The organism is Paraburkholderia graminis C4D1M (assembly GCF_000172415.1).
In the GTDB taxonomy this organism is placed as follows: Bacteria; Pseudomonadota; Gammaproteobacteria; order Burkholderiales; family Burkholderiaceae; genus Paraburkholderia; species Paraburkholderia graminis.
The window spans coordinates 453,567-511,237 of the sequence record NZ_ABLD01000002.1 but is presented as its reverse complement, the minus strand read 5'-3'; the positions used below and the strand labels follow the sequence as shown (position 1 = coordinate 511,237).

Annotated in this window: 47 protein-coding genes (2 of these 47 cut by a window edge); 18 read left to right on the top strand and 29 right to left on the bottom strand. The window is 64.4% G+C overall.

Going from position 1 to position 57,671, the window contains the following annotated elements:
* Positions 1-1,406 carry the 3' portion of a cryptochrome/photolyase family protein gene (locus tag BGRAMDRAFT_RS05280; RefSeq protein ID WP_006047637.1) on the top strand. 76 nt of this gene lie to the left of the window's left edge, so the window shows 1,406 of its 1,482 coding nt (coding positions 77-1,482); its start codon lies beyond the left edge, outside the window; its stop codon occupies positions 1,404-1,406.
* 164 nt (positions 1,407-1,570) lie between these two features.
* On the opposite strand, the gene BGRAMDRAFT_RS33545 is transcribed toward BGRAMDRAFT_RS05280, so the two are convergent.
* Both BGRAMDRAFT_RS33545 and BGRAMDRAFT_RS05275 read right to left on the bottom strand, forming a co-directional pair.
* Entirely contained in the window at positions 1,571-1,747 is a 177-nt protein-coding gene (locus BGRAMDRAFT_RS33545; protein WP_006047636.1) for a DUF3563 family protein, read from the bottom strand.
* 119 nt (positions 1,748-1,866) lie between these two features.
* On the bottom strand, positions 1,867-3,057 hold the full coding sequence (locus BGRAMDRAFT_RS05275) for an extracellular catalytic domain type 1 short-chain-length polyhydroxyalkanoate depolymerase (RefSeq protein ID WP_006047635.1): 1,191 nt from the start codon (positions 3,055-3,057) through the stop codon (positions 1,867-1,869).
* Positions 3,058-3,393: 336 nt separating this feature from the next.
* On the opposite strand from BGRAMDRAFT_RS05275, the gene BGRAMDRAFT_RS05270 reads away from it, so the two are divergent.
* From BGRAMDRAFT_RS05270 to BGRAMDRAFT_RS05255, 4 genes are all read left to right on the top strand, one after another.
* A complete protein-coding gene (locus BGRAMDRAFT_RS05270) occupies positions 3,394-4,095 on the top strand; it encodes a phosphatase PAP2 family protein (protein WP_006047634.1) in 702 nt (233 codons plus the stop codon).
* A gap of 131 nt (positions 4,096-4,226) precedes the next feature.
* Positions 4,227-5,000 (top strand): molybdate ABC transporter substrate-binding protein, encoded by a 774-nt coding sequence (gene modA / locus BGRAMDRAFT_RS05265; protein ID WP_006047633.1) that lies wholly within the window; start codon positions 4,227-4,229, stop codon positions 4,998-5,000.
* Positions 5,001-5,046: 46 nt separating this feature from the next.
* Positions 5,047-5,721, top strand: a complete 675-nt coding sequence (gene modB / locus BGRAMDRAFT_RS05260; RefSeq protein ID WP_006047632.1) for a molybdate ABC transporter permease subunit — start codon at positions 5,047-5,049, stop codon at positions 5,719-5,721.
* A 1-nt stretch (position 5,722) separates the two neighbouring features.
* Positions 5,723-6,424, top strand: coding sequence for a sulfate/molybdate ABC transporter ATP-binding protein (locus tag BGRAMDRAFT_RS05255; RefSeq protein WP_006047631.1), 702 nt, complete (start codon positions 5,723-5,725; stop codon positions 6,422-6,424).
* A 68-nt stretch (positions 6,425-6,492) separates the two neighbouring features.
* On the opposite strand, the gene BGRAMDRAFT_RS05250 is transcribed toward BGRAMDRAFT_RS05255, so the two are convergent.
* Together BGRAMDRAFT_RS05250 and BGRAMDRAFT_RS05245 are read right to left on the bottom strand one after the other, a co-directional pair.
* Positions 6,493-7,329, bottom strand: a complete 837-nt coding sequence (locus BGRAMDRAFT_RS05250) for a TOBE domain-containing protein (protein WP_044020338.1) — start codon at positions 7,327-7,329, stop codon at positions 6,493-6,495.
* Positions 7,330-7,410: 81 nt separating this feature from the next.
* Entirely contained in the window at positions 7,411-7,794 is a 384-nt protein-coding gene (locus tag BGRAMDRAFT_RS05245) for a tautomerase family protein (protein ID WP_006047629.1), read from the bottom strand.
* A 99-nt stretch (positions 7,795-7,893) separates the two neighbouring features.
* On the opposite strand from BGRAMDRAFT_RS05245, the gene BGRAMDRAFT_RS05240 reads away from it, so the two are divergent.
* A complete protein-coding gene (locus BGRAMDRAFT_RS05240; RefSeq protein WP_006047628.1) occupies positions 7,894-8,745 on the top strand; it encodes a LysR family transcriptional regulator in 852 nt (283 codons plus the stop codon).
* A 20-nt stretch (positions 8,746-8,765) separates the two neighbouring features.
* Here the strand turns inward: BGRAMDRAFT_RS05240 and BGRAMDRAFT_RS05235 are convergent, their stop codons facing one another.
* Positions 8,766-9,317, bottom strand: coding sequence for a hypothetical protein (locus BGRAMDRAFT_RS05235; RefSeq protein WP_006047627.1), 552 nt, complete (start codon positions 9,315-9,317; stop codon positions 8,766-8,768).
* 112 nt (positions 9,318-9,429) lie between these two features.
* Between BGRAMDRAFT_RS05235 and BGRAMDRAFT_RS05230 the strand changes: the two genes are divergently transcribed.
* Together BGRAMDRAFT_RS05230 and BGRAMDRAFT_RS05225 are read left to right on the top strand one after the other, a co-directional pair.
* Positions 9,430-9,867 carry an MbcA/ParS/Xre antitoxin family protein gene (locus BGRAMDRAFT_RS05230; RefSeq protein WP_006047626.1) on the top strand — a complete coding sequence of 146 codons (438 nt, stop codon included), beginning with the start codon at positions 9,430-9,432 and terminating at the stop codon, positions 9,865-9,867.
* Positions 9,864-10,565: an RES family NAD+ phosphorylase gene (locus tag BGRAMDRAFT_RS05225; RefSeq protein WP_006047625.1), complete on the top strand. Its 702-nt coding sequence runs from the start codon at positions 9,864-9,866 to the stop codon at positions 10,563-10,565. The genes BGRAMDRAFT_RS05230 and BGRAMDRAFT_RS05225 overlap by 4 nt, the downstream gene beginning before the upstream one ends.
* Positions 10,566-10,586: 21 nt before the next feature.
* On the opposite strand, the gene BGRAMDRAFT_RS05220 is transcribed toward BGRAMDRAFT_RS05225, so the two are convergent.
* Complete coding sequence (locus BGRAMDRAFT_RS05220) at positions 10,587-11,324, bottom strand: metallophosphoesterase (protein WP_006047624.1); 738 nt, start codon at positions 11,322-11,324, stop codon at positions 10,587-10,589.
* 369 nt (positions 11,325-11,693) lie between these two features.
* Between BGRAMDRAFT_RS05220 and BGRAMDRAFT_RS05215 the strand changes: the two genes are divergently transcribed.
* The 8 genes from BGRAMDRAFT_RS05215 (at position 11,694) to treY (ending at position 31,303) form a co-directional block, all read left to right on the top strand.
* Positions 11,694-12,356 (top strand): DUF1345 domain-containing protein, encoded by a 663-nt coding sequence (locus BGRAMDRAFT_RS05215; RefSeq protein WP_006047623.1) that lies wholly within the window; start codon positions 11,694-11,696, stop codon positions 12,354-12,356.
* A 441-nt stretch (positions 12,357-12,797) separates the two neighbouring features.
* Positions 12,798-16,262, top strand: coding sequence for a maltotransferase domain-containing protein (locus BGRAMDRAFT_RS33540; RefSeq protein ID WP_006047622.1), 3,465 nt, complete (start codon positions 12,798-12,800; stop codon positions 16,260-16,262).
* On the top strand, positions 16,259-19,720 hold the full coding sequence (gene treS / locus BGRAMDRAFT_RS05205; RefSeq protein WP_006047621.1) for a maltose alpha-D-glucosyltransferase: 3,462 nt from the start codon (positions 16,259-16,261) through the stop codon (positions 19,718-19,720). Before BGRAMDRAFT_RS33540 ends, treS begins: the two co-directional genes overlap by 4 nt.
* Positions 19,713-21,923, top strand: a complete 2,211-nt coding sequence (gene glgB / locus BGRAMDRAFT_RS05200) for a 1,4-alpha-glucan branching protein GlgB (protein WP_006047620.1) — start codon at positions 19,713-19,715, stop codon at positions 21,921-21,923. The genes treS and glgB overlap by 8 nt, the downstream gene beginning before the upstream one ends.
* A 150-nt stretch (positions 21,924-22,073) precedes the next feature.
* Positions 22,074-24,281 carry a glycogen debranching protein GlgX gene (gene glgX, locus BGRAMDRAFT_RS05195; protein ID WP_006047618.1) on the top strand — a complete coding sequence of 736 codons (2,208 nt, stop codon included), beginning with the start codon at positions 22,074-22,076 and terminating at the stop codon, positions 24,279-24,281.
* 34 nt (positions 24,282-24,315) lie between these two features.
* Positions 24,316-26,244 carry a malto-oligosyltrehalose trehalohydrolase gene (treZ, locus tag BGRAMDRAFT_RS05190; RefSeq protein ID WP_006047617.1) on the top strand — a complete coding sequence of 643 codons (1,929 nt, stop codon included), beginning with the start codon at positions 24,316-24,318 and terminating at the stop codon, positions 26,242-26,244.
* Complete coding sequence (gene malQ, locus BGRAMDRAFT_RS05185) at positions 26,241-28,451, top strand: 4-alpha-glucanotransferase (protein WP_006047616.1); 2,211 nt, start codon at positions 26,241-26,243, stop codon at positions 28,449-28,451. The genes treZ and malQ overlap by 4 nt, the downstream gene beginning before the upstream one ends.
* Positions 28,448-31,303 (top strand): malto-oligosyltrehalose synthase, encoded by a 2,856-nt coding sequence (treY, locus tag BGRAMDRAFT_RS05180; RefSeq protein ID WP_006047615.1) that lies wholly within the window; start codon positions 28,448-28,450, stop codon positions 31,301-31,303. Before malQ ends, treY begins: the two co-directional genes overlap by 4 nt.
* Positions 31,304-31,323: 20 nt before the next feature.
* Here treY and BGRAMDRAFT_RS05175 read toward each other — a convergent pair whose 3' ends face one another.
* Together BGRAMDRAFT_RS05175 and BGRAMDRAFT_RS05170 are read right to left on the bottom strand one after the other, a co-directional pair.
* On the bottom strand, positions 31,324-32,664 hold the full coding sequence (locus BGRAMDRAFT_RS05175) for a hemolysin family protein (protein WP_006047614.1): 1,341 nt from the start codon (positions 32,662-32,664) through the stop codon (positions 31,324-31,326).
* A 119-nt stretch (positions 32,665-32,783) separates the two neighbouring features.
* Complete coding sequence (locus BGRAMDRAFT_RS05170; protein ID WP_006047613.1) at positions 32,784-33,596, bottom strand: sensor histidine kinase; 813 nt, start codon at positions 33,594-33,596, stop codon at positions 32,784-32,786.
* Between the two features lie 185 nt (positions 33,597-33,781).
* On the opposite strand from BGRAMDRAFT_RS05170, the gene BGRAMDRAFT_RS05165 reads away from it, so the two are divergent.
* Both BGRAMDRAFT_RS05165 and BGRAMDRAFT_RS05160 read left to right on the top strand, forming a co-directional pair.
* Positions 33,782-34,123 (top strand): FKBP-type peptidyl-prolyl cis-trans isomerase, encoded by a 342-nt coding sequence (locus tag BGRAMDRAFT_RS05165; RefSeq protein WP_006047612.1) that lies wholly within the window; start codon positions 33,782-33,784, stop codon positions 34,121-34,123.
* Positions 34,124-34,168: 45 nt separating this feature from the next.
* Entirely contained in the window at positions 34,169-34,963 is a 795-nt protein-coding gene (locus BGRAMDRAFT_RS05160) for an AraC family transcriptional regulator (RefSeq protein WP_006047611.1), read from the top strand.
* Positions 34,964-35,104: 141 nt separating this feature from the next.
* Here the strand turns inward: BGRAMDRAFT_RS05160 and BGRAMDRAFT_RS05155 are convergent, their stop codons facing one another.
* The 21 genes from BGRAMDRAFT_RS05155 to BGRAMDRAFT_RS05055 form a co-directional block, all read right to left on the bottom strand.
* A complete protein-coding gene (locus BGRAMDRAFT_RS05155) occupies positions 35,105-36,295 on the bottom strand; it encodes an O-succinylhomoserine sulfhydrylase (protein WP_006047610.1) in 1,191 nt (396 codons plus the stop codon).
* Between the two features lie 317 nt (positions 36,296-36,612).
* Positions 36,613-38,163 (bottom strand): amidophosphoribosyltransferase, encoded by a 1,551-nt coding sequence (purF, locus tag BGRAMDRAFT_RS05150; RefSeq protein ID WP_006047609.1) that lies wholly within the window; start codon positions 38,161-38,163, stop codon positions 36,613-36,615.
* Between the two features lie 147 nt (positions 38,164-38,310).
* On the bottom strand, positions 38,311-38,805 hold the full coding sequence (locus BGRAMDRAFT_RS05145; protein ID WP_006047608.1) for a CvpA family protein: 495 nt from the start codon (positions 38,803-38,805) through the stop codon (positions 38,311-38,313).
* Positions 38,806-38,813: 8 nt separating this feature from the next.
* Positions 38,814-39,731 carry an SPOR domain-containing protein gene (locus BGRAMDRAFT_RS05140; protein WP_006047607.1) on the bottom strand — a complete coding sequence of 306 codons (918 nt, stop codon included), beginning with the start codon at positions 39,729-39,731 and terminating at the stop codon, positions 38,814-38,816.
* 29 nt (positions 39,732-39,760) lie between these two features.
* A complete protein-coding gene (gene folC / locus BGRAMDRAFT_RS05135; protein WP_029971420.1) occupies positions 39,761-41,071 on the bottom strand; it encodes a bifunctional tetrahydrofolate synthase/dihydrofolate synthase in 1,311 nt (436 codons plus the stop codon).
* Positions 41,072-41,251: 180 nt separating this feature from the next.
* Entirely contained in the window at positions 41,252-42,124 is an 873-nt protein-coding gene (gene accD, locus BGRAMDRAFT_RS05130; RefSeq protein WP_006047605.1) for an acetyl-CoA carboxylase, carboxyltransferase subunit beta, read from the bottom strand.
* A gap of 79 nt (positions 42,125-42,203) precedes the next feature.
* Positions 42,204-43,016, bottom strand: a complete 813-nt coding sequence (gene trpA, locus BGRAMDRAFT_RS05125) for a tryptophan synthase subunit alpha (RefSeq protein ID WP_006047604.1) — start codon at positions 43,014-43,016, stop codon at positions 42,204-42,206.
* Between the two features lie 41 nt (positions 43,017-43,057).
* Positions 43,058-43,969 carry a DNA-methyltransferase gene (locus BGRAMDRAFT_RS05120; protein WP_006047603.1) on the bottom strand — a complete coding sequence of 304 codons (912 nt, stop codon included), beginning with the start codon at positions 43,967-43,969 and terminating at the stop codon, positions 43,058-43,060.
* A gap of 11 nt (positions 43,970-43,980) precedes the next feature.
* Positions 43,981-45,174, bottom strand: a complete 1,194-nt coding sequence (gene trpB / locus BGRAMDRAFT_RS05115; RefSeq protein ID WP_029971417.1) for a tryptophan synthase subunit beta — start codon at positions 45,172-45,174, stop codon at positions 43,981-43,983.
* Between the two features lie 56 nt (positions 45,175-45,230).
* Entirely contained in the window at positions 45,231-45,950 is a 720-nt protein-coding gene (locus tag BGRAMDRAFT_RS05110) for a phosphoribosylanthranilate isomerase (protein ID WP_044020329.1), read from the bottom strand.
* Positions 45,947-46,759, bottom strand: coding sequence for a tRNA pseudouridine(38-40) synthase TruA (gene truA, locus BGRAMDRAFT_RS05105; RefSeq protein WP_006047600.1), 813 nt, complete (start codon positions 46,757-46,759; stop codon positions 45,947-45,949). The genes BGRAMDRAFT_RS05110 and truA overlap by 4 nt, the downstream gene beginning before the upstream one ends.
* Positions 46,756-49,269 (bottom strand): FimV/HubP family polar landmark protein, encoded by a 2,514-nt coding sequence (locus BGRAMDRAFT_RS05100; RefSeq protein WP_006047599.1) that lies wholly within the window; start codon positions 49,267-49,269, stop codon positions 46,756-46,758. The genes truA and BGRAMDRAFT_RS05100 overlap by 4 nt, the downstream gene beginning before the upstream one ends.
* Positions 49,270-49,409: 140 nt before the next feature.
* Positions 49,410-50,531: an aspartate-semialdehyde dehydrogenase gene (gene asd / locus BGRAMDRAFT_RS05095; protein WP_006047598.1), complete on the bottom strand. Its 1,122-nt coding sequence runs from the start codon at positions 50,529-50,531 to the stop codon at positions 49,410-49,412.
* A 396-nt stretch (positions 50,532-50,927) separates the two neighbouring features.
* The gene (gene leuB, locus BGRAMDRAFT_RS05090; protein WP_006047597.1) at positions 50,928-51,995 is read right to left on the bottom strand and encodes a 3-isopropylmalate dehydrogenase; all 1,068 of its coding nucleotides are present in this window, start codon (positions 51,993-51,995) and stop codon (positions 50,928-50,930) included.
* A gap of 37 nt (positions 51,996-52,032) precedes the next feature.
* Positions 52,033-52,686 carry a 3-isopropylmalate dehydratase small subunit gene (gene leuD / locus BGRAMDRAFT_RS05085; RefSeq protein ID WP_006047596.1) on the bottom strand — a complete coding sequence of 218 codons (654 nt, stop codon included), beginning with the start codon at positions 52,684-52,686 and terminating at the stop codon, positions 52,033-52,035.
* Between the two features lie 86 nt (positions 52,687-52,772).
* Positions 52,773-52,931 carry an entericidin A/B family lipoprotein gene (locus BGRAMDRAFT_RS05080; protein WP_006047595.1) on the bottom strand — a complete coding sequence of 53 codons (159 nt, stop codon included), beginning with the start codon at positions 52,929-52,931 and terminating at the stop codon, positions 52,773-52,775.
* A gap of 5 nt (positions 52,932-52,936) precedes the next feature.
* On the bottom strand, positions 52,937-54,346 hold the full coding sequence (gene leuC, locus BGRAMDRAFT_RS05075) for a 3-isopropylmalate dehydratase large subunit (protein ID WP_006047594.1): 1,410 nt from the start codon (positions 54,344-54,346) through the stop codon (positions 52,937-52,939).
* Positions 54,347-54,556: 210 nt separating this feature from the next.
* The gene (locus BGRAMDRAFT_RS05070) at positions 54,557-54,973 is read right to left on the bottom strand and encodes a DUF3331 domain-containing protein (RefSeq protein WP_006047593.1); all 417 of its coding nucleotides are present in this window, start codon (positions 54,971-54,973) and stop codon (positions 54,557-54,559) included.
* A 93-nt stretch (positions 54,974-55,066) separates the two neighbouring features.
* Positions 55,067-55,582, bottom strand: a complete 516-nt coding sequence (locus BGRAMDRAFT_RS05065) for an Ohr family peroxiredoxin (protein ID WP_044020415.1) — start codon at positions 55,580-55,582, stop codon at positions 55,067-55,069.
* Positions 55,583-55,776: 194 nt separating this feature from the next.
* Positions 55,777-56,769, bottom strand: coding sequence for a LysR family transcriptional regulator (locus BGRAMDRAFT_RS05060; RefSeq protein WP_029971854.1), 993 nt, complete (start codon positions 56,767-56,769; stop codon positions 55,777-55,779).
* A 228-nt stretch (positions 56,770-56,997) separates the two neighbouring features.
* A protein-coding gene (locus BGRAMDRAFT_RS05055; RefSeq protein ID WP_006047589.1) for an RNA polymerase sigma-70 factor crosses the window boundary here: on the bottom strand, positions 56,998-57,671 show its 3' portion. The gene runs 205 nt beyond the window's last position; the window shows 674 of its 879 coding nt (coding positions 206-879); the start codon falls outside the window, past its right edge; its stop codon occupies positions 56,998-57,000.

Sequence of the window (57,671 nt, the reverse complement as noted above, 5' to 3'; positions counted from 1 at the left end):
ACGCGCTCAAACATTGCGAGCGCGTCTGGTGTGTGTTCGTGTTCGATACGACGATCCTGCAACCGCTCATCGATACATGGCAGGCCCGCCATCCGGGTGCGCCGGCGCAAGACCGGCGCGTCGAGTTCATTCTTGCGTCGCTGCGCGAACTGGACGACGCGCTGCGCGCGCAAGGCGGCGGCCTCATCGTGTTATACGGCGATCCGGCGGATCTCGTGCCGAAACTGGCCGACGAGCTTCGCGTCGACGCGGTGTTTGCGAACCACGACTACGAACCCGCCGCGATCGAGCGAGACGAGACCGTTCGCGAGCGGCTCGCGGAAGCGGGCCGTGCATGCCTGACGTTCAAGGACCAGGTGATCTTCGAGCGCGCGGAATTGCTGACCGGCCAGAACAAGCCGTTCACGGTGTTCACGCCATACAAAAATGCCTGGCTCAAGCAGTTGACGAGCTTCTATCTGAAGCCCTACCCGGTCGAAACTTACGCGAATCGTCTCGCCGCGCTGCCGCCGGGGCTGAACCGACAGTTACCGACGCTCGAACAACTCGGCTTCGCGCCGGGCAACCTCGCGGAACTGGACTTGCCTACGGGCATGAGCGGCGCACAGCGTCTGCTTGACGACTTCGTGACGCGAATCGCCAGCTACGCCGAGCGGCGCGATTTTCCGGCGGCCAGGGGGCCGAGCTACTTGTCGGTGCATCTGCGCTTCGGCACGGTGTCGATCCGCACGCTCGCGCGACTCGCTCACGAGATATCGCTGCAGCCGGATGGCCGGGGAGCGGCGACGTGGTTGTCGGAACTCATCTGGCGGGATTTTTACTTCATGATCCTGTCGCATCACCCGAGGCTCGCGAGCGGCGCATCGTTCAAGCAGGAATATGACGCGCTGCGCTGGGAGCAAGGCCCGGCAGCGGATGCCGCGTTCGCCGCATGGTGCGAAGGCCGCACGGGCTACCCGCTGATCGACGCGGCGATGCTGCAACTGAACCGCACCGGCTACATGCACAATCGCCTGCGCATGGTGACGGCGAGTTTTCTGGTCAAGGATCTGGGTATCGACTGGCGGCGCGGCGAACGCTATTTCGCCGACCAATTGAACGACTACGACTTGGCAGCGAATAACGGCGGCTGGCAATGGGCGGCGTCGACGGGATGCGATGCTCAGCCCTATTTCCGCATCTTCAATCCGATCACGCAGTCGGAGAAATTCGATGCCGACGGGCGGTTCATCAAGCGCTATTTGCCGCAACTCGCGAAGTTGCCGGCCAAATGGGTTCATGCGCCGTGGTTGGCTGGCGCGCAAAAACTGGCGGCGTTCGGCGTGGTGCTGGGCGAAGACTACCCGCAGCCGATCGTGGATCACGCGCAAGCAAGGGCGCGGACGTTGGCCCGATTCGGCAAGTGAGCACACGCTCACGTGAAACTAACGATGCAGCCGGAGGATGGCTCGCTTCGGCTTAATTGAGTGCGAAAGCTCAAAAGCTTGAAAACTCGGGGGCAAAAAGCAAAGTCGCTCAAGCCCCGCACCGGCGTCCTTCACTACCGCCGATGCTTCAACTGACGCGCAGCTTAGTGCTGGCTCATCCACGACGGCTGACGGAAGTTCGCTTCGCGATCCAGCTTGCGCATGCGGAATTCCAGGTCGTACAGGTCAGTGGCTTCGGCGAGGAACGCGTCAGCGCGTTCTTTGGCGAGTTGTTCGGGCGACTTCGTCAGAAACAGGAACAGGCGGCTAAGCAGGTACATGGTGAACCTCGGCAATGAGTGTTGGCGTTCGCTTGGTGTTAACGCCTAGGGGATAACCCGTATTATAGGGAAAACCCTAGACGCGCGCCAGCATTCATTTTCGAAGTGTTGCTCAGATGTCACCGGGCTTGAGCAGAGGCCTCGTCGGCGGTGCTTTCAACAACGCCCGCGCCCACTCGCCGTTGATGCTTGAAGAACTCCCACACCATTGCGCTGGCGTCCGGACCCTTGGACGAATGGAACGGCACGGCGTCGTCGCCGCCGGCCCACGCGTGCGCGAGTCCCTGCACGCGGCACACGCGCACCACGCGCCGGCCGCTGCGGAAATAGTCGCGAATCGTCACGCCGCCTTTGCGCTCTTCGCGCAACTCGCCGGCTTTGCGCGCGCCCTTCGGATCGACCATCCGGTTCAGCCGCAGAAACTGCGTCGCGAGCTGGTCGGCGTTGACCGCCGCAACGACATGGTCGGCGTCGCCGTGAAGGATGATCGCCGGCATGCCCGGATAATTGGTGACGTCGGCCACTTCGTCGGCGAGTTCGACGGGATCGCGCCGTGCGCCGCGCCGCATCACGTCCATCGCCGTGATGCCGGAGCGGGCTTCGCCGAAAGCGGGGCCCGAATGCAGCGCGACCGCGGCGAAGCGCTCGGGATAACGCAGCGCGAGCAACGCCGTCAGCCCGGCGCCGGCGGAAATGCCGGCGACATACACGCGCTCGCTGTCAAAGCCGTGCTGCACGATCAACGAATCGACGAGCGACGCCACTGCGCGCGCCTCCGCGCCGCCCGCGTTCTCGCCCGCGTCGTACCAGTGCCAGCAACGGTGCGAGTGCGCGTGCTTCGATTGCTCGGGATAAACGACGGCAAAGCCGTAGCGATCCGCCAGCACGTTCATCCGTGTGCCTTGCGCGAATTCGTCGATGGACTGGGTGCAGCCGTGCAGCATCACGACGAGCGGCATGCTCTCGAGTGCGTGGCCCGACGGCACGTACAGCCCATATTGGAGATGATTGACGAGCCGTCCCGGCGCCGCGGGCGCCGAGTGAAAGGAGCGCGTCCACGCACCGCTCGCCCACGCGGCCGCGCGCGGACGCACCCGCGATTCGCGCGCGGCAGCGTGCGGCGTCTCGCGTTTGGCGGGAGTACGGAGCGCGGCGGACTTGAGCGGACGAACTTTCGTCGACGGCTTGCTGGACGCCGGCCGGGCCGGGCGCGTCGTGGTGCGCTTAGTGGTCTTGTGGGCGTGCTCGCTCTGAATCGCCAGCAGGCGCTTAAGACCGCCGAGCCAGATCTTCGATAGACTTTTTGCCATCGGCGCAAAAACCTCGCAAAAAGGGGCAGGACTGCCGGGTGAAACCGGCTTCTTGTGCAATGCACAATAACATCAATCGAGCAGCGATGCAGAACGCGTCACGCGAATTCGCCGCCCCGTTTTTTTGCGATGAACCCGTGCGGTGACGACGCGCGCGCAGCGCTGCCGGCCCCTGTTGGCCACCTAACGTCCCGAAACAAAAAGGCTTTTCGTACGGCGCGAGCCGTCGATGGCCGCCGTCTATACTGGCGGTTGTCCCGCGCGTCGTCGGTTTGCCCGGTTCGCGCGTTGCAGTCTGATATGAACGATTCTATGCGGCCCTGATCGCCTTTTCCGATGCCTGAATTGCCTGACTATCTGTGGTACTCCATCACCAGCCTGGGCGGTGCCGGCATGACGCTGCCGCTCGCGTTCGCCATCGCGCTGTGGCTCGCGGTCGGCTATACGTGGCGCATGGCGGCGGGCTGGCTGGTGCTGCTCGGCGCGGCGATCGGCGTCGTGACCGTCACGAAGCTGGCGTTCCTCGGTTGGGGCGTCGGCGTGCGCGAGCTGGATTTCACGGGCGTCAGCGGCCACGCGATGCTGTCCACGGCGGTCTATCCCGTCGCGCTGTTCCTGATGCTGCTGTGGACGCGTCCGCCGGCTCGCGTGCTCGGCGTTCTGCTCGGACTCGCCGCAGGCATGGCCGTGGGCGTGTCGCGCGTCGTCCTGAGCGCGCACTCGCCTTCGGAAGCGATTACCGGCTGTCTCGTCGGCGCCGTTGCCGCGCTGCTTTTCGTGCGGATGGCATGGAAAGCCCAGCCCGAGCGCCTTTCCGCGGTTCCGGTCGCGGTCAGCCTGGTGGTGCTGGCGGTGCTGATGCACGGCGTGCACGTGCCGACGCAGCGCTGGGTGACTCACATCGCGCTGAAAGTGTCGGGGCATGACCGGCCTTTCATCCGCGCAAAATGGAAGGCCGTGCGCGATGTCCAGCCGGGCGCCGCGCCGGTCTCGCAGACGCGCGACACGCTCGCGCTCATCAGTTCTTCCCACGTTTAAACGCGTTTTCGCTCTGGCTCGCTGCTGTATTTGACCGGCCGAATGTCCGTCATGCCAGCGCTATAACCTCGTCTATATTACGATAAGCGTTTTAACCACCGCTCCGGCACACGCCCGAGCCTCACACGTTCATGACGCCTTCCCGCCGCCTGCTGAAACAAGCGCTGTTTGTCGCCAGCGCGTTTTCCGTTGCCTTGAGCGCCAACGCACGCGCCGATGAGTTGATCGTCTCGGCCGCCGCGAGTCTGACCAACGCATTCAAGGCCGTCAGCGACGCCTTCGAAAAGCAGCACGCCGGCACCAAAGTGCTGCTCAACTTCGGCGCGTCCGACGTGTTGATGCAGCAAATCGCCAAAGGCGCGCCCGCCGACGTGTTCGCCTCGGCCGATCAGAAGGCGATGGACAAGGCCGCCGCCGAAAAGGTCATCGTGCCGGCCACGCGCAAGGATTTCGCGGCCAACTCGCTGGTGCTGATCGTGCCGGCGGACAGCCGTTTTGCGCCGTCGAGCCTGAATGAACTGGCATCGTCGAACGTGAAACGGATAGCGTATGGCGATCCGGCGTCCGTGCCGGTGGGCCGCTACACGCAAGGCGCGCTGCAAGCTGCGGGCGTGTGGGACGCGGTCAGCGCCAAAGCCGTGCTGGCGGCGAACGTGCGTCAAAGTCTCGACTACGTGTCGCGCGGCGAAGTGGACGCCGGTTTCGTGTTCGGCACCGACGCCGCGATCGTGCCGGGCAAGGTGAAAGTCGCGCTGAGCGTGCCGACGCAAACGCCGATTACCTATCCGATCGCGCAAGTGGAAGGCAGCCGTCACGCCGCGGATGCGCAGGCTTTCGTCGACTTCGTGTTGTCGCCGGCGGGCCAGGCGGTGCTGGCGAAGTACGGCTTCAAGCCCGCTCACTGATCGGCCATCACCGCCCATCCACTTACGCCCAGAGGAACCGCAAGTCATGCAACAAGCCTGGATTCCGCTGATGCTGTCACTCAAAGTGGCGGGCTGGGCGACCGCGCTGAATCTCGTGTTCGGCGTCGCGGCGGGTTTCGGCTTGTCGCGCTGGCGCTCGGGCGCGCGCGACATCGTGGATTCGTTGCTGACACTGCCGCTCGTGATGCCGCCGACCGTGCTCGGCTACTACCTGCTGGTTCTGCTCGGGCGACGCGGCGTGATCGGCGCGTGGCTCGACCGCTTCGACATTCAACTGGTCTTCACCTGGCAAGGCGCGGTGATCGCGTCGACGGTGGTCGCCTTCCCGCTGGTGCTCAAGTCCGCGCGCGCCGCATTCGAAGCCGTCGATCCGCAACTCGAGCGCGCAGCGCGCACGCTCGGCGTCAGCGAAACAGCGGTGTTCTTTCGCGTGAGCCTGCCGCTTGCCGCGCGCGGCATTCTCGCGGGCGGCTTGCTGGCGTTCGCGCGGGCGCTCGGCGAATTCGGCGCCACGCTGATGATCGCGGGCAATTTGCCGGGGCGCACGCAGACGCTTTCGGTCGCGGTCTACTCAGCCGTGCAAGCCGGCGACGACAGCACCGCGAATTTCCTCGTGGTCGTGACTTCGGTGACGTGCGTCGTCATCCTGCTGCTCGCCGGCCGCCTCGTGCCGCAACGCACGCTTCTGGTTTCCCGCTGATATGCCGCTAGCCGTCGACATCCGCAAGACTTTCGAGAGCGCCGAGCGCCGCTTCACGCTCGACGTCGCCTTTACCGCGACCACGCAGCGGGTGGTGCTGTTCGGCCCGTCGGGCGCGGGCAAGAGCCTGACGCTGCAGGCAATCGCCGGCCTGCTGCGTCCCGACGAAGGCACGATCACGCTGCATGGCAAAGCGCTGTTCGACAGCGCGCGCGAAATCGATCTGAAGCCGCAAGCGCGCCAGGTCGCGTATCTCTTTCAGGACTACGCGCTGTTTCCGCATCTGAACGTGCGCCAGAACATCGGCTTCGGCTTGCAGCGCGGCTGGTTCAATCCGCGCGCGCGCAACAGTTCCGCGCAAGTCGATTACTGGCTCGATGCATTGGAGTTGCGCAGCGTCGGCGGCCACTATCCGGCGCAGCTTTCCGGCGGACAAAAGCAGCGTGTCGCACTGGCGCGGGCGCTGGTGGCCAACCCGCAACTGCTGTTGCTGGACGAGCCGTTTTCCGCGCTGGACAGCCATTTGCGCCAGCGCATGCGCCAGGAATTATCGGAGTTGCAAACGCGGCTCGACATTCCGATGGTGTTGATCACGCACGATCCCGACGACGTCGCCGCGTTCGGCGATCAGGTCGTGCAGATCAGCGACGGACGCGTCCGCGAACACCAGGCATTCAGCGGCTACGTGCGCAGCGAGACGTGAACGTGATCTGAGCGCACTTTCGTCGCGCGTTTCACCGCTTCAGTCCGCTTCAGTCCGCTCAGTCCGCTTCATTCCTTTACGCCGAGTATCACGCTCGATGCCTTGAAGGCCGCGACCGCGCTCGCGCCCTCCACGAGACCGAGCGCCTCGGCACTCTGGTTCGTGACGACGGCGGTAATGACCGCGCCGCCTTCGAGCACGAGCGACACTTCCGCATTGACCGCGCCGCACTTCACGCTTTGCACGCTGCCGCGCAACTGATTGCGCGCGGACAGCTTCAGCGGCGCGCCGCTTTCATCGTCGACGAGCAGCACGACCCACGACGCCTTGATCAGCGCGAACGCAGCCGCGCCGACCGTGAGGCCAAGCGCCTCGGTGCTTTCGTGCGTGAGAACCGCGACGATCGTGTGGCCGCCGGGCAGCGTCAGCGAGATTTCGTCGTTGATGGAGCCGCGCGTGATCTGCGACACCGTGCCGTATAGCTGATTGCGCGCGCTCGTCTTGACGCCGATGCGGCCGATCAGATCCCAGTCCGTCGCAAAGCCTTCGATGGCCGCGCCCGCGCGCTCCAGAAAGCGCCGATGCTCGCGCTCCACTGCGCGAAACGTCTCGATGAGCTTGACCGCGCGCGGCGTCAGCGTCGTGCCGCCGCCGCCCTTGCCGCCGGTGAGCCGCATGACGAGCGGCTCGCCGGCGAGGTTGTTCATGGCGTCGACGGCATCCCACGCGCCCTTGTAGCTCATGCCAACGGCTTTCGCGGCGCTGGTGATGGAGCCCGTTTCGCCGATCGCCGCGAGCAGCGCGATTCGCGACGCGCCGCCGAGCGTGTTCGCGCCCGCCTGGAACCAGACGGAGCCGCCGAGTTCCAGCGGCTCGTGGGACGAATCGTTGCGGTCGGATGCCATGGCGCGGGCGGTCGGGAATGAGCGGGTCGGAATTGAGGAAAGGCAGCGGATCATTATAGCGACCGGCCTTCCGGCCACCGCTCACAGCGCGTAGTGCGCAATCCCGTTGCCGAACGACCAGTTCTCCTTGACCACTTCCACGAGACTGATCAGCACGTCTTCGCGCCGCAGTCCCGGCGACTCGTGCAGTTCGTCGACCAGGCGTTGATAGAGCGCCTTCTTCTGCTCGAGCGTGCGGGTGTTGCTCACGGTCAGTTGAATCATCACGAGATCGTCCGTTCGCTGGACGTTCAGATACTGATTGTCATAGACAAAGTTCGCGGCGTCGTGCTCGCTAATGAGCATGAAGATGTCGTCTTTCGGCACGTTGAAGGTGGCGACAAGCGCGCGCTGGATGCTGTCCGTGAGCGCCTTCCGGTATTGGACGGGCTTGCCGGCGCGCAAAGCGATGCGGGTGAAAGGCATGACGTTCTCCTTCGAGGTGGTGAATACATGCACACAGCGTAGGCTCGCTCAGCCATAATAAACAGACATCTTTCGCTATTTCATCTATGTTGGATTGAAATGAAAGTCCTCGATCTGGACGCCGTGCGCGCGTTCGTGCTCGTCGCCGACCTGTGCAGTTTCACCCGCGCCGCCGACGCGCTCGGCACCACGCAATCCGCCGTCAGCCTCAAGCTGAAGCGGCTGGAAGCGCATCTGGGCAAGCAGTTGCTGGAGCGCACGCCGCGCGTCGTACGGCTTTCCGTCGACGGCAAGGCGTTTCTCGGCGCCGCGCGCGAACTGCTGGGCGCGCATGAGCGGGCGCTGGGGTCGCTGTCGGTGGAGCGTCGGCGGCTGGCGCTCGGGTTGAGCGAACACGTCGCGGGGCCCGATCTGCCGCAATTGCTCGCGCGGCTGAACGCACACGATCCGGCGCTGGTGGTGGAACTGCACCTCGGCACGTCCGCCGCGCTGCTGGCCCAGTTCGACGAGCGCCGGCTGGACGCGGTCATCGTCCGTTATGGCGCTGACGAGCCGCCGCGCGACGACGCACAGGTGCTGTTCAGCGAACCGGTCTGCTGGCTCGCGACGCCGGCATGGCTGCCGCGCGTCGGCGAGCCGTTGCCGCTGGCGCTGTTGAGCGCGCCGTGCAATGTGCGCGACGTGGCGCTGCGGACGCTGACGGAGGCGTCGGTGGCATGGCAAGAGGTGTTTGTCGGCGGTGGCGTCGCGGCTGTCGGCGCGGCCGTTGCAGCAGGGCTCGCGGTGTCGCCGCTGGCGAGAAGAGTTGCGCCGCGCGGTTTAGTCGATGTCGGCGCGCGGCTCGGCTTGCCGTCGTTGCCGGAATCGCGCGTGACGCTGCACTCGCGCGTGAAGGACGGGCGTTTGAGGGAAACGCTGCGGCTGGTGACGAGCGGGCTGGCGGGCGGTTGAGCGCGCGCCGGCTCGGGCGTTCAGTGCAAGATCGGCGGAAGGGAGCCGCTGCGGGCTGTCGCCGGGTTTGCGGCTGCGTCTAACTGATCGGCGGAAGTGTTAGCGGCGAGCGCCGGCGTCTTGTGGTCCGCTGGCGCCGGGCGGGCAGCCGCGCCTTTCGCTGTGCCGGCAACCTTCACTACACCGCCATGCGCGCTCTGACCTTGCGCGATGTTTGCGTGAATGGCCTTCGCGTGAATGGCCTTCGCGTGATCGGACTTCGTCTGAACGACTTGGGCCGGGCGTTTGGCGGCATCCGCGACGCCCGCGCTCTTCGGCTTTGCCTTGCCGCTCGCGAGGCCCGAAGCCTTATTAGCGCCCGCGCTTGCCACATGCTTTACGTCTGTCTTCGACTTAGCGGCCCCCGCAGACGCCACATGCTTCGCAGCACTCTTCGCCCGCCCCTTCGCCGCCCCATGCTTCCCGTGCGCCGCGGCCTCAGGCGGATTCCACACTTCGCTATAACCGCTCGCCATTGCCGCGCCGGACGCGCACCACACCGCAACCGCCGTTGCTACTGCACGAAACCTCATCTCTCGAACTCCTGAATTCTTTCCTTTACGACGAGCCGGGATTATATTCCCTTGCAAAAATCCCAAAATGGACTAGCATAGGCAATAAGTACATATAAGGACTTACCCACTCATGGCACATGCCGCCCGCGCCGCCCAAGCTGAAGCGCCGATTCGTCGGCCGCTTCAGGAACCCTCGTTTGCAGAAATGTCCGCAGCGGGATTGCGCGCGTTCTTCAACATCGCACGAGACTGGGACTTGAGCGCGGACGAACAGATCGTGCTGCTCGGCTCGCCAGGCCGCTCGACTTTCTTCAAATGGAAGCAGGCGCCGGAAACGGCGCGGCTAGGCCGCGACACGCTGGAACGTCTGTCGCTGCTGCTAGGCATCTACAAGGCGCTGCAAATTCTCTTGCCGCAACCCAGCGCCGCGGACAACTGGGTCAAGCGTCCCAACAGCGCGCCGCCGTTCGGCGGCCGCCGCGCGCTGGATCGCATGCTGGCCGGCAACATTAGCGACCTCGTCGCCGTGCGCCAGTATCTCGACGCAATGCGAGGCGGCTGGGCGTGACAGAACCGCATTGGCAGGACCGCTGGCGCAGCGCGCCACTGGATTGGTCGCCCGCGTATCGCGTGATTCCCACGCGCTTTCCGGCCGTCAATCTGTTCGACCGGGTTGCATCGGCGGAAGATTTCGACGCGCTCTACGCGCTCGAAGCCATGACCAACGACCGCCTGCGCACCGAAATCGGCGAACTCGATCTAGTGCCGCGCGAAGAACGCCGCTTCGGGCCGGGTTATGGACCGATCATGGCCGCGCTCACGCATCTCAATCCGCTCGGCAGCCGTTTTTCCGACGGCACGTACGGCGTGTTCTATTGCGCCCGCTCGCGCGCGACCGCCATCGCCGAAACGCGTTATCACACGGGAAAATTCCTGGAAGCCACCGCCGAGCCGCCCATGCGTCAGCAGATGCGTCTCTACACGGTGGCGGCGCAAGGCGAAGTGGTCGATCTGCGCGGCGACCCGAAGCTGGACCTCGCGGTGCTGTCGCCGGACGACTATCTCGCCGGCCAGTCGCTCGGACGTGCGGTGCGCGAAGCGGGAGCGCCGGGCATTGCGTATCCGTCGGTGCGCGACCCCGAAGGCGAATGCCTCGCCGCGTTCAGAACGACGCTGCTGCGCGATTGCCATCACGCGGCGTACCTGGAATACAACTGGAACGGCAGCAGCGTGGATATGGTGTTCGAACTCAGCCAGGTCGGCTGACACGCGTCGAGCAACGCGCGATCAGGGCAGCGCCAACGCCGCCGCGCCTTCAGCGCGCGCTTCTTCGACGGAAATGGACCAGCGCCGCAGCGCCCTCGGCTCGACCAAAGTCAGCCTGCCGCCAGGCCCGAACGCGCCGGTATCGACGAACACCTGCGAGCCGATCTGCTTGATGTCGCGCATCGGCGTATGGCCGCAGTAAGTGAGCGACAAACCGCGTTGCCGTTGCGGATCGCCGTTGCCCATCGCGAGTTCGCGTCCCCACAGCATTTGCTGGCGCGTGTCGGAAGAGAAATTGCCGGCGTCGAGTTCGGCGTCGGTGCCGAAAAATTCGGCGTGCAGAACATTGAAGCGCTCCGGCCCGCTGCCCACCACGCGCGCGAGCGGCAGCGTGCGCAGCCGCTCCGCGTAGCGGCGCAAACTTTCGTCGGGCAGGTTGGCGGCCCACGCGCCGCCTATGCCGTACCACCACTGACGCCGCAAGCGGCCATCGGCGACGGCGCACAGCGCGTCTTCGTGATTGCCGAGCACGGCGAAGAACCACGGCTTGTCGAGCAGCGCGAGCGCCTGCTCCGAATGCTCGCCGCGATCCACGAGATCGCCGACTGAAAAGAGCCGGTCGCACGCCGGGTCGAACGAAACCAGGCGCAGCAGATAGCGCAATGCATCGACACAACCGTGCAAGTCGCCGACGACGAAGTCGCGGCCGCTCCGGTTGGCCGGGTGGTGCTGAACCGAGATGTCGAGTACGGAAGCCATAAGCCCATGATAATGCGCAATGTCCGACGCGTATGCGCGCTGCCTCTCGTAGCGCGGCAATCGAAAGCGCAAAGTTGACACAGAATCACGCGAAAACGACAGGTTCCGGGCAGATTTTGCCGGAAAATGGCCGACTTGAAGGCGCGTCCTTGCTGGCTTCGCAAACTGCCAACTGGCTATGCGCATTGGCCGATAAACGCCGATTCGACGCCCATGCGCGGCTAAAGTTGCGGGAAGCGCCACGCGTAGGCTCGGCCTGCAATGCGCTTTCGATTGAAAGCGGCCCGCAAGGCCGTTACGGAACACTACGGGCGCATCAACAGACTCCGCGCCACTTCAGCGCCACTTCAGCGCCTCGCTCGCCATTCCATGTTCACAAAATATTATCCGCAAACGCTTCGCAACCGCCCACGCATGCTGATCGCTCTCGCGTTCGGCGTCGCGGCTGCCGTGCTGATCCCCGCGCACATACGCCCGATGGCGCGCGTACTCGTCGGCTGGGACATTACCGTGTGGAGTTACCTCGTGCTGATCTGGGCGCACATGGTCCGCGCCGACGAAGGCAACGTGCGCGATTCCGCGCGCCGCGACGATGAGAACGCAGGCGTCGTGCTGTTCGTGATCTGCGCCGCCACCGTCGCCAGCATTGCCGCGATCGTGCTCGAGCTTGCGTCGGCGAAAGGCACGGCGGGCGCGTCGACGGTATGGCACTACACGCTGACCGGACTCACGATGATCGGCGCGTGGTTCATGATTCCCACCATCTTCACGCTGCACTATGCGCGGCTCTATTACGACACCGACGTGCCCGAGACGCCGCTGCTGTTTCCCGACCGCTCGCTCACGCCCGACTATTGGGACTTCCTGTACTTCTCGTTCACGATCGCGGTCGCTTCGCAGACGTCGGACGTGGTGCTGCGCTCACGCACCATTCGCCGCGCGGCGCTCGCGCAATCCATCCTGTCGTTCTATTTCAACGTTGCCGTGCTCGGCTTGTGCGTGAACATCGCAGCGGGCTTGCTCGGCTCGTGACCTGCTCCGCTGGGCGCGCGCATCGCCGCCCGGCAACCTCTCCTTTTCCGCTCCGCTGAATTCCGCGCAGACGAGTCCCGTGTAAAACGCGGACGATTGCAGCGCCTTTTACACGCGCCCGCCCTCTGCGGCAGCGTCGGGCCGCAAGCCCCGGAGCAAGCCTCCCCATAAGGGCACCCGCACCCCTTCATAGCGCGCCGGCCGAGTTCACTGGCACAGGCCTTGCTGACTTCCGCAGACGTTCTGGCCGGCTCGCGTCGCGACGCCTGGCGGCGAGGCACCCGTAACTGGCCAGCGGCGTGACGATCTTTGCACTACATTGACCAAGTACGCGCCGACAGTTCACGAATCGCGCGGCCGCCGGCTCTGGAAGCCCAATGAGCGCTGTGATCGCATGCCAACTGCATCCACACCGCAGCAGGACAAATCTGGAAACGACCGATGGAACCTCCAAAAGGGTACGCGCCGCGGATCTATTTTTTTCATTCACTTCTTGTTGGGCCGCTTGACGCGTGGCCGGCGCAGTTCGCCCACGCGGCCGCGCTCGGCTTCGATCATGCGCTGATCGGCAGTCTGTTCGAGCCGGGCCGGGCGAGTCATGGCCAGGTGGTCGGCAATCATGCGCGCCTGCATCCGGTGTTCGAAGCCGGGCAGTCCGCTACGGACGCTATCCGCACGCTCGCGGACGCCGCGCACCAGCATGGCCTGACATTGCTGGTGGATCTCGTGATCGATCGCGTGGCCGCTGATGGCGCGCTTTACGCCGAGCATCACGACTGGTTCCATCCACTCGAGACCGAAGAGGCGCGCCTCGATCCGCGCCACGTGCATCGCGAGGACAACGTCGCGTACGCCAACTTCAACGATGCCGGCACGCGCGCCGCGCTCGTCTCATGGTGGACGCAGCAGTTGCTCGCGCTCGCCGATGCGGGTATCGGCGGCTTTCGCTTCGACTCGCCGCATCGCGTGCCCGCCGACGTGTGGCGGCAGTTGCGCGATGCGGTGCGCGCCGCGCATCCCGACGTGCGCTTTCTCGCCGCGACGCCCGGCCTCTCCCGCAGCGACCTTCCCGCGCTCGAAGGCGCCGGCTTCGACAGCGTGTTCTCGTCGCTGCGCTGGTGGGACTATCGCGAAAGCTGGATGGCCGACGAGTACGCGGCGCTCGCGCGCATCGGCGGGCCCATTGCTTTTCCGGAAGCGCCTTACGGTACACGGCTCGCCGCCGAACTGAGCGATCCGCACGATTCGGGCATCGTCGAGCGGGCTTATCGGCGCGCGCTCTTCACGTCCGCGTCAATCGGCGCTGGCTGGATGATGCCGATGGGCTTCGAATACGGCGTAAGCGAACCGATGTCGCAAACGCGCGGCGACGCGTCGCAATTCGCGCTCGCTTGCCAATCCAAACGATTCGACCTCTCGCAACAGATCTCGCGCGCGAACGAACTCGCACGCACGGCCGGCGCGCTGCACGCGAACGGCGAGTTGCGTCCGTTGAGCGGACCGGGCGCGCCCGCCGCCGTGCTGCTGCGCGCGGATCGGCCCGACGTGCGCGATGCCGGGGAAGCGGTCCTGATCGCGATCAATCCCGAACTCGGTGCGCCGGTTCGCGTGGACCCGGCGCGCTTTCTCGCGGGCGTACCCGGCAATTTCACGCGCTTCATTCCGCTCGATGCACCGGGCCACGCGTCGCCCACGACATTAACGCCGTTCACGCTCGCGCCCGGCGCCGTGCGGCTCTTTCAGGCCGTGACGGAAAAACCGATCTGCCTCGCGCCGCCCATCGACAAGGCGAACAGCAAGCGCAGCGGCCGCAAGACCGTGCTCGAAGCACTCAACGCGCCGCGCGTGGCAATCGAAAGCGTGATGCCTTCCGTCGACAACGGCCGCTTTCCCGCGAAGCGCAGCGTCGGCGAGCGGGCCGAGATCAGCGCCGCGATTTTCGCCGAAGGCCACGACAAGATCGCCGCCGCGGTGCTGTGGCGCGCCGCCGACGAAAACACATGGCACGAAGTGCTGATGACTCCGGCGCAACCCGCCGGCCTCGACATCTGGAAGGCGCGCATTCCGCTCGAACGCATGGGCCGTCATGAATTCACGGTGATTGCGTGGCGCGACGACTTCGCTTCGCTCGTCGAACATGTCGAGAAGAAATTGAAGGCGGGGCAAACGGTCGAAACCGAACTCGACGAAGCCGCGCATCTGTTCGCGCTCGTGCTCGCCGAAGTCGAAACGGCCGAAGGCGCGGACAGGCAACCGCTCGAACACATCGTCAAGGACTTCACGAAGGCCGACGACGAGACGAAGCTCAAGCTGCTGCTCGATCCGGCCACCGCGAAGGCGATGACCGCCGCGCGGCATCGCCCGTTCCTGAGCCGCGATCCGGTGACCTACAAGATCGACGCCGAACGCACGGCCGCGCGCTTTGCAAGCTGGTACGAGATCTTCCCTCGTTCGATGAGCGACGACGAAGCGCGCCACGGCACCTTCTCCGATGTCACGAGGAAACTGCCGCGCATTCGCGACATGGGCTTCGACGTGCTGTACTTTCCGCCGATTCATCCAATCGGCGTGACCAATCGCAAGGGCCGCAACAACACGCTGAACGCGCAGCCGGGCGACGTGGGCAGTCCGTATGCAATCGGCGCCGCGGAAGGCGGCCATACCGCCGTGCATCCGCAGCTCGGCACGCTCGACGACTTCAAGGCGATGCTCGCGGCCGCGCACGCGCACGGACTCGAAATCGCGCTGGATTTCGCGATTCAGTGCTCGCCGGATCATCCGTGGCTGAAGGAGCATCCGACATGGTTCGCGTGGCGTCCCGACGGCACGCTGCGTTACGCGGAAAATCCGCCGAAGAAGTATCAGGACATCGTCAATCCCGACTTCTATGCACACGACGCTAAGCCCGACTTGTGGCTCGCATTGCGCGACGTGATCCTGTTCTGGATCGAAGCGGGCGTGCATATTTTCCGCGTGGACAATCCGCACACGAAGCCGTTGCCGTTCTGGGAGTGGATGATCAACGACGTGCGTTCGCGCTATCCCGACACGATCTTCCTCGCCGAGGCATTCACGCGGCCGCGCATGATGAACCGGCTCGGCAAGATCGGCTTCTCGCAGTCGTACACGTACTTCACGTGGCGCGAGTCGAAGCGCGATTTCATCGAGTATCTGACGGAGCTCACGCAAACCGGCGCGCGCGATTTCTATCGGCCGAACTTCTTTGTGAATACGCCGGACATCAACCCGCGTCATCTGCAATCGCAGGGACGCACCGGCTTTCTGATTCGCGCGGCGCTCGCGTCGACGCTCGCCGGATTGTGGGGCGTGTATAGCGGCTTCGAACTGTGCGAGGCGGCGGCGTTGCCGAACAGCGAGGAATATCTCAACTCCGAGAAGTACCAGTTGCGCGCGTGGGACTGGAACCGGCCCGGCAACATCATGGCCGAGATCACCACGCTGAACCGGATTCGCCGCGCGAATCCCGCGCTGCAAACGCATCTCGGTCTCACGTTCCTGCCCGCGCACAACGACAACATTCTGTTCTTCGAAAAGGCGACCGAAGCGCGCGATAACGTGATCCTGGTCGCGATCAATCTCGATCCGTTCAACGAACAGGGCGCGGACATCGAGCTGTCGTGGGAGACCTTCCAGAAATGGAATCTGCATGACCACGGCCCGCTTGAAGTGACCGACCAGATGACGGGCGCCCGTTTCGAATGGCATGGCCGCTGGCAGCATGTGCGGCTCGGCACGGGTCAGCCTTTTTCGATCTGGCGCATCGCGCCGCTCGGCGGCCTGCCCGCCGAACGTCCCGATGAAGCCGACAGCGATTCGAGCAGTGCCCCGCCTGGCGCCTTTCACGCAAACGCCGGCAACCCTACCCCGACGGAAGGTGCGATATGAAGCGTGACGATCCCTCTCAGGCCGCGTCGCAAGCCCATGCGAGCACGGCGACCGCCAGCGCAACCAACGCGCGCACGCGTCGCCGCGGCAAGCCGGCAGCGCTCAGCGACGATCCGCTCTGGTACAAGGACGCGATCATTTATCAGGTGCACATCAAGTCGTTCTTCGATGCGAATAACGACGGCGTCGGCGATTTTCCCGGCCTGATCGCGAAGCTCGACTACATCGCCGAACTCGGTGTGAACGCGATCTGGCTGCTGCCGTTCTATCCGTCGCCGCGCCGCGACGACGGCTACGACATCGCCGATTACCGCAACGTGCATCCGGACTACGGCCAGCTCTCCGACGTCAAGCGCTTCATTCAGGAAGCGCACGCGCGCGGCATCCGCGTGATTACCGAACTGGTAATTAACCACACGTCGGACCAGCACCCGTGGTTTCAGCGCGCGCGCCGCGCGAAGCCAGGCTCGAATCATCGCAACTTCTATGTGTGGTCCGATACCGATCAGAAGTATCAGGAAACGCGCATTATCTTTATCGACTCCGAGCCTTCGAACTGGACACACGATCCGGTCGCGGGCGCGTACTACTGGCATCGCTTTTACTCGCATCAGCCCGATCTGAACTTCGACAATCCCGCGGTGCTGCGCGAGGTGTTGCAGATCATGCGCTTCTGGCTCGATATGGGCATCGACGGGCTGCGTCTGGACGCGGTGCCGTATCTCGTCGAACGCGAAGGCACGAACAACGAGAACCTGCCCGAAACGCACGAAGTGCTGAAGAAGATTCGCGCGACCATCGATGCCGAGTATCCGAACCGCATGTTGCTTGCCGAAGCCAACCAGTGGCCGGAAGACGTGAAGGAATATTTCGGCGACGAAGACGAATGCCACATGGCCTTCCACTTCCCGCTGATGCCGCGCATCTACATGTCGATTGCGAGCGAGGACCGCTTTCCGATCACCGACATCATGCGGCAAACGCCGGACCTCGCGCCGTCGAACCAATGGGCGATTTTCCTGCGCAATCACGACGAGCTCACGCTCGAAATGGTCACGGATTCCGAGCGCGACTACTTGTGGAACACCTACGCAAGCGATCGCCGCGCGCGCCTGAATCTCGGCATTCGCCGCCGTCTCGCGCCGCTGATGGAGCGCGACCGCCGCCGCATCGAGCTGATCAATTCGCTGCTGCTGTCGATGCCCGGCACGCCCGTGATCTATTACGGCGACGAGCTCGGCATGGGCGACAACATTCACCTCGGCGATCGCGACGGCGTGCGCACGCCGATGCAATGGTCGTCGGATCGCAACGGCGGTTTCTCGCGCGCCGATCCCGAGCAACTCGTGCTGCCGCCGGTGATGGGCTCGCTCTACGGCTTTGACGCGGTGAACGTCGAAGCGCAAAGCCGCGATCCGCATTCGCTGCTCAACTGGACGCGGCGCATGCTCGCCACGCGTCGCGCGAAACAGACGTTCGGGCGCGGCACGATCCGTTTCCTGAAGCCGGAGAACCGCAAGATTCTCGCGTATCTGCGCGAATTGCCCGGCGAGCCGCCGATTCTTTGCGTCGCGAATCTGTCGCGTGCGCCGCAAGCGGTGGAACTCGATCTGTCGGAATTCAACGGCGCGGTGCCGATTGAAATGACCGCCGATTCCGTGTTCCCCGCGATCGGCCAATTGACTTATCTGCTGACCTTCCCGCCGTATGGCTTCCTGTGGTTCCTGCTGTGTGAAGGCGGTCAGCGTCCGACGTGGGCGCAGGCGCATCCCGAGCCGTTGCCGGAATTCGTGACCATCGTGATCCGCGAAGGCCAGGCCGGCCCGACGCCTGAAAACGTGCGGCTGCTCGAATCGGAAGTGCTGCCTTCGTGGTTGAGCCGGCGCCGCTGGTTTGCATCGAAGGATCAAAAGATGCATGCGGTGCGGCTCGCCGCGTTGACCACGATCCCGAACGGCGGCTTCGCGTTCACCGAAATCGAAGCGGACGTCGGCAAGCACACGGAACGCTACGTGGTGCCGATCGCGATCACGTGGGGCGGCGAGACGACGACGCCGCTCTTTCTCCAGCTTGCGTTGGCGCGCGTACGGCGCGGCCGCAACGTCGGGCATCTCACCGACGCGTTCGCGCTGCCGATCTTCGCGCACGGCGTGCTGCGCAAATTGCGCGAACGCGCGGTCGTGCCGACCGTGCAAAAGAGCGAGATCAGGTTCATTCCAACCGACCGTTTCGCGGAACTCGACAATCTCGGCGAACGCCCCGAAATCCGCTGGCTGGCTGCCGAGCAAAGCAACAGCTCGCTGATCATTGCCGACGCCGCGGTGCTCAAGCTCGTGCGGCGTCTCGTGAGCGGCATTCATCCGGAAGCGGAAATCAGCCGCTATCTGACGCAACTCGGCTATGCGAACACGGCGCCGCTCTTTGGCGAAGTGGTGCGCGTCGACCCCGAGGGCGTGCCGCATACGCTCGCGATCGTGCAAGGCTTCGTCGACAACCAGGGCGATGCGTGGAACTGGTCGCTCGATTATCTGCGCCGCTCCGTCGACGAACTCGCGATCACGATCGATACGGAAGCGTCGTCTGCGCCCGATCGCGGCAACGAGGCGATTCTGCTCGAAGGCTACGCGGCGTTGGCCGGCATCATCGGCAGACGGCTTGGCGAGTTGCACGTCGCGCTCGCTTCGCCGACCGACGACCCCGCGTTCGCCCCCGAACCGACGAGCGCCGAGCAGGTCAAGGCGTGGGTCGACGGCACGCAGTCGATGCTCGCGAGCGCGCTCGATCTGCTCGCGCCGCGCATCGACCAGTTGCTCGATGCGGACACGAAGGCGCTCGCGCAAAGTCTGATCGACCGGCGCGCGGCGCTCGTCGAAGCTGTCGACAAGCTCATCGCGCCGGACACGCAGGCGCTGCGCATTCGCATTCACGGCGACTTCCACCTGGGCCAGGTGCTGGTCGCGCAGGGCGACGCGTATCTGATCGACTTCGAAGGCGAGCCCGCGCGTTCGCTCGAAGAGCGTCGGCAGAAGTCGAGCCCGCTGCGCGATGTGGCCGGCCTGATGCGTTCGCTGTCGTATGCGAGCGCCGCGGCGCAGTCCACGACGGAAGCCGCGCCGCAACAGACCGCGGACCGCAAGCGCGCGCTGTTCGACCGTTTCCGCGCGGAAGCCACCAACGTCTTCCTGAAGGAATACCGCGCGGCCACCGCCGAAGCGCCGACGCCGCTCGTCGCGCCCGAGGCGGAGCAGGCGCTGCTCGATCTGTTCCTGATCGAGAAGGCCGCGTATGAAATCCGCTACGAAGCGGCCAACCGTCCGACGTGGCTCAGCTTGCCGGTGCGAGGCCTTGCGGCGCTCGCGAGCCGGCTGCTCGGCGACACCGGCGCGCCGCACGATTCCTCAACCCAGGCGCCAGACGCCGCCACACCGCCTCATCCGGCCGAGGGCGATCATGAGTGAACACGATCCGGCCGCAGGCCTCCAGCCGCTCGACATCGACGCGCTCGTCGAGGCGCGCCATCCCGATCCTTTCTCGCAGCTCGGGCCGCATCACACCGACGGCGGTCCCGTGGTGCGCGCGCTGTTGCCGAATGCCGCGCACGTCAGCGTGATTTCGCGCGCCGACGGCGCGCTGCTCGGCGAGCTTCAGCAGTTGCGTCCTGGCCTGTTCGCGGGCCGCGTGAGTTCGGCGGCGCCGTATCGCTTGCGCATCGACTGGCATGGCGTCGTGCAGGAAATCGAGGATACCTACTCGTACGGCCCAGTTCTCGGCGATGAACCGCTCGGCCGTCTCGCGGGCGGCGATCCGTATGCGGTGCTCGAATGCCTCGGCTCGCGTCCGATGGAAATCGACGGCGTGCCCGGCGTGCGCTTCGCCGTGTGGGCGCCGAATGCGCGGCGCGTCTCCGTGGTCGGCGACTTCAATGCGTGGGACGGCCGTCGTCATCCGATGCGTCTGCGTCATCAGGCGGGCGTGTGGGAACTGTTCGTGCCGCGCGTCGGGCCGGGCACGCGCTACAAATACGAGTTGCTCTCGCGCGATGGTCATCCGCTGCCGTTGAAGGCCGACCCTTGCGCGATGCAAAGCGAGAAGCCGCCAGGCACGGCGTCGGTGGTCGCGCATGTCGACGAGATCGAGCAGTTTCCGTGGACCGATCACGAGTGGATTCAGTCGCGCGGCGCGAAGCAGACGCCGCGTTCGCCGATCTCGATCTACGAGGTGCATGCGGAGTCGTGGCTGCGCGTCGCCGAAGAAGGTCAGCGCGGTCTCAATTGGGAAGAGCTCGCCGAGCGCCTGATTCCGTATGTGAAGACGATGGGCTTCACGCACGTCGAATTTCTGCCGGTCGCCGAGCATCCGTTCGGCGGATCGTGGGGCTATCAGCCGCTCGGGCAGTTCGCGCCGTCCGCGCGCTTCGGCAAGCCGGAGCAGTTCGCCGCGTTCGTCAACAAGGCGCACGAAGCCGGGCTCGGCGTGATTCTCGACTGGGTGCCCGCGCACTTTCCAAACGACGCGCACGGTCTCATCGAGTTCGACGGCACGCCGCTTTACGAGCATGCCGATCCGCGCGAAGGCTACCACCAGGACTGGAACACGATGATCTACAACCTCGGCCGCAACGAGGTGAGCGCGTTCCTCGTCGCCTCCGGTCTCGCGTGGCTGAAGCGCTATCACGTCGACGGCCTGCGCGTGGATGCGGTCGCGTCGATGCTGTATCGCGATTACTCGCGCGCGGCCGGCGAGTGGGTGCCGAACATCTATGGCGGACGCGAGAATCTCGAGTCGATTGCGTTCCTCAAGCGTTTGAATCATGAAGTCGGTTATGTGCCCGGCGTGCCTGGCGCGATCACCATCGCCGAGGAATCGACGGCATGGCCGGGCGTGACGGCGCGCGTCGAAGACGGCGGCCTCGGCTTCCATTTCAAGTGGAACATGGGCTGGATGCACGACACGCTGCACTACATGCACGAAGATCCGGTGTATCGCCAATACCATCACCACAACATGACGTTCGGCATGGTGTACGCGTATTCGGAGCGCTTCGTGCTGCCGCTTTCACACGATGAAGTGGTGCACGGCAAAGGCTCGCTGCTCGGCAAGATGCCAGGCGATACATGGCAGAAGTTCGCCAATCTGCGCGCGTATTTCGGCTTCATGTGGACGCATCCGGGCAAGAAGCTGCTCTTCATGGGCGGCGAATTCGGTCAGATCGCCGAGTTCAATCACGACGCGTCGCCGCACTGGCATCTGCTCGACGACGCGCATCATCACGGCGTGCAGTTGCTGGTGCGCGACCTGAATCGCCTGTATCACGACGAGCCGGCGCTGCATCTGCTCGACAGCGAGCCAGGCGGCTTTGGGTGGCTGATCGGCGACGACAGCGCCAACAGCGTGTTCGCGTATCGACGCACCGACGGCGCGGGCCGCGAACTCGTCGTGGCCTGCAACATGACGCCGGTGCCGCGCGTCGGCTATCGCATCGGCCTGCCGCGCGAAGGGCGCTGGTCGGAAGTGTTGAACACGGATGCAGGCGTGTACGGCGGCTCGAACATGGGCAACGGCGGCGTGATTCACACCGAGGCGATCTCGAGCCACGGCTGGCCGCATTCGGCTTCACTGACCTTGCCGCCGCTGGCGACGATCGTGCTGCGCGCCGATTGAGCGGCACTGACCGCGGAATCCGGCAGCGCCGCCCGATTCCGCCCGAGTCCGCAGAAGGCGAGCGCGCGGCCTGTGCGATGACAGGCCGCGCGCTCGTCGCATGAAGCACCGCGCTCGCGCTCCATCGAATCAGAACAAGGAAGGGGAACCATGTCGCATGCAATGCCCGACCGGCTTCTGCCCGGCTCGCCGTATCCGCTCGGCGCGAGTTGGGACGGTCTAGGTGTCAACTTCGCGGTGTTCTCGGCGAACGCGCAGAAAATCGAACTGTGTCTGTTCGATCCCACCGGCCGCAAGGAAATCCGACGCTACCCGATGCCCGAATGCACCGATGAGGTCTGGCACGGCTATCTGCCGAACGCGCATCCCGGCACCGCTTACGGCTTTCGCGCGCATGGGCCGTATCAGCCTCAGCACGGGCATCGCTTCAATCCGCACAAGCTGCTGCTCGATCCGTACGCGCGCAAACTGGTCGGGCAATTCCGCTGGTCGGACGCGCTGTTCGGCTATCGCGTGCATTCGAATCGCGCGGATCTTTCCATCGACCGGCGCGATTCCGCGCCTGCCATGCCGAAATGCGTGGTGATCGACGAAGCGTTCGACTGGTCGCACGACAAGCGCCCGAATGTGCCTTGGGGCGAAACTGTGATCTATGAAACGCATGTGCGCGGCGCGTCGATGCTGCGCGCCGATCTGCGTCAGCATGAGCGCGGCACGTTTGCCGCGCTGTCGTCGCCGGAATTTATCGAGCATCTGCTGAAGCTCGGCGTGACTGCCGTTGAGCTGCTGCCCGTTCATGCGTTTCTGAACGACCGCTTTCTCGTCGAGCGCGGCCTGCGCAACTACTGGGGCTACAACACGGCGGCGTTTTTTGCGCCCGAGCCGTCGTATCTGAGCACGCACCGGCTGGACGAAATGCGCATTGCCGTGCGCCAGTTGCACGCGGCCGGCATCGAAGTGTTTCTCGACGTGGTCTACAACCACACGTGCGAAGGCAACGAAATGGGCCCGACCGTTTCGTGGCGCGGTCTCGACAACGCGAGCTACTACCGCCTGATTCCCGGCGACGAGCGGCATCACATCAACGACACGGGCTGCGGCAACACGGTCAATCTGCTGCATCCGCGCGTGTTGCAGATGGTGATGGATTCGCTGCGTTACTGGTCGACCGCGTTCAACATCGACGGCTTCCGTTTCGATCTCGGCGTGACGCTCGGGCGCGAGCCGCACGGTTTCGATCCAGGCTCCGGTTTCTTCGACGCGTTGCGCCAGGACCCGGTCCTCTCGCAACGCAAGCTGATTTCCGAACCGTGGGACATCGGTCCAGGCGGTTATCAACTCGGCAACCATCCGCCGGGTTTCGGCGAATGGAACGACCGTTTCCGCGATACGGTGCGCCGCTTCTGGCGCGGCGACGCGGGCCTGCGCCAGGACCTGGCCGCGCGCCTGACGGGTTCCGCCGATCTCTTCAACCGCCGCTTTCGCAAGCCGTGGGCGTCGATCAATTTCGTCGCGTCGCATGACGGCTTTACGCTCGCCGACATGACCGCGTACGAGGACAAACATAACGAGGCGAATCGCGAAGACAACCGCGACGGCCATAACGAAAACTGCAGCAGCAACTGGGGCGTCGAAGGACCGACCGACGACCCCGCGATTCTCGAAACACGCAAACGCGTGGCGCGCTCGATGATGGCGACGCTGTTCGTCGCGCTCGGCACGCCGATGATGCTTGCCGGCGACGAATCGTTGCGCACGCAGAACGGCAATAACAATGCGTACTGCCAGGATAACGAAATATCGTGGATCGACTGGGAACGCGCCGATTCGCCGGACGGACGCCAGATGACCGATTTCGTCGCGCGCGTGGTGGCGCTGCGCAAGCAGCATCCGCTGTTGCGCGAAACGCGTTTTCTGTTCGGCGACCGCGAAGTGCTGCCGGGTCTTTTCGACATTGGCTGGTTCGACGAAAACGGCGAGCCGCTGACGATCGAAGCATGGGAAGACCCGGAAGGCCGCGCGTTTACCTTGCGGCGCGCGGGCCCAGGTCTGAACGGGGAAACCGAAGTATTGTTGATGATGCTCAACGCGAGCGCGGAAACTCTGCGTTTTACACCGCCTCCGCCGCACCTGGAATGGCACGTGCTGTTAGACACTGCGGATACGCAAGGCGCCCCGCACCGGCTCGCCGCAATGGATCTGGAAGTGGCCGCTCGCGGGCTCGTGATACTCGCCGCGCACCCGGTCGGCGAAGCCGACTGGCAAGCGGGCTGGAAAGCCGGCGCGCAGCACGGGCAGCGGCTATTGACGGCGTTGCCGCCGCGTCCGGGCGAGCATCCGTTTGCGAACGATGCGTGAGCAATCCGACAGCAAAACCGAATGGTGAAGAGTCATGTCCGAACATCCAATCGATCCTCACGCGCATCATTACGCGCATTGCCTGCCGTTCGGCGCGCAATTGCTCGGGCCCAAGGGCGCGAATCCGCGCACGCGTTTTCGTTTCTGGGCGCCTTCGTGCAAAAGCGTGCAGGTCGAAATCGAGAACGGCGCCGCGCAAGGCGCGCATGAAATGACGCCGGCCGGCAACGGCTGGTTCGAAGCGAGCGTCGAGAGCGGCGCGGGCACGCTGTACCGCTTTCGTCTCGACGACGGCAATGCGGTGCCCGATCCGGCGTCGCGCTTTCAGCCGCAAGACGTGCATGGTCCGAGCGAAGTCATCGACCCGCGCGCGTATCGCTGGGAACATTGCGACTGGCATGGCAGGCCGTGGGAAGAAACCGTGCTGTACGAACTGCACGTCGGTGCGATGGGCGGCTATCAGGGCGTGCAAAAACGCTTGCCGGCGCTCGCGGCGCTCGGCGTGACGGCGATCGAACTGATGCCCTTGAACGACTTTCCGGGCAAGCACAATTGGGGCTATGACGGCGTGCTGCCCTACGCGCCCGATTCCGCATACGGCCGCCCCGAGGAACTGAAGGCGCTGATCGACGCCGCGCACGGTCTCGGCCTGATGGTGTTTCTCGATGTGGTCTACAACCACTTCGGCCCTGACGGCAACTATCTGCACGAATACGCGCGCTCGTTTTTCCGCGAAGGCACGCATACGCCGTGGGGCCCGGCCATCGACTTCGAGCGCAGTGAAGTCAGCGACTTTTTCATGGACAACGCCGTCTACTGGATCAACGAATACCGGATAGACGGCCTGCGTTTCGACGCGGTTCACGCGATCGACAATCACCGCTGGCTGCGCGAGCTGTCCGATCATATTCGCGCCCATGTGCAGCATGGCCGCCATGTGCATCTGGTGCTGGAAAACGAGCACAACAGTGCAAGCCTGTTGGAGAACCACTTCAACGCGCAATGGAACGACGACGCGCACAACACGCTGCATGTGCTGCTGACCGGTGAGACCGAAGGCTATTACCACGCGTACGAGGATCAGCCGATCCGCCGTCTTGCTCGCGTGCTCTCCGAGGGCTTCGCGTATCAGGGCGATCCGTCGCCGCTGCACGACGGCGCGCCGCGCGGCGAATCGAGCGGGCATTTGCCGCCTACGTCGTTCGTGATGTTTTTGCAGAATCACGATCAGATCGGCAATCGCGCATTCGGCGAGCGTCTGCGCAAGCTCACGTCGGACGACGCCTTGCGCGCGGCCACCGGCTTGCTGCTGCTGTCGCCGCAAATTCCGCTGCTCTTCATGGACGAGGAATACGGCTCGACGCAGCCGTTTCTGTTCTTCACCGATTACACCGGCGATCTCGCCGACGCCGTGCGCGAAGGACGTCGCCGCGAGTTCGCGCGTTTCTCGTCGTTCAGCGACGAAAAGCGTCGCGCGCAGATTCCCGATCCGAACGACGTGAAGACGTTTGCCGCATCGTCGCCGCCCGAGCCCGTGACCGCCTCGTCTTCTACTGCGCAGGATGACGAAGCAAAAGACCGCCTCGACTGGATGCACTTCTACAAATCCGCGCTGACGGTACGCGCAAAACTGATCACGCCGCGTCTGAAGCACGGCAAGGCGCTCAACGCAACGGTGCTTGTGGATGAAAACGGCACGGACGCGAATGCGCTAATAGCACGCTGGAAACTCGGCGATGGCGAGACGCTGTCGCTCGCGCTCAATCTGTCGAAGCAGAGCGTGCCGTTTAACGATGTGCCTGCCGGCAAGGTCATTTTCGAAACGCCGCCGCGCGTGCGCGAGCAGATCGACGCGAAGGTGCTGCCGGCCAACGCGTTCGTCGCGTGGCTGACCGGCGACATCAACGACTATGCGATCGGTCATGATGCGCGCATCGTCGGCAAAGAGGAGCGCCGCTCGTGAGTACCCGACGCTCTGGCGATACGATCGACACGCTCGCGGCGCGCGCCGGCTTCGAGGTGGAGTGGGAAGACGCGCATCACAAGGTGCATCGCGTGCCCGAGAAGACGCTCGCGGTTCTGCTCGAACGCATGGGCTTGCCGTGCGGCAACGCGACGCAAATCCGCCAAAGCGCGGCCGCGCTCGACGCCGAATTGTCGGGCCGCAAACTGCCGCCGCTGATGACCGCCGAAGTCGGGCGCGGCATTGCGTTGCCCGCGACCGCGCTCAAGTCGGGCAGCCATTACCGCATCGAACTGGAAAGCGGCTCCATCATCGACGGACGCTTTACCGCGCCCAAAGGCGAAGAGGCGTTGCTCGCGCCCATCGACGAACCCGGCTATCACACGCTCGTCATTCACGAACAGCGCGTGACGCTCGCGATCGCGCCGTCGCGCTGCTATACCGTCGCCGACGCATGGCGCACGTTGCGTGACGACGAGCGCGCCGAGGCGCCGCCGCTATGGGGCGTGGCCGCCCAGTTGTATGGCTTGCGCCGCGTGGGCGACGGCGGCATCGGCGATTATTCGGCGCTCGCCCGCATTGCGACGGAGAGCGCAAAACGCGGCGCGCATGCGCTCGCCGTGAGCCCGACGCACGCGATGTTCAGCGCGGAGCCGAACCGCTTCAGTCCGTATTCGCCGTCGTCGCGTTTGTGGTTGAACGTCACGCATATCGATCCGGCAGCGGTGTTCGGCGCGGATGCTGCGCGCGCCGCGATGGAATCCGCACAAGCCGCGGATGCGTGGACCGGACTCGAAGGCTTGCCGCTGATCGACTGGCCGAAGGCGGTCGTGCTGAAGCTGAAGGTGTTGCGCGCGTTGTTCGAGAATTTCTGCGCGCATGAGCGGGCCCACGACGGCACGCCCGATACGCCGCGCGCGCTCGAATTTCACGGCTTTTGCGAACGCGCGGGACGAGCGCTCGAAGATCATGCGCGCTTCGAAGCACTGCAGGCCGCGCAACTCGCGCAAGGCGGCAACGGTCATTGGCGCGACTGGCCGGAAGCATTGCGCGATCCGCGCAGCCCGGAAGTGGATGCGTTCGCGCAAGCGCATCGCCATGAAGTCGACTTTCATCTCTTTCTGCAATGGCTTGCCGCGAAAGGTCTGTCGCACGCGCAACACGCGGCGCGTGAAGCGGGCATGGCCGTCGGTGTGATCGCCGATCTCGCCGTGGGATGCGACAGCGCGGGCAGCCATGCATGGTCCTACCGCGACGACATGCTGCAAGGCGTGTCCGTCGGCGCGCCGCCCGACCTCTTCAATCAGGCGGGACAAAGCTGGGGCCTCACCACGTTCTCGCCGCGTGCGATGCGCACGCAAGGCTTCTCCGCGTTCATCGACATGCTGCGCGCCGCGTTCGCGCATGCGGGCGGAATTCGCATCGATCATATTCTCGGCTTGCGGCGTCTATGGCTCGTGCCGGAAGGCGAGAGCGCGCGCAACGGCGCGTATCTGCGCTATCCGCTCGAAGACCAGTTGCGTCTGATCGCGCTCGAATCGTGGCGGCATCGCGCGATTGTGATCGGCGAAGATCTCGGCACCGTGCCGCCCGGCTTTCGCGAGCGGCTCAACGAGCATGGCATTGCCGGCATCCGTGTGCTGTGGTTCGAACGCGGCGAAGACGGCACAGGCTTCAAGCCGCCGCAGGCGTGGGACCGCAATGCGGTCGGCACGACGACCACGCACGATCTGCCGACCGTCGCCGGCTGGTGGGCCGGCAGCGACATTAGCTGGCGCAACAAGATCGGCCAGACGATGGCGCGCCCCGATGGCCGCGATCCCGAAGAAGCCGCGCAGGAAGAGCGCGCGAGCGACCGCGCCGACTTGTGGCGCGCGTTCCAGGAAGCCGGCGTGGCCGCGCCGGATGTCGACGCGCCGCCGCTCGAGAGCCCGCCCGTCGACGAAGCCCTCGCCTTTGTCGCGGCAACGCCCGGCCCGCTCGTCACGTTTCCGCTCGAAGACCTGCTCGCGCAGAGCGAACAGCCGAACTTGCCCGGTTCGATCGACGAGCATCCGAACTGGCGCCGCCGCATGAATCTGCCCATCGACGAAATGTTTCTCGACGACGCCTTCTGCGACCGGCTGCTCGCAGTCGACCGGGCGCGCAGCGCCGCAACCGTTTCCACTCCTTCAGCCAATACCGCTTCGGAGCCTGATACGCCATGACCGTCCCACGCTCCACTGTTCGCCTCCAGTTTCATCGGGGCTTCACTTTCGACGATGCCGCGAAGCACGTCGAGTATTTCGCCGCGCTCGGCATCAGCCATGTGTACGCGTCGCCGATCACCACGGCCGAGCCCGGTTCGATGCACGGCTACGACACCGTCGATTACACGCATGTGAGCGCCGAATGCGGCGGCGAGGCGGGCCTGAAGCGCCTCGTCGAAAAATTGCACGCGCACGGCATGGGGCTGATCGTCGACATGGTGCCGAACCATATGGGCGTCGGCGGCTCGAGCAATGTGTGGTGGCTCGATATTCTCGAATGGGGCCGTCACAGCACGTACGCACGTCACTTCGATGTGGACTGGCATTCGCCCGATCCGGCGTTGCGCGGCAAGGTGCTGCTGCCGACGCTCGGCGCGCCGTATGGCGACGAACTGGCGTCGGGCCGCATCGCGCTGCATTTCGCCGCGGACAGCGGGCGCTTTTATGTCGGCTACGGACCGCACGTGTTTCCGGTGTGTCCGGTCGATTACCCGTCGATCCTGCAAAGCGCCGATCGCGCCGATCTCAGCGCGCTTGCTGAGCGCTTCCAGGGACTGACGACGCAGCCCACCGATCAGCCGCGCGCCGCCGAAGGCCGCGAGATGCTGCGCGAGTTCGTTGCGCTAAACGGCGAGTCGGCGATTCAGTTCGCGCTGCAAACCTATTCGCCCGAAGATCCGCTGACGCGCGACCGCCTGCATCGGCTGCTCGAACGCCAGCATTTCCGCCTCGCGTGGTGGCGCGCCGCCGCCGACGAAGTCAACTGGCGGCGCTTCTTCGACATCTCGACGCTCGCCGCCGTGCGCGCCGAACGGCCCGAGGTCTTCGAAGCGACGCATGCGCTGGTTTTTCGTCTGTATCAGGAAGGCGTGATCGACGGTCTGCGGATCGATCATGTCGACGGCCTCGCCGAGCCGCGCGAGTACTGTCAGCGGCTGCGGCAACGTCTGACGGAATTGCGCGATACGACGCCGTATGTGGTCGTCGAAAAGATTCTGGCGCGCGGCGAACCGCTGCGCGACGACTGGCCGGTGGACGGCACGACCGGCTATGACTTCATGAACGACGTGGGCGCGCTGCTGCACGACCCGGCAGGTGCAGAGCCGCTTGCCGACGCGTGGGCCGAACTCACGGGCCGCAGCCCGAATTTCGCGGATGAAGCATTGGCCGCGCGGCGCAAGATCGTCGCGGAGAATCTGTCGGCGGAACTGGACCGCGCCGCGCGCGCGCTGCATCGCATTGCGCGCGATTCGTTGGCCACGCGCGATTACACGTTCACCAGCCTGCGCCGCGTGTTGACCGAACTGGTCGTGCATTTTCCCGTGTACCGCATCTATCCGCAAAGCGGCTTGCGCAGCGCCGCCGACAACGTGTTCTTCGAACAGGCGCTGGCAGGCGCGCGCGCGACGCTTTCGCGCGCCGATCATGGCGTGCTCGAACGTGTCGATGCGTGGCTCGGCGGCGGCGTCGACGACACGCAGAGCGCGCGCCACAGTCAGCCGCAGCAAGGCCAGAACGGCGCGCCGCCCAATCACGCCGGCTCCGCGCGGCGCACCGCGCAAACGCTGTTCTCGCAGTTGACCGCGCCGGTTGCCGCGAAGGCCGTCGAGGACACCGCCTGCTATCGCTATGGACGGCTGTTGTCGCGGTGTGAAGTCGGTGCCGATCCGGGCGAGTTTGCGTTGTCGGTTGAGCAGTTTCACGCGGGCAACGTCGAGCGCTCGCAGCGATTGCCTCACGCGATGCTGACCACCGCCACACACGATCACAAGCGCGGTGAAGACGTGCGCGCGCGGCTCGCGGTGCTGAGCGAAATTCCGCACGAGTGGACGGCGACGTTGCGCGCATGGTCGACATTGAACGCGCCGCAGCGCCGCTCGCTCGACGGCAAGCCGGTCAGCAGCGTCGGCCAGGACACGAGCTACGACTGGGCGCCCGGTCCCGCCGCCGAGGCGATGCTGTATCAGACGCTGGTCGGTTGCTGGCCGCCCGACCTGCAGCCCGACGACCAGGCGGGCGTCAAGGCATTGGCCGAGCGCGTCGCGCAATGGCAGTTGAAGGCGCTGCGCGAGGCGAAGCTGCAAACCAACTGGTTCACGCCCGACGAAGCCTACGAAGCCGGTTGCCGCGACTTCCTGTTCGACATTCTCGCGCCGCAGCGGCGCGACGGGTTCCTCCAGGAACTGGCCGCGTTTGTCGCACGCATCTCGCGCGCCGGCGCGCTCAACAGTCTGCAGCAGACCGTCTTGCGGCTTGCATCGCCTGGGATTCCCGATCTTTATCAAGGCACCGAGTTGTGGGACTTCAGCCTCGTCGATCCGGACAATCGCAGGCCAGTCGATTTCGACGCGCGCGCCGCGTTGCTCGCGCAAACGCCGCCGTCCGAATTTCTGTCGACGTGGCGCAACGGACGCGTGAAGCTCGCGGTCGTGCAGCGCGTGCTCGCGCTGCGCGCGCATTTGCCGGAGTTGCTGAGCCAAGGCACTTATCTGCCGCTGACGGTGCGCGGCGCGCATGCGTCGAATGTGATCGCGTTTGCGCGGCGGCATGGCAATGCGTGGGCGGTTGTCGTCGCGAGCCGGCTTGCGGCCGGGCTGCTCGGCGGCGAAGGCGACCTGCCGATGGTGGAGCCTGACAAGTGGCAGGACACCGCCGTCGAAATGCCCGCCGATCTGTCCGCGCGAGCGCTCTTCGACTGGCTGAGTCCGGCCGCGCCGAAGGTCGATGAGAACGGCTTGTTGTGTCTGCGCGATGCGCTCGCCGCGATGCCGATTGCGGTGCTGGTTGAAGACGGTGTGCCGCGGAGTTGATGGCGGGTTTAGCGCTTTCGCTAACCGCCTTCGTCGTCGAACACCTTGGGGTACACGCGCACGAGCACGATGCGCGGTCCCTTCATCTTTTTCACGACCACGTCGAAGCGGTCGAATTCGACGCGCTGCCCTTCGGTCGGCAAATCGTTGAGCGCCTGAATCACGAGGCCGCCAACGGATTCGGCCTTGCCTTCGTCGATGTCGATGCCCAGTGCGCGTTCGAGCGACACGACCGGCAAGCTGCCCTTGCCCATCAACGTGCCGTCGTCCATGCGCGACCAGTCGGCGTCGCCCTGGCGGAATTCGTCGTGAATCTGGCCGACTAGCGCGCCGAGCAGATTGTCGAGCGTGAGAAAACCAATGGGCTTCGAATTCTTGTGGCCCACCAGCGCGAAATGCGGCGCGCCCTTGCGGAATCGGCGAAACAGTTCGAGTGCCGGCATATCGGGCTTCACGTATTGAACGGGCCGCGCGTAGTGCGACAGATCGTCGAGCGTGCTGCCGGCATGGCGCGCGAGCAGCAAGTCCTTCAGGTGGATCATGCCGGCCACGCGTTCGCCAGACGCATCCTCGAAAAGCGGGTAGCGGCTGAAGCGATGCCGCGCGACCACCTGCATGTTTTCACGCAACGGCAGATCGACGCGCAGGCCGATCATTTCGTAGGCCGGACGCATCAGGTCCGACACGGTCATGCGCGAAAAATCCAGCGAATGCGCGATGGTGTTCCACTCGTCCTGGCTGTACGCGTCTTCCGGCGCGCCGCGCTCCGACGCGACATTGCGGCGGCTGCGCAGGATGAGCTTCAGTTCGTCGGTCGAATAATGCGAGTCGTGCGCATGCTCCGCGTGCAGGCCGGCGAGTTTGAGGACCGCGTTCGCGCTCGTGTTGAGCAGCCAGATCGCCGGATACATCGCCCAATAAAAACCATAGAGCGGCGTGGCGGCCCATAGCGAGACCTTTTCCGCTTCGCGAATTGCGAGCGACTTCGGCGCGAGTTCGCCGACCACGATATGCAGAAACGAAATGCACGAAAACGCGAAGAACAGCGAAATGCCGTGAATCAACTGCTCGGACTGCACACCGGCGATGCTGAAGAGCGGCGTCAGCAGTTCGGCAAACGCGGGCTCGCCGATCCAGCCAAGCCCGAGCGAGGCGAGCGTAATGCCCAACTGACACGCGGACAGATACGCGTCGAGGCGGCCATGCACCTTGGCGAGCAGGCGCCCGCGCATGCCGTGGTGTTCGGCGAGACTGCGCACGCGCGTCTGCCGTAACTTGACCAGGCCGAATTCGGCGGCAACGAAGAAACCGTTGAGGGCGACGAGAAGCAATGCCCCGAGAAGGGCGACAACCTGGATCAAAGCGGCGGGCTCCGGCAACAAAAGTTGTCAGTATAGAGGGTGAAAGCTCGTCGAAAAGTTAATCGCCGATGACGCGTGCCATGAGTAAGTGCCGTAAGCGCCGTAAGCGCTGCAAGCGTTCATCGCGCTGCCGGGGCGCTCAACGGAACGCGCAACGACAGGGTGGCGGGAGCGGCGTCGGTGGCGTCCTGTTGCTCGAAGCCGCCGCCATGCGCTTCCGCGACGCGCTTGCACAGCGCGAGCACCCACGCGATGCGATTGGCTTCGCGCGGCTCGCGAGCCTGCTTCCGCGCAAACGCTTCGAGCAGATGAGGCAGCGACGCATCGACCAGCGCGGCGCTCGCCTCGTACGTGACCGCGGCATGCCAGGCCGTTGCATCCGCACGCGCTTCAAGCGTGACAGCCGAGTCTTGCGCGCTCGATTCGACCGCAAAGGTGAGCATCATCCATAACGCGGCGGCGAGGCGCTCGCGGTCGCCATTCAGTTGCTCGGTGCCGAGTTGAGAATTGACGACGACTTCGACGCCGCGCGTGCGCGCGAGGCCCGAGCGCACTTCTTCCGCGGTTTCGTCCAGCAGCGGATGCAGCGGAAACGGTGCATACGCGAGCGCGAGCGATTTCGTTTCGGCGCGCGTGGCGTCGACGACCGTTTCGAGCAACTTCACCTGTTGATCGACACCGTTGCGAATGCCGGTAACGGCACGCTGCGAATTCGGATCGTTGGGGTCGAGCTTGCGTTCCAGCACATAAGCCCAGCTATGAATAGCGTTCAACGGACCGCGCAAGTCGTGCGACACCAGGGACAACACATGGTCGCGCATGAAAAGCGCGGCTTCGGCGCGCAGATGCGCGGTGCGTTCGGATACGGCGAACGTGGAAGCCGCCGGCTGGGTCCCGGTTGCCCCGGCCGTTCCCGTTGTAGACGTTGTCACGATCGACCTCTCAGGCAATGCATCATGATTGGGAAAGTCCCATTATAGGCATGCCACCGGACGCCACCAGCCTGGCCGGATGGCTATTGCTGGCCGCAATCCGCGTGCCACGCCGCGCTGTTCGACTGGCCTGCGTCAACGCGCCTACAATGTCGGTTTTACGTTTGTGAACCAAGGAGCGACATATGTCGACTGTGACTACCGAATCCGGCTTGAAGTATGAAGACATCGTTGAAGGAACGGGCGCGGAAGCGGTTGCTGGCAAGACCGTCAGCGTGCATTACACCGGCTGGCTGACCGACGGCCAGAAGTTCGACTCGAGCAAGGATCGCAACGATCCGTTCGCGTTCGTGCTCGGCGGCGGCATGGTCATCAAGGGCTGGGACGAAGGCGTGCAAGGCATGAAGGTCGGCGGCACGCGCAAGCTGACCATTCCGCCGCAACTCGGCTACGGCGTGCGCGGCGCGGGCGGCGTGATTCCGCCGAATGCGACGCTCGTGTTCGAAGTCGAACTGCTCGACGTTTGAGGCTTCGGCCATCCGTTTCGCCGCTGGTCTGTTGCCTGATTTTCGATGACGCACGCCGCCGTTACCGCACCTAGCGTTTCGCTGCGCCGCTTCGGCGCGTCGCAGGCGTCGGACGTGCACGACTTCCACCAGGTCGTGCTCGGACTCGACGGCGCGATGGTGATGGCGGTGGACGGCGTCGCGCAACGAATCGACGCGCGCTGCGCGTGGCTGATTCCAGCAGGCGCGCGGCACGATTACGCGGGGCTCGGCGAAAACCGGCAGTTGGTGCTGGACTTGCCGGCCGCGACGCTCGCCGTGCCCGAGCGATTGTTCGACCGGGCACGGGCTGTTATCGTCGATGCACCGTTTACCGAACTCGTGCAGCGCATTGCGTCACACGCGGCGCAGGGCGTGGACGACACGCACGACGCGCCGGCGGACGATCTCGATGTGCGGCGTTTTCATTGGGACGCGGCTGCGCGCCTCGGCGCAGCGTTGATTGCCGGCGCCGGCATGCAAGGCGCGGAAGCGCCCGCGGCCGGGCTCGACTTCGCGCGGATCGACCGCTGGTTGCGCGCGCATCTGTCCGAACCGCTGCGTATTGCCGACCTTGCCGCGCATTGCGGCTTCAGCATGCGGCGCTTCCATCAACTTTTTATCGACGCGTTCGGCGAAACGCCGCATCGCTATTTGCAGCGGCTGCGGCTCGATACGTCGCTCACGCTGCTCGCCGATCCGCGGCTTTCGCTGGCGGACATCGCGCTCGACATCGGTTTCGGCGATCAGAGCGCTTATACGCACGCATTCACGCGACGGTTCGGGTTAGCGCCTGGGCAGTGGCGCGCGTTGCGGCATTGAGGGTTTTAGTTCGAGAGCCTTGAGCTTCAGGCGACTTACCAGGCGCGGCCCCATCGAAGCATCAAACCTTGCCGCATAAAAAAGCGCGCTGGCCAATAAGCTCAGCGCGCCCTATACCTACTCTCTGCGATAACTCAGCACTCAGCCAGCGAGGCCGCGCTCCAGATCGGCGCGAATATCCGCCGGATTCTCCAATCCCACCGCGAGACGAATCAGGCCCTCGGTGATGCCGGCCGCTTCTCGCGCTTCGGGCGTCACCCGGCCATGCGTTGTCGTCGCCGGATGCGTGATGGTCGTGCGCGTGTCGCCGAGGTTGCCCGTGATCGAGCAAATCTTCGTGCTGTCGATCACGCGCCACGCGTTCGCGCGCATCTGCTCGGGCGTGTCGCCCCTCAACTCGAACGAAACAATCGCGCCGCCCGCCTTCTGCTGACGCATGGCCAGCGCGTGCTGCGGATGCGATTCGAGGCCAGGATAGAACACGCGCTTCACGGCAGGATGCGAGTCGAGCCAGCGCGCGAGTTCAAGCGCATTCGCCGACTGCTTTTCGACGCGCAGCGACAACGTTTCCAGGCCCTTGAGCAGCACCCACGCGTTGAACGCGGACAGCGTCGGCCCGGCGCTGCGCACGAACGGAAAGACCTTTTCCATGATGAACTTCTTCGAGCCGACCAGCGCGCCGCCGAGCACGCGCCCCTGGCCGTCGAGGAACTTGGTGGCCGAATGCATGACCACGTCCGCGCCGAGCTTCAGCGGCTGCTGCAACGCCGGGCTGCAAAAACAGTTATCCACGACGAAGAGCGCATTCGCCGCCTTCGCGATCTTGCTGATCGCCTCGATGTCGGCAATCTCGGTCAGCGGATTCGACGGCGTTTCGAGGAAGAACATCTTCGTCTCGGGACGCACCGCGTTTTTCCACGCATTGAGATCGGTCGGATCGACAAACGTGGTCGTGATGCCGAACTTGCTGAAGATTTGCGAGAACATGCCGAGCGTCGAGCCGAACAGCGCCTGCGAGCTGACCAGATGGTCGCCGGCCTGCAGCGTGGACATCACCACCGACATGATCGCGGCCATTCCCGAAGCCGTCGCCATGCAGGCTTCGCCGCCTTCGAGCGCGGCCAGACGGTCCTGGAACATCGAGACGGTCGGGTTCGTGAAACGCGAGTACGTGTAATAGTCCTCGGACTTCTTGAAGCGCTCGGCCGCGTCCGCGGCACTCGCGAAGACGAAGCTCGAAGTGAGGAAGATCGCTTCGGAATGCTCGTTGAAGTCGCTGCGCACCGTGCCGGAGCGGACTGCCAGCGTATCGAAGTTCAGGGAGTCGTCCATAGTCGTTGTGGTTTCCAAAGTTCCATGACTGCATTCGGCGCGCGGTTTGCGTCATGCAACCAGACCGCGTGGTCGAACGGCAGTAACAAAAAAGCCCGCTTTGCGCCGGCGCTTTTTGCGTCGGTACAAACGGGCTTCATGTGCGGGGAAAGCTGGAGCGGAGGCGGACAAGTGCGGCTTTTCCACCATTCGCTTTAGCTGTTTCGGGTTGCCCCGCGTCCGCAAGCTGAGATCAAATCGACGCAAGCCATCATGCTAACACGCTCGCGGCGCGGCGTGCAGCGACGCACGCGATGCCGCGAACGCGCGCTCGGCATTTAACCTACCGACAACTGCAAGTGCAACTGCGAGCGAGCGGGACCGCCGCCGTCGATGGCTTCGCTCGCGGCATCGCGATCCGATTGCGACGACGGCGCGAGACGCGCGGTTTCGATGCGGTCGAGATACTCGGTCGTCACGTCGCCGGTCACGTAGTTGCCGTCGAAGCACGAAGCCTCGAACTCCTTCAGCGCCGGATTGATGTCGCGCACGGCCTGCTTGAGGGCGTCGACGTCCTGATACACGAGATGATCCGCGCCGATCATGCGCGCGACTTCTTCGTCCGAGCGGCCATGCGCGACCAGTTCGCCGCGCGTCGGCATGTCGATACCGTAGACGTTCGGGAACTTCACCGGCGGCGCCGCCGAAGCGAAGATCACCTTGTTCGCGCCGGCATCGCGCGCCATCTGCACGATTTCATGCGAGGTGGTACCGCGCACGATGGAATCGTCGACGATCAGCACGTTCTTGCCCTTGAACTCGATGCCCATTGCGTTGAGCTTCTGGCGCACCGACTTCTTGCGCACCGCCTGGCCCGGCATGATGAAGGTGCGGCCCACGTAACGGTTCTTGAAGAAGCCTTCGCGATACTCGACGCCCAGCTTCTTCGCGACCTGCATCGCGGCCGGACGGGACGAATCGGGAATCGGCATGACGACGTCGATCGCGACGTCGGGCAATTCGCGCCTGATTTTCTCGGCGAGGTAATCGCCCATGCGCAGACGCACGTTATAAACCGGCACGCCGTCGAGCACCGAGTCCGGACGCGCGAGATACACGAGTTCGAAAATGCACGGGTTCAGGCTCGGGCTCGTCGCGCATTGCTGCGAATGCAGGTTGCCGTCGAGGTCGATAAACACCGCTTCGCCCGGCGCCACGTCGCGTACGAATTCGAAGCCGATACCTTCGATCGCCACCGACTCCGACGCCAGAATCCATTCGACGCCTTCCGCCGTCTCCTGCTTGCCGAGACACAGCGGGCGAATGCCGAACGGGTCGCGGAAAGCGAGCAGGCCGTAACCGGCGATCAGCGAAACAATCGCATACGAACCCCGCACCCGCCGATGCACGCCCGACACCGCCTTGAAGAGCGCCGCCGGATCGAGCTGCAGGCCCGAGCTCGAAAGCTGCAATTCGTGCGCGAGCACGTTGAGCATGACTTCCGTGTCGGAATTGGTGTTGATGTGGCGGCGGTCGATGCGGAACATCTCATCTTTCAACTGCTGCCAGTTGGTCAGATTGCCGTTGTGCGCGAGGATGATGCCGAACGGCGCGTTCACGTAGAACGGCTGCGCTTCTTCTTCGCTCGACGCCGAGCCGGCCGTCGGGTAGCGCACCTGGCCGATGCCGGTGTTGCCCGGCAGGCTGCGCATGTTGCGCGTGCGGAACACGTCGCGCACCATGCCGTTGGCCTTGTGCATGTGGAAATTGCTGCCGTTCGCTGTCGCGATGCCGGCGGCGTCCTGACCGCGGTGCTGCAAAAGCAGCAGGCTGTCATAGATCAGCTGGTTGACCGGAGAATGGGAAACTACGCCTACGATGCCGCACATGGCATGTCCTTCAAAGGTACGAAATTCGTCAGAGCGGCCGGTGCCTCGCGAAGCGCGCGCGATATGCCGCGACGGTTCGCGACATGATGACAAGGCAACCGGTTTGAGCCGGAGTCCTGCCGCGTTCCCTTTTCGCTTAACTGATCGTCACACGCGGACGTACGCAGCGAGCGTTTCCGGAAGCAGCGGTTTCATTACGTGCACGCCCTCTACCGCATATGGCCGCAGCAAGGCGTTGCGCCAGAATTCCTGTTGGGGCAGTTCGGTCAGGCCTCCGAGGGCGACCAGAATCAGCACCAGAACGACCCCTCGTACGAGGCCGAACATCAAACCGAGCGAGCGGTCCACGCCGCTCAAGCCGGAAGCCTGCACGATGCGGCTCAGGAGCGCATTCAGCACGCTCGCCACCAGCACCACGCCGATCGCCACCAGCGCGAAGGCCAACAGCCACTGGGTCAGCGCGCCGCCCGGCCACGTGGACGGGATATACGGCACGACATAACCGACGAAGCGGCAGGCAATGAAAAACGCCGCGATCCAGCCGATCAGCCCGAACACCTCGGACAAAAACCCGCGCCATGTGCCGCGCAAGGCCGACAAACCGATCACCGCCATTACAGCGTAGTCGAAGGCAGTGAACATCGCTCGCTTTACTGGCCAGCGCCGTTGTTCGTGCCCGAACCCAGACCCGCCTCGCGAACCTTCGCGATGGCGGCGCCTGCCGCCGCGCGATCCGCGAATGGTCCGGCGCGCAACAGCGTGAGCGTCGAGCCGTCAGCCTGCTTCCGATGTTCGGTATATGCGGGCACTCCCGCCGCTTTCAACTTGCTTGCCCAGTTGCGCGCATTGGCGTCGTTTGCAAAAGCGCCGAGCTGGACGGCGAAACGGTTGCCCGGCGGCGAGGCCGGCGTGCCCGAATTCGCGTCTGCACTCGCGGCGACGTTGCTTTCGTCCGCGGATGGCGCGGCGGCCGTGGCATTGCTGCGGGTCGCCGGCTTGCTGGTCGGCTTGGCCGTCACGGCAGGCGCTGTCGATGTGGCGGGCGCCGGTGTCGGCGCGGTGTTCGCTGCGACGGCGGGCGCCTGCGGCTTCGTAGCAGGCTTCGCGGCGGACGCCGAAGCTGCGTTCGCGTCGGCCCGCCTGGTGTCCTTCGACGGCGCTTGCGCGGCCGGCGCGAGGCTGGAAGCGGCGAGTGCCGCGTCCGGCGTCGGATTGTCCGGCGCGACGCCAGCCTGCGTGTCGATTTCGTGCTTTGCGAGTTTCGGTGCGGGACGACTGGGAATGTCGATGGAGATGTCGTCGGTAACGGGCTTCGGATGCGAGTCAAGCACCATCGGCAGGACGACCACTGCCGCGACGACCATCGCGATCGCGCCGACGAGCCGCCGCCGCGCGCGCTGCTTTTCCGGCAACGTGGGGTCGAGCAGCATCGCATCGGCATCGACGGTGCGCTCGGTGCGGCGGGTCCGCCGCTCCACGCGCTCGCTACGGGCGGCCCGGGTGGAACTGGTGTTTGCGCCGCGCCGGCTTGGCGCGTCGTCTTTCTTGCCGAACGAGAAAATTCCCATGAATCGCTTGGTTCGAGCGTGGCGCCCGTTCAGTGTTGCTGCGATTTACGGTAGGCCATCACGCCTGCTACCGTATAGAAACTGCCGAAAACCACGATTCTATCATTCTCTGACGCCCGCTTTAGCGCATCTTGGTACGCGTCGGCGGGGTTGGCGTAACGCGTGACGCTGCTGTCGGCGCTGTCTTCCACGCCCTGCTCGCGCAACGCGGCTTCCAGTTGCCCGGCCGAGGCCGCTCGCGGCGTGGGCAGATCGGTCACGCACCAGTGATCGATTTCGCCCTTGAGATGCGCGAGCACGCCGGCGATGTCTTTATCGCCCATCATGCCGAACACGCCATAGGTGTACGGAAAAAAGCCCATATTGCCGAGATTCTGGCCCAGCACCGCGGCCGCGTGCGGATTGTGGCCGACGTCCAGCACGACCGCCGGCTTGCCCGGCAGGACCTGGAAACGGCCAGGCAACTCGACGTTCGCGAGCCCGAGCCGGATGTCCTGGGCCGAAACCGGCAACCGGTCGCGCAGCGCCTCGAGTCCGGCCAATGCAGCGGACGTGTTGATCAATTGATTCGCGCCGCGCAACGCCGGATAGGCAAGCGCCGAGCGCCGCAGCGTCGGGCCGACGTAATTCCATTGCTGACGCTCGCTGCCGGCCTGGCCTTCATAGCGAAAATCGCGGCCGAATAGCCACAGTTCGGCGCCGATCTGCTCCGCGTGGTCGATCAGCGTTTGCGGCGGCACCGGGTCCGCGCAGATCGCCGGCTTGCCGGGGCGGAAAATGCCCGCCTTTTCGAGCGCGATTTTCTCGCGCGTGTCGCCGAGATATTCGGTGTGATCGATGTCGATACTGGTGATGATCGCGCAGTCGGTGTCGAGAATATTGACGGCGTCGAGGCGCCCGCCGAGGCCCACTTCGAAGATCACCGCGTCCAGTCCGCGCGACGCGAACAGGCTCATGATCGCGAGCGTCGTGAATTCGAAATACGTTAGCGACACCGGTTGGGCGAGGCTCGAACGCGCGGCCTCGACCTTCTCGAAGTGCTCGAGCAGATCGGCGTCGCTCGCCATCTGGCCGTTGATCCGCGCGCGCTCGTTGAACGACAGCAAATGCGGCGACGTGTGACAGCCCACCGTGAAACCGGCGCGCAGCAGGATTGATTCGAGAATCGCGCAGGTCGAGCCCTTGCCGTTCGTCCCGCCAACCGTGATGACCGGGCACGCAAACGAGAACTGCATCGCGTCGCGAACCTGGCTGATTCGCGCGAGCCCCATGTCGATGCCGACCGGATGCGCGGATTCGAGATGCGTGAGCCACGCGTCGAGGGTGGGGAATGTGGTCATCGGGTGAATCGCGAGAAAATCATTGAGCGGTGTGGCAAACATGCGCGGCGCAGGGCCTCGCGCAGTATGTGAGACCGTGATTATCCCGGAAATGACAGCGCGCCGCTTGATTGCTCAAGCGGCGCGCTGTTTTTTGCGTTTTTCCCGACGACGAAGACGTCTGTCGTTGGCCTTCGCAGCTTACGCGACGGCGTCCGCCGGCTGATGGCTCAACAGCGCCATCAATTGAGCGAGTTCCTCGCGCAGCTTGCGGCGGTCCACGATCATGTCGATCGCACCCTTCGTCAGCAGAAACTCCGCGCGCTGGAAGCCTTCAGGCAGCTTTTCGCGCACGGTCTGTTCGATCACGCGCGGGCCGGCGAAGCCGATCAGCGCCTTGGGTTCGGCGATCACGACGTCGCCGAGAAACGCGAAACTCGCGGACACGCCGCCCATGGTCGGATCGGTCAGCACCGAGATGAACGGCAGCTTGGCCTCGGCCAGCTTCGTCAACATCGCCGTGGTCTTGGCCATTTGCATCAGCGAGAGCAGGCTTTCCTGCATCCGCGCGCCGCCCGATGCGGTGAAGCAGATAAACGGCACCTTTTGCTCGAGCGCGTTCTGCGCGCCGCGCGCAAAGCGCTCGCCGACCACCGAGCCCATCGAGCCGCCCATGAACGAGAACTCGAAGCAGGCCACGACGACCGGCAACGTGTGGATCGCGCCGCCCATGACGACCATCGCGTCGGTTTCGTCGGTGTCGTCCATCGCCTCTTTCAGGCGGTCCGGGTACTTGCGGCTGTCCTTGAACTTGAGCGCGTCGACCGGAACGATTTCCTGGCCGATTTCATAGCGCCCTTCCGGGTCCAGCAGGCCGTCGAGCCGCTCGCGCGCGCCAATGCGCATGTGGTGATCGCACTTCGGGCAAACATGCAGATTGGCCTCGACGTCGTTGCGATACAGCACGGCTTCGCACGACGGGCACTTGATCCACAGGCCTTCCGGAATCCCCTTGCGGCTCTTTGGGTCGGTTTGTTTGATTTTTGGCGGCAGCAGCTTATCGAGCCAGCTCATATTGAATCCTTCTGGGGTCAACGGTTGCGCAAACGGCGGGACGAACCCGCCGCTCACACTACAGACGACAAAATCACTGTTATCGGGCAGTCGCGACGCTATCGAGCGCCTCGCGCACCTCTGCGATGAAACGCGTGAGCGTTTCGACAGCGGTTTCGGGGGCCGCCTGCTCGAGCAATTGCACGATACGGCTACCGACCACGACGGCATCGGAAACTTCGCCCACGAGACGCGCCGTTTCCGCGTCACGGATGCCAAAACCGACGCCCACCGGTAGGGGCACGCGCGACTTGATCGCCGGGATTTTACTCGCGATGCTGGAAACGTCCAGATTTGCCGCTCCAGTCACGCCTTTCAGCGACACGTAATAGACGTAACCGCTCGCGATCTTGCCGACTTCGGCGATGCGCTCGTCAGTCGACGTGGGCGCCAGCAAAAAGATCGGATCGATCCCCGCCGAACGCATTGTTTCGGCGAAGTTAGCGCATTCTTCGGGCGGATAGTCGACCACCAGCACGCCGTCGACGCCGGCTTCCTTCGCCGCCTGCGCGAAGGCTTCGGTGCCCATGCGCTCGATCGGATTGGCGTAGCCCATCAGCACGACCGGCGTCGTGTCGTTGGTTTCGCGAAAGCGTTTCACATCGGCGATCACATGGCGCAGCGACACGCCGTGTGCGAGTGCCCGCTCGGACGATTGCTGGATCACGGGGCCGTCCGCCATCGGATCGGAAAACGGCACACCGAGTTCGATGACATCCGCGCCGCCGGCGGCGAGCGCATGCATGAATTCGACCGTGCGGGCGGGGTCGGGGTCGCCGGCCGTCATGAAAGGAATCAGGCCTTTTTTGCCCTGCTCGGACAGTGCGGCGAACGTGTTCTTGATACGGGACATGGAGTTGTTCTCGATTGAGCTACTGCGCTCGGCGCGTCGCGTCATTGCACTTCGGCTTGCCGTTGCGCTTTGGCTTTGGCCGGCCGACGCGCGGCGGGCGCGGCAGCAGCGGCGCTGACGCGTTCCCGCGCTATCGCGCAGTAACTTTCATTGATCTCATAGCCGACGAATTCGCGCTGCTGGCGGGCGCAAGCGACTGCGGTGGTGCCGCTGCCCATGAAAGGGTCGAGCACGCGGCCGCCCTTCGGACAACTGGCCAGCACCATTCGCTCGACAATCTCCAAAGGCTTTTGCGTGGGATGATCGACGCGTTCGGCGTGTTGCCGATGCAGCCTCGATACAGACCAGACGTCCTTTGGATTATAGCCAAGCTCCAGCCACTTACTGCCTTCGAACAATTTACGCGAACGCGCCTTCTTCGTGACGGCATCGTACGGGATGCGGACGGGATCGAGGTCGAAGTAATAATCTTTCGACACCGCGAAGAAACCGATGTTGTCGTGCACCGAGGTGAATCGGCGCGTCGTTCCGCCCATGCTCGGCACGCGCCGGTCCCAGATGATTTCGTTGATCATCGTGAGCTTTGTCTTCAGGAAGCTGAAGATTTCCGGCGCGTACTGCCAGGTGCAGAAGATGTAGAGCGAGCCCGACGGCTTGAGCTTCGGGATAGCCAGCTCGAGCCAGCCACGCGTCCAGGCGAGAAAATCGTCGCCGGTGCGCATGTCGGAGTCGTTGCCGTAGTCCTTGCCGAGCCCATATGGCGGGTCGCAAAGAATCAGGTCGATCGACGCGTCGGGAATATTCGCTACATCGGTCAAGAAATCGCGGTTCAACAACTGGATGCCCGCGGGCACCTGCGGCAACAGCAGCCCAGGCGCGTCGGGCGCCGGAAGCTCGCCGGCCGGCGTCGTTTCACTGGTCGCCGGCTGCGGCTCGTCGAACTCGTCGCGCATCGTGGCGGCGCTCAGAACTGGATGCCCGATCGCTCCGCGACCGTGTGCATGTCCTTATCGCCGCGGCCGGACAGGTTCACCAGCAGGTGCTTGTCTTTGGCCAGCGTCGGCGCGAGCTTCGTGGCGTAAGCCAGCGCGTGACTCGACTCCAGCGCCGGAATAATGCCCTCGATGCGGCAGCAGTCGTGGAACGCCTTGAGCGCTTCTTCGTCGGTGATGCCGACGTATTGCGCGCGGTTGCTCTCTTTTAGCCACGCGTGCTCGGGCCCGACGCCCGGATAGTCGAGGCCGGCGGACACCGAATGCGTCTCGATGATCTGGCCGTTCTCGTCCTGCAGCAGATACGTGCGATTGCCGTGCAGCACGCCGGGGCTGCCGCCGATCAGCGAAGCGGCGTGACGACCGGACTCGATGCCGTCGCCGGCCGCTTCGACGCCGATCAACTGCACCGAAGTGTCGTCGATATACGGATAAAAGATGCCCATCGCGTTCGAACCGCCGCCGACGCACGCAATTACCGCGTCCGGTTGCCGCCCGATGAGCTCGGGCATTTGCACCTTGCACTCGTCACCGATCACGCGCTGGAAGTCGCGCACCATCATCGGGTAAGGATGCGGCCCCGCCACCGTACCAATGATGTAGAACGTGTTTTCGACGTTGGTCACCCAGTCGCGCATGGCCTCGTTCAGCGCGTCTTTCAGTGTGCGCGAGCCCGACTCGACCGGCACCACGGTCGCGCCCAGCAGTTTCATGCGGTAGACGTTGGCGGCCTGGCGGCGCACGTCTTCGGCGCCCATGTAGACGATGCACTCCATGCCGAAACGCGCGGCGATGGTCGCGGTGGCAACACCGTGCTGCCCGGCGCCGGTTTCGGCGATCACGCGCGGTTTGCCCATGCGCTTCGCGAGCAGCGCCTGGCCGATCACGTTGTTGATCTTGTGCGCGCCGGTGTGGTTCAGGTCCTCGCGCTTCAGAAAAATCTGCGCGCCGCCGAGCATCTCGCTCCAGCGCTGCGCGTGATAAATCGGCGAAGGCCGGCCGACGAAGTACTTCAGCTCGCGCTCGTACTCGGCGACAAACTCAGGATCTTTCTGGAATTTCTCGTAGGCTGCGCGCAGCTCGTCGAGCGCGTGAACCAGCGTTTCGGCGACGAACACGCCGCCAAACTGGCCGAAATGGCCTCTTTCGTCAGGCAAGTTATACATGTGGATCACTCTTTTCGTGGCGCGCGGCGAGCTTTTTGGAGCGCCGCGCCGCGGAATCATCCGGCGTCCGCTGCGCGCACCGCGCGAACGAACGCCGCCATCCGGGCGTGATCTTTCACGCCCTTGGCGCCCGGCACTTCGATGCCGCTCGAGACATCGACCGCGTACGGGCGCACGCGATGGATCGCATCACTGACGTTTTGCGCGTTCAACCCACCACTCAAAACGGCCCGACGCGCGAGCTCTGCTGGAATAAGTGACCAATCGAAAACCTTCCCGCCGCCGCCATAGCCTTCGACGTGAGTGTCGAACAGAAAGCCATTGGCGCCTGAATAGTTGAGAGCCGATTCTACCAAATCGGCCGGTCGAGTATCCGCCGCAACGCGCAGCGCGCGCAACCAAGGCAAACCCGCAATGCCGGCGAGCGATTCGCACTGTTCGGCGGTCTCGTCGCCGTGAAATTGCAACAGCGAGAGCCCGACGTTGCTGACCACTTCGCGCACCCATTCCGGCGACGGATTCACGAACAAGCCGACTACCGACACGAACGGCGGCACATCCTGCATGATTTCGACAGCCTGCGCGACGCTCACCGAGCGCGGACTCGGCGGATAGAACACGAGGCCGATGGCGTCCGCGCCCAACTCGATCGCGTGGTTGACGTCGGCCGGATTCGACAGGCCGCACAGCTTGATGCGCGTGCGCCGGGGCACGGCTTGCTGTGCGGCGCCGGTATCTGACTCTGACGCTGCTGCGAGGTTTTCAGTCGAACTCATGTGTGTGCCTGCTCGTTCCATACGGTGCTCCACGGCACGCTGCCGGTCTGCGGCGCGGGCACCTCGAAGTGCTCAGGATAGCCCACCTGCGCGAGATACAACCCGTCCGGCATGAAGGTCGGCGCCGCCGACTCGCGATCGCGGCTCGCGAGCACCTCGGCCATCCATTCGACCGGACGACGCCTCTTGCCGATATACACCAGGCATCCCATCAGGTTGCGCACCATGTGATGCAAAAACGCGTTCGCCCGGAAACGGAAATGGACAAAGTCGCCGTGCTGTTCGATGTCGATCTGATGCAGATGCTTGATCGGCGTCTTCGCCTGGCATTGCGACGAGCGGAACGCCGAAAAGTCGTGTTCGCCGATCAGATGAGCCGCCGCCGCCCGCATCGCTTCAATGTCGAGCGGCGTGTGCACCCAACCCGCCCGCGCCGCCAGCATCGGCGAACGCACCGGATGCACGTACAGCAGATAGTAATAAGTGCGCTCGAACGCGGAAAACCGCGCGTGGAACGCCTCGGGCATCGGCTTGGCCCATTGCACGGAAATCGTCTTGGGCAAAAACGTATTCGTGCCGCGGACCCATGAGACGTCGGCCCGCTCGAGTTCGGTATCGAAATGCACGACCTGGCCGAGGCCATGCACGCCCGTATCCGTCCTGCCCGCGACGACGGTATGCACAGGCGTCTGTGCGAACTCGCGCAGCGCCCGTTCCAGTTCGTCCTGAACCGTGTTGCCATGCGGCTGCGACTGCCATCCGCAGAACGCCGAACCGTCGTACTGAATGCCTAAAGCAATGCGCTTCACGACAACGGAGCGAGCGTCGAGAGCAACGCGCGGGCATCGTTGCGCGTGGCCGGATCGTTGGCTTCGATCACTTCGTTGATCAGCGTGCGCGCGCCGGCCAGATCGCCCAGTTCGATGTACTCGGCGGCCAGATCGAGCTTGTTTCGCGCGATGCGTGCAAGATCCGCCGGCGTGAACGCGGGCAGCGGCTGCGCGGGGCTCGGCGGGAGTTCCAGGTCGAAGTCGAGCTTGAGCGCGCCGAAACCCGCTGCGCCCAATGTGCCCGCGCCGAGACCCGCTACGGCGCCACGGCCGGCGGTGCCGGCCGCGATTTCGTCGGCGGCATGCGGCGCTTGTTCGGCGTTGGGCGGCGGCGGCACCGCTTGACGCGCGGTGGCTTCCGGCGACGCCACGGGCTGGCTGCTTAGCGACTGCGGTGCGCTCACGGTGTCGGCTGCCGACCCCACGCGCGGCGGCAACGGCATATCGAGGCTGCCGAACGCGGTGAGCGCGTCGCGCGGGAATTCCGCCGATGCGGGCGCGCGCGGCTGGTCGTGATCGACTTGGGCGCTCGTGGTCGGCGCTTCTGGGATTGACGGCTCCATCGGCTCGGGCGGCAACGGCTCGTCATCCCATTCCAGACGATGGGACACCGGCTCGGGCTCCCACGCCTCGTTGAACGGCTGGAGCGGCGCTCGCGGCAACGCGTCGGCGCCTAGTTCGGCGGCGGCGTCGAGGCTCGCGGCTGTCGTCGCGTCGTCCAGATTGTGGCGATGTTCTTCCGATGCGAGGCCGCTTTGGTCGAAGGCAGCGGGTTGTTCCGGCGAGTGCGGTTCGAAAGCCGCCGATGGTTCATGAGGCGCCGATCGATCTGCCTGTTCCGATGCCGGCTCGTGCGCCGCTACGCGTTGAGCTGCGGGCTGCTCCGACGCGAGTTGGGCTTGCCTTGCGGTTGCCTCGTCTGCTGCGGCTTGCTGGGCTGCGGTTTCCTCGCTCGCGCTAGCGCCAGTCGCAGCGTTTTCCGCTGTCGAACGCTCAGCCGCCAGGCGTGCTGCGTCGAGGTCCTGCTCAGCCGCGACGCGGTCATGCGCAGCCTCGTCGGCTGCCGCGCGTTCTGCCGCTTCGCGCTCCACCGCGCCTTGCGCAGCCGCCTGCTCCGCCGCTTCGCTCGCCTCTGCCTCGCGTGCGGTTGCAGTGCGGATTTCGGCTTCGCGCTCGGCCGCGATGCGCTCCGACATTTCGCGTGCGGCGGCGTCGCCTTCAGCCGCTTCGCGCTCCGCCTCGGCCATCGTTGCGGCGTGCCGCGCGGTCGCGGCGTCTTCGGCGTTGGGTTCGTGGGATTCGTCGCGTTTGGCGATGTCAACGGGAATAGCAGCCGGAACTACCGGCGCGGTGTCATTGGCCGCCGCAGCCTTCTCGGATGCCTCCGACGCCTCCGCTCGCTGCGCGTCGGCCAAACGCTCGCGCTTACGCCGACCGAGACGCAACGCAGTCAGCAGCACGACCAGCGCCGCGCCGACCGCCGCGCCCACGGCGAGGTTCGTCTGCGAAAGGCCGGCCTGGTTCGACGTCGATACAGCAGCGCCCGGATGACCCGACACGACAGCCGGGGCCGATGCGCCCGCCGCCGGTTGCACGCCGCTCGCCGACGACTGCACAGCCGGCGCCGCGGGCGAGCCGCCGATGCCATGCTTCTGCAACTCCATCAGCACGCGATTCTTGAGCGCGAGCAGTTGCTGCAAGCTCGACACCTGCGCGCGCGGCTGCGATGCACCCGTGCCCGCGCTGGCGGCTTCGCTCGCTGACGGCTGGACGGACCCCGCCCAAACATGCGTGCCGCTCGCGGCGGACGCCGGCTGCGCACCAGCAGCAGCCTCCGACGACGCGGCGCCGGCCCCGGCCGACGCTGCCGAACCCGCGTCCGATGCCCCATTGGCGTTGGCCTGAACCGCAGGCGCTGCCGACGGCGCAGCCTGCGTCGCGGGAGTTTCCGCCCCTGGCGCGCTCGCCGCCGCATTGCCTTGCGCGGCGCCGCTCGCGGCCGCCGCGACCGAAGCATTCGACGACGACCCGCTGCCAGCCGCCGGCCCCGAAGCAGCAGCCGCTGGCGTTGCACCCGCCGCCGCAACCACTGCGCCCGACGCGTCCAGCGGCGGCACCGTCAGCACCGCCCCCAGACGCATCCGGCTCGGATCGTGGCCCATGAAGGCGTTCGGGTTCGCGTCGAAGACAGCGCGTGCCGCGCGTGCGAGCGTGGCGCGATCGTGTGATTGGGTGACGGCAATTGCCACGTCGTTGAGCGACTGCCCCGGCTTGACCGTGTATTGCCCACCCGCCGAATAAGAGGCCGACGCGGCTTGAGCCGCAGATGCCGTGGCGCCTTCGGGCGCGCTCGCGGCGTCGCCGGGCGCGGCCATCGCGCTGCCCAAACCGGCGCCCGTCAGCATCAACGCCAAAGCGGCCGTGGCCGCGAGGCGGCCGGTACGTGGGCGCGCAAACATGGCCCGAAGGGAAGAGAGTCGAGGTTTCATCGGGACTCCTGGCGCGTCAGCGCGCGGCCCTTTTTTGCGGTTATAAAGAGACAAGATAATCGGAGCACACAAATGAAAAAAGCGCCGCGCAAGCGCGACGCTTCTTGAGTTTTCTACGCGTCGTGAGCGCGTAGTTTACTTTACTTGTCGAGCACAATGCGAAGCATGCGGCGCAGCGGCTCGGCCGCGCCCCACAACAGCTGATCGCCGACAGTAAATGCCGACAGATATTCGCCGCCCATGGCCAGCTTGCGAACGCGGCCGACCGGCACCGTCAGCGTGCCCGTCACCACTGCCGGCGACAGATCGCGCATCGACGCTTCGCGTTCGTTCGGCACCACCTTCACCCAGTCGTTGCCCGAAGCGAGGATGCTGTTCACTTCGTCAAGCGGCACGTCCTTGTTCAGCTTGATGGTCAGCGCCTGCGAGTGGCAACGCATCGCGCCGATCCGCACGCACAGGCCGTCGACCGGGATCGAACCCGGCGCGCCCATGGCCGGCTTGCCGAGAATCTTGTTGGTTTCGGCGCCGCCCTTCCACTCTTCCTTCGACATGCCGTTGCCGAGATCCTTGTCGATCCACGGAATCAGCGAGCCGGCGAGCGGCACGCCGAAGTGATCGGTCGGCATGCTGTCGCTGTTCATGACTTCGAGCACGCGACGGTCGATATCGAGAATCGCCGAAGCCGGGTCCGCGAGTTCGTTCTTCACCGCGCCGTGCAGCGTGCCCATTTGCGACAGCAGTTCGCGCATGTTCTGCGCGCCCGCGCCGGAGGCGGCCTGATACGTCATGGCCGTCATCCAGTCGACGAGGTTTTCGCGGAACAGGCCGCCGAGCGCCATCAGCATCAGGCTGACCGTGCAGTTACCGCCGATGAAATTCTTTTGGCCCTTGACCAGCGCGTTCTTGATCACGTCGAGATTAACCGGATCGAGAATGATGACCGCGTCGTCCTTCATGCGCAGCGACGAAGCCGCGTCGATCCAGTAGCCGTTCCAGCCGGCCGCGCGCAGCTTCGGGAACACTTCGTTCGTGTAGTCGCCGCCCTGGCAGGAGATGATTGCTTCGCACTTCTTCAGGTCGTCAATGCTTGTCGCATCTTTGAGCTTGGTCTCGTTTTTGGCGAACGACGGCGCGTTGCCGCCCGCGTTGCTGGTGCTGAAAAACACCGGTTCGATCAAGTCGAAATCGCCTTCCTGCTGCATACGCTGCATCAGGACGCTGCCGACCATGCCGCGCCAACCTACGAGACCTACGTTCATGACTTCATACCCTTCGAGTGGAAACTTCCCCGCATCTTTGCCCGCAGTGACCGCGCGGGGAAGATGAGCGGGCACGACGGACGATCAGCGTTTCGTGATCGTTTTCGGGGTAATCGTTTTAATCAGCGCTTTGGTGGTAATGGCGAGCTCAACCACACGGGCCGTTTTGCCGTGCAGTTTCGAAATCGAGGAGATTTGAGCCATCTGTGCCATCGCTACAATATACACGAAAACCGGAATCCGGCGACGTCCCTAACCGTCGCTGCCGCCCGTATTACACGCACGAATCGGCCTGTTGCAGGCCGATTCGCGTATTAAAGATCATTTTAACGACCTGATTACCGCCGACTTGAACGCGGGGCGCGGCCATCTACGCCCCACATGCACGAGCCTCTTTTACAGTGCTGCGACCACTGCGTCGCCCATCGCCACCGTGCCGACCTGCTTGCAACCCGGCGTGAGAATGTCGCCAGTGCGGTAGCCCTGTTCGAGCACCTTCTTGACCGCGTTTTCGATGCGGTCGGCCTGCTCCGCCTTGTTCAGCGAATAACGCAGCATCATGGCAGCCGACAGAATCGTCGCGAGCGGATTCGCCACGCCCTTGCCGGCGATGTCCGGCGCGGAACCGTGCGACGGCTCGTACAAGCCCTTGTTGTTCTTGTCGAGCGAGGCCGACGGCAGCATCCCGATCGAACCCGTGAGCATGGCGGCTTCGTCGGAGAGAATGTCGCCGAACATGTTGCCGGTCACGATCACGTCGAATGACTTGGGCGCCTTCACGAGCTGCATCGCGGCATTGTCGACATACATGTGCGACAACTCGACGTCCGCGTATTCCTTGGAGACGTCGATCATCACGTCTTTCCAGAACTGCGACGTTTCCAACACATTGGCTTTATCCACCGACGTCAGCTTCTTGCCGCGCTTTTGCGCTGCCCGAAACGCGACGTGCGCGATGCGGCGCACTTCGGGCTCCGAATAACGCATGGTGTCGAAGCCTTCCTTCGCGCCCGCAAAAAGACCGTCCGGCGCTTCACGCACGCCGCGCGGCGCGCCGAAGTAAATGTCGCCGTTCAGTTCGCGCACGATCAGGATGTCGAGACCCGAAACGATCTCTTCTTTCAGCGACGAAGCGCCGGTCAATTGCGGATAGCAGATGGCCGGGCGGAAGTTCGCGAACAGTTGCAGATGCTTGCGCAGGCCGAGAATGGCCTGCTCCGGGCGCAGCGCGCGTTCGAGCTTGTCGTATTTCCAGTCGCCGACGGCGCCGAACAGGATCGCGTCGGCTTCCTTCGCGAGCGCGAGTGTCGAATCGGGCAGCGGATGACCCTTCGCCTCGTAGCCCGCGCCGCCAACCGGCGCTTCTTCCAGTTCGAACTTTTCGCCGAGCACGTTGAGAACCTTGACGGCCTCCTTGACGATTTCGGGGCCGATGCCGTCGCCCGGCAACACTGCGATCTTCATGCGAATTCCTTGGTGATTTTCTTCGAGACTTCGAGTCTTATCCGACGATGCGGTGAGCGAGCCACGGCTGCTTCGCGATGCGTTCGGCTTCGAACTGGCGGATCTTGTCGGCGTGACGCAGCGTGAGGCCAATGTCGTCGAAACCGTTCAGCAAACAGTATTTGCGGAATGCCGCCACTTCGAACGGATACTCGGTGCCGCCGTCCGCCGTGCGCACGACCTGCTTGTCGAGGTCGATAGTCAACTGAAAGCCGTTGAACGCATACGTCTCGTTGAACAGGTGATCGACTTGCTGCTCGGTCAGCACGATCGGCAACAGGCCGTTCTTGAAGCAGTTGTTATAGAAAATGTCGGCGAAACTCGGCGCGATGATCGCGCGGAAGCCGTATTGCTGAAGCGCCCACGGCGCGTGTTCGCGCGAGCTGCCGCAGCCGAAGTTCTTGCGCGCGAGCAGCACCGACGCGCCTTGATAACGCGGCTGGTTCAGCACGAAGTCGGGATTCAGCGGACGCTTCGAATTGTCCTGACCCGGCTCGCCGTGGTCGAGGTAACGCCACTCGTCGAACGCGTTCGGACCGAAGCCCGTGCGCTTGATCGACTTGAGGAATTGCTTGGGAATAATCGCGTCCGTGTCGACGTTCTCGCGATCGAGCGGCGCCACGACGCCGGTGTGTACGATGAATTTATCCATGACGCTTGCGCCTGTTTCAGGACCGGCGATGCGCGTGGCGGCACGAAAGCCGCTCGCTGCGTCGCCGGCAAAAAATCAAAAACCGGTTATTTCTCAGCGTGATTGCTGATCGAATTGCCGAGGTGCGACATGTCCTGCCCAAATCCGTGCACCGTGTTGCAGCCGGCCAGGCCGAGCAGCAACCCAGCCAGAGTACCGAGCGCGAAGCGGCGCAGTAGAGTAGTGCGATTCATGTTCTTCATCATGCGATTTATCCCAGCTTGCGAATATCGACAAAATGCCCTTCGATAGCCGCGGCTGCGGCCATGGCGGGGCTCACGAGATGGGTACGGCCACCGGCGCCCTGACGACCTTCGAAATTACGATTCGACGTGGACGCGCAACGCTCGCCCGGATCGAGCCGGTCGGCGTTCATCGCGAGGCACATCGAGCAGCCCGGCTCGCGCCATTCGAAACCGGCGTCGGTGAACACCTTGTCGAGGCCTTCACGTTCGGCCTGCGCTTTCACCAGACCCGAGCCCGGCACGACCATCGCGAGGCGAATGTTCGGCGCGACGCGGCGGCCCAGTTTCTTCACGACGTAAGCCGCGGCGCGAATGTCTTCAATGCGCGCGTTGGTACACGACCCAATGAAGATTTTATCCGGCTTGATGGACTCGATCGGCGCATTCGGTTCGAGCGCCATGTATTTGAGCGCGCGCTCCATCGCCTCGCGCTTGCCCGGGTCCTTCTCGCGCTCGGGATCGGGCACGCGGCCGTCCACGGCCGTGACCATTTCCGGCGACGTGCCCCACGTGACTTGCGGCACGATGTCGGCCGCGTTCAGTTCGACCACGCGGTCGAAATGTGCGCCTTCGTCGGACTTGAACTGCTTCCAGTAATCGACTGCGATGTCCCACTCCGCGCCTTCGGGCGAGAACGGACGGCCTTTCAGGTATTCGATCGTGGTGTCGTCCACAGCGACCATGCCGGCGCGCGCGCCTGCTTCGATCGCCATGTTGCAGACCGTCATGCGGCCTTCCATGGAGAGCGCGCGAATGGTCGAGCCGCCGAATTCGATGGCGTAGCCCGTGCCGCCCGCCGTGCCGATCTTGCCGATGATCGCGAGCACGATGTCTTTCGCCGTGCAGCCGCGCGGCAGCGGTCCTTCGACCTTGACCAGCATGCTCTTGCTTTTCTTCTGCAAGAGCGTTTGCGTGGCGAGCACGTGTTCCACTTCCGACGTGCCGATACCATGCGCGAGCGCGCCGAACGCGCCGTGCGTGGACGTATGCGAGTCGCCGCATACGATCGTCATGCCCGGCAGCGTGGCGCCCTGCTCCGGCCCGATGATATGCACGATGCCCTGGCGCAGGTCGTTCATCTTGAACTGCGTGATGCCGTAGGCGTCGCAGTTCGAATCGAGCGTGTCGACCTGCAGCTTCGACACCGGATCGGCGATGCCGTGGCTACGGTCGGTGGTCGGCACGTTGTGATCCGACACGGCCAGATTCGCGCTGATGCGCCACACCGGACGCTCGGCCAGCTTCAGGCCTTCGAACGCTTGTGGGCTGGTGACTTCGTGCAGCAGGTGACGGTCGATATAGAGAATCGTCGTGCCGTCTTCTTCCGTGTGGATCACGTGCGTGTTCCACAATTTGTCGTAGAGAGTCTGTGCCATGGTATGCGGGGGTAGTAATGACTGCGGGCTGACTGTGTCGGTCGATTATGCCACGCGAAGTCACGCCGTGGGCCGCGCAACCATGCAAAAAAGCGATAAAAAACAGGGAGTTGGGTGGTAGTGTCGATACCTGTATCGGCGGCACCCGGCAAGGTTTCGTGCCGGCGCTGGTGCCGGGATAGAACGATGCAGCGCCGATCGCGGCACACATCACCCCAGCACAAGCAGCCTCTCCGCATACCCCGTCAGCACCGAAGCCAGGATCATCTCGAGCGCATTCGACGGCGGTGCGGTGCCGCGGTGGAACGGCCGGAACACCACATCGCCCCGCTTGACGGACATGCCGCTCAGCGCGCAAACACCTCTGACGCGCGCATAGCCGGCGCGCCAGGTCTGATCGAGATAGCTGCCGCGCGTGGCGTCGCTCCACGAAACGAGCACCGTCGTGTCGGTTTGCCATTCGATGCTTCGAATCGTAGGCAGGCGGCCGTTGAACACCGCATGCGCAGCCAACGGGCGGCTGCGTCGGTTGCGGCGCCCCGACGCCTCGCAAACCGCCGATGCAGTCTCATGCCAATGCGCGCTCAGCCGTCCGATAATTTGCGACCAGGGGTCGGGTCCACACATCTCCGGTTCTCCTGCGACTTGCAGCGGCGATCGCCTGCACAATGCATCGCCTCTGGCTTTAGAGTCTCATGGCTGCGGGCTGACGCTGCCGGCTTACCGCTTTGGCACGCTGTCCGGCCGCGCGAGTGCGACGACGCTCACGATCCCCTCGCGCGCCATCTTCGCGTACGGACAGAAACGTTCGGTGTCGCGCACGAGTGCTTCCGCAATGGCCGGCTCAACGCCCGGCAAATGAATGCGGACCTGCGCAATCAGCCTGAACAGGCCATCGACGGGGTCCCGCCCGAAATCGACCGTCACTTCCACCTTCGCGTCGACGATCGCTATCTCCGCCTTGGCGGCGAGCAGGTTCAACGCGCCGTGAAAGCATGCGGCATAGGCGGCGGCAAACAACTGCTCGGGATTCGTCCCGCCGCCCGGGCCGCCGAGCGCTGCGGGCAGGCGCAAGTCGAGGTGGAGTTGGCCGTCGTCCGACTGGACTACGCCGGATGCCCGGCCATGACTCGTCTCGCCGCCCGTGGCGGTCACGGTCGTCGAATACAGTGACTGAAAGTCTGGCCCGAAGTACTTATCGAGCAGCGTGAGGGGCGGCGGATGCAAAGGGCTCATCATGTATGTCCGACAGCCGTTGGCTCACGCCGAGGCTCGCAACCAGTCGAACCATGCGCGTGAGTTCGCGACTCTGTAGGTAGTGCGCCGGACCGGCGTGGATGCGCCGTCAGCGTATGAGTGCATCGTAGGTGCGCGGCCGCCCGTCGGGAAGGCTTGTGCGGCGACGCACCGTGTTGCCTCCAAAGCACCAATCAGAGCGCCGGCACCGCCATCATGGTGCTCAGGCATTGCAGGTCGAGCGCGCGCGTTTGTTCCGCCATGTAGTCGATGAACACGCGGATTCTGGCGGGCAAATGCTTGCGGCTGAGATAACAGACATAGTGACCGCGGTCGTCCGGCGCATATTGGGCGAGGCAGGAAACCAGGCGCTCTTTCCGCAACAGATCGCAGACCTGATAGGCCGGCAATTGAGCGATGCCCTCGCCGTCGAGCACGGCCTGCACGATGAGGTCCATGTCGTTGAAGGTGTGCTGCGCTCGCGGCAACTGCTTTTGTATGAGTCCATCGACCTTGAACTCCCAATCGCTTACGCGCCCCGACGCACTGCGGAAGTTGATGCACCGATGCTGGGCGAGATCGTCGACATGACGCGGCACCCCATGTTTTTTCGCGTACTGGGGCGACGCGCAGACGATCATCTGCATGGGTATCAGTTGCTTTGCCACGACCTCGCTGTCTTCCATGCGCCCGTCGCGAAACCCGACATCGACGCGATCCGCGATGAAGTCGGCAGGACGATCGTTCAGCAACAGTTCGAGCGCTATGTCCGGATACCGCGAGCGAAAACCGCGCAGCAGCGGCGCGACGATCTTGCGGCCGAATCCGGGTGTCGAGCAGATACGCAGATGTCCGCGCGGCGGTCCGTTACGCAATTCGCGCATGTCCTCGAGCGCCTGCACGATGCGTTCGACGCCCGGATGACAGTTCTGATAAAACAGTTCGCCTTCGCGGGTCAGCGACGTGCTGCGCGTGGTGCGCAGAAAAAGCCGCGCATCGAGCTGCGCTTCGAGCTTTTGCACGTTTCGGCTGACGGCGGAGCGGCCAATGCCGAGGCGGTCACCCGCCTTGGCAAAGCTGCCTTCATTGGCCACGGCGAGAAACGAAACGACACCGGCGTAACTCGTGGCAAAGCTGCTCGCGAGCGAATTGTCGGTCAAGGGGCGGGCGGAATGATCGTCGGACATGGGCGGGCACGATTTAAAGGTTTCGTACTCGACAAGACGTTTTAACCCGGTCATCTGTGACAAACCCGGCTCACGAATCCGCTGGGATAGACAATCTGCCAGTCCGCCCGCAAGTTTCAGCCACGCGATGGCGGGCGCGCCCTTCCCGTTCAGCGATGTTGCGGCATCGATTTCGCTGCTATTGCAATTAATCGTATGAACGTTGTCCAGACCTTGCGGGGTCGCGAATCATCGGCCGTCGAATCTGGCCGCGATGCGCGCCAGCTTGTCGGGATTTCGCTGCACCTGAATGCGCACAATGCGCTCGCCATCCGTCTCATACGTTTGCGCCGATTCGAGTGCGCCGTCGAAAAAGCGCAACAGTGCCGCCTGGCTGTTGAGGACGATGAGTTCGACGCGCAGTCTGCTTTTGTAGCGAAGCGCAGCCGCATAAAAAAGCTGCGCGATGCGCCGCCCGCCCACCATCGGTTTTGGAAAGCTCTGCACCCGGCCGCCGCCATCGCCCATGAGCACGGCATCTTCGGCAAGCATTGAATTGATCGCCGCAAAGTCGCCGCGCTGCAAAGCGTGCGCAAAAGTCTGCAGCAACCGATGATGCGTCTCCCGCGACACGACGTAGCGCGGACGATCGTCGCGCAACTGCGCCTTCGCGCGGCTCACCAGTTGCCGGCACGCCGCTTCGCTCTTGCCGATGGCTTTTGCTATTTCATCGTAGTCGGCATCGAATACTTCGCGCAGCAGGAAGGCCGCGCGCGCTTCAGGACTCAGCCGTTCGAGCAGCATCAGAAAGGCGACGGACACATCGTCAGCGCGCTCCTTCGCCTGCTCCGGCGTTGCCGGATAGTCGGTAACGTGCGGCTCAGGAAGCCAGATGCCGGTGTAATGCTCGCGCTGGATTTTCG

Excerpts from the sequence above, each read along its gene's own strand:
- BGRAMDRAFT_RS33545 (WP_006047636.1), bottom strand. The coding sequence starts at position 1,747 with ATGTACCTGCTTAGCCGCCTGTTCCTGTTTCTGACGAAGTCGCCCGAA.
- BGRAMDRAFT_RS05275 (WP_006047635.1), bottom strand. The coding sequence starts at position 3,057 with ATGGCAAAAAGTCTATCGAAGATCTGGCTCGGCGGTCTTAAGCGCCTG.
- BGRAMDRAFT_RS05270 (WP_006047634.1), top strand. The coding sequence starts at position 3,394 with ATGCCTGAATTGCCTGACTATCTGTGGTACTCCATCACCAGCCTGGGC.
- modA (WP_006047633.1), top strand. The coding sequence starts at position 4,227 with ATGACGCCTTCCCGCCGCCTGCTGAAACAAGCGCTGTTTGTCGCCAGC.
- modB (WP_006047632.1), top strand. The coding sequence starts at position 5,047 with ATGCAACAAGCCTGGATTCCGCTGATGCTGTCACTCAAAGTGGCGGGC.
- BGRAMDRAFT_RS05255 (WP_006047631.1), top strand. The coding sequence starts at position 5,723 with ATGCCGCTAGCCGTCGACATCCGCAAGACTTTCGAGAGCGCCGAGCGC.
- BGRAMDRAFT_RS05250 (WP_044020338.1), bottom strand. The coding sequence starts at position 7,329 with ATGGCATCCGACCGCAACGATTCGTCCCACGAGCCGCTGGAACTCGGC.
- BGRAMDRAFT_RS05245 (WP_006047629.1), bottom strand. The coding sequence starts at position 7,794 with ATGCCTTTCACCCGCATCGCTTTGCGCGCCGGCAAGCCCGTCCAATAC.
- BGRAMDRAFT_RS05240 (WP_006047628.1), top strand. The coding sequence starts at position 7,894 with ATGAAAGTCCTCGATCTGGACGCCGTGCGCGCGTTCGTGCTCGTCGCC.
- BGRAMDRAFT_RS05235 (WP_006047627.1), bottom strand. The coding sequence starts at position 9,317 with ATGAGGTTTCGTGCAGTAGCAACGGCGGTTGCGGTGTGGTGCGCGTCC.
- BGRAMDRAFT_RS05230 (WP_006047626.1), top strand. The coding sequence starts at position 9,430 with ATGGCACATGCCGCCCGCGCCGCCCAAGCTGAAGCGCCGATTCGTCGG.
- BGRAMDRAFT_RS05220 (WP_006047624.1), bottom strand. The coding sequence starts at position 11,324 with ATGGCTTCCGTACTCGACATCTCGGTTCAGCACCACCCGGCCAACCGG.
- BGRAMDRAFT_RS05215 (WP_006047623.1), top strand. The coding sequence starts at position 11,694 with ATGTTCACAAAATATTATCCGCAAACGCTTCGCAACCGCCCACGCATG.
- BGRAMDRAFT_RS33540 (WP_006047622.1), top strand. The coding sequence starts at position 12,798 with ATGGAACCTCCAAAAGGGTACGCGCCGCGGATCTATTTTTTTCATTCA.
- treS (WP_006047621.1), top strand. The coding sequence starts at position 16,259 with ATGAAGCGTGACGATCCCTCTCAGGCCGCGTCGCAAGCCCATGCGAGC.
- glgB (WP_006047620.1), top strand. The coding sequence starts at position 19,713 with ATGAGTGAACACGATCCGGCCGCAGGCCTCCAGCCGCTCGACATCGAC.
- glgX (WP_006047618.1), top strand. The coding sequence starts at position 22,074 with ATGTCGCATGCAATGCCCGACCGGCTTCTGCCCGGCTCGCCGTATCCG.
- treZ (WP_006047617.1), top strand. The coding sequence starts at position 24,316 with ATGTCCGAACATCCAATCGATCCTCACGCGCATCATTACGCGCATTGC.
- treY (WP_006047615.1), top strand. The coding sequence starts at position 28,448 with ATGACCGTCCCACGCTCCACTGTTCGCCTCCAGTTTCATCGGGGCTTC.
- BGRAMDRAFT_RS05165 (WP_006047612.1), top strand. The coding sequence starts at position 33,782 with ATGTCGACTGTGACTACCGAATCCGGCTTGAAGTATGAAGACATCGTT.
- BGRAMDRAFT_RS05160 (WP_006047611.1), top strand. The coding sequence starts at position 34,169 with ATGACGCACGCCGCCGTTACCGCACCTAGCGTTTCGCTGCGCCGCTTC.
- BGRAMDRAFT_RS05155 (WP_006047610.1), bottom strand. The coding sequence starts at position 36,295 with ATGGACGACTCCCTGAACTTCGATACGCTGGCAGTCCGCTCCGGCACG.
- purF (WP_006047609.1), bottom strand. The coding sequence starts at position 38,163 with ATGTGCGGCATCGTAGGCGTAGTTTCCCATTCTCCGGTCAACCAGCTG.
- BGRAMDRAFT_RS05145 (WP_006047608.1), bottom strand. The coding sequence starts at position 38,805 with ATGTTCACTGCCTTCGACTACGCTGTAATGGCGGTGATCGGTTTGTCG.
- BGRAMDRAFT_RS05140 (WP_006047607.1), bottom strand. The coding sequence starts at position 39,731 with ATGGGAATTTTCTCGTTCGGCAAGAAAGACGACGCGCCAAGCCGGCGC.
- folC (WP_029971420.1), bottom strand. The coding sequence starts at position 41,071 with ATGACCACATTCCCCACCCTCGACGCGTGGCTCACGCATCTCGAATCC.
- accD (WP_006047605.1), bottom strand. The coding sequence starts at position 42,124 with ATGAGCTGGCTCGATAAGCTGCTGCCGCCAAAAATCAAACAAACCGAC.
- trpA (WP_006047604.1), bottom strand. The coding sequence starts at position 43,016 with ATGTCCCGTATCAAGAACACGTTCGCCGCACTGTCCGAGCAGGGCAAA.
- BGRAMDRAFT_RS05120 (WP_006047603.1), bottom strand. The coding sequence starts at position 43,969 with ATGCGCGACGAGTTCGACGAGCCGCAGCCGGCGACCAGTGAAACGACG.
- trpB (WP_029971417.1), bottom strand. The coding sequence starts at position 45,174 with ATGTATAACTTGCCTGACGAAAGAGGCCATTTCGGCCAGTTTGGCGGC.
- BGRAMDRAFT_RS05110 (WP_044020329.1), bottom strand. The coding sequence starts at position 45,950 with ATGAGTTCGACTGAAAACCTCGCAGCAGCGTCAGAGTCAGATACCGGC.
- BGRAMDRAFT_RS05100 (WP_006047599.1), bottom strand. The coding sequence starts at position 49,269 with ATGAAACCTCGACTCTCTTCCCTTCGGGCCATGTTTGCGCGCCCACGT.
- asd (WP_006047598.1), bottom strand. The coding sequence starts at position 50,531 with ATGAACGTAGGTCTCGTAGGTTGGCGCGGCATGGTCGGCAGCGTCCTG.
- leuB (WP_006047597.1), bottom strand. The coding sequence starts at position 51,995 with ATGAAGATCGCAGTGTTGCCGGGCGACGGCATCGGCCCCGAAATCGTC.
- leuD (WP_006047596.1), bottom strand. The coding sequence starts at position 52,686 with ATGGATAAATTCATCGTACACACCGGCGTCGTGGCGCCGCTCGATCGC.
- BGRAMDRAFT_RS05080 (WP_006047595.1), bottom strand. The coding sequence starts at position 52,931 with ATGATGAAGAACATGAATCGCACTACTCTACTGCGCCGCTTCGCGCTC.
- leuC (WP_006047594.1), bottom strand. The coding sequence starts at position 54,346 with ATGGCACAGACTCTCTACGACAAATTGTGGAACACGCACGTGATCCAC.
- BGRAMDRAFT_RS05070 (WP_006047593.1), bottom strand. The coding sequence starts at position 54,973 with ATGTGTGGACCCGACCCCTGGTCGCAAATTATCGGACGGCTGAGCGCG.
- BGRAMDRAFT_RS05065 (WP_044020415.1), bottom strand. The coding sequence starts at position 55,582 with ATGAGCCCTTTGCATCCGCCGCCCCTCACGCTGCTCGATAAGTACTTC.
- BGRAMDRAFT_RS05060 (WP_029971854.1), bottom strand. The coding sequence starts at position 56,769 with ATGTCCGACGATCATTCCGCCCGCCCCTTGACCGACAATTCGCTCGCG.